Below are 57,671 nucleotides of genomic sequence, written 5' to 3'. Positions count from 1 at the left end.
AGAATGCTTAAAATCAACTTGTTTAACAATTTTTACCGCAGCGCTACGCACCAGAAGAGGCGTGAGCATTTACAACAAGCCAACTCAATAGATTAAGTTGTTTGCAGAGTTCAATAAAAACGGCCCCTTTAAGGAGCCGTTTTGGAGTTTCATTGCAAGCTACGATTAGTCGCGCAGCAAGTTTTGAATCTGACCTAAAGAGCACAGGTGAATGTAAATCAGGCCTAAGAAGCCAGATTTATTCAGTTGTAGTACTTGCTCGTCGGTGAGGTTCTTAAATTTCTCTTCATCAACAATGCTGATGCCTGTTACTTCGTGCTTAGAGCCATCTTTACGTTGGATGTTGAGGTTTGATGGGCGCATCAGCTCAAGTTCTACCAACTTTTTGATGAAAGCTTCGGTCGCAGCTTCTTGTTGCATCAGGTTTTCAATTGAACCAATGATACCTTTGAAGTACTCAGACTGTTCGCCTTTCTCATTAAACAGGGCTTCGCCTTCTGTCTCTGAAACGCGGTCATCACCTTGGTTCAAACAAACCACTGGCTTGTCATCGCTGCTGATGAAGAACGGGCCACGAGCGAAGTTGTGAGGCAGGTAAGCTGCTGTCCACTTGCCGTCTTGCACAAATTTGTTTTCGTTAGGTTGAACCGAGAACATGGCAACAACTTTATAGTTCTTGGATTCTGGCTCTTGGATGAAAACGATTGGGAACGAGCACGCTGCACGAGAAAATTCATGAACCACGAGAGGAGAAATGTGGCGGTTGGCAAACGCATTGAAATCTGACAATGGCTTGATTTTAGTATTAGCGTGTTCTTTGAAGGTGATCGGTGCGATATTTACTGCCACGACGATAAGTCCTATCTAGTACGATGAAAAATATTGGAAGCCGCATGCTATCAACTTTTACAACAACTGCCAGTGCTAACAGCCAAAAATTGTGAACAAACCGGCTGTTCAGGCTTGTGGACATTGTTTTACATCAAGCGATACGCCTGTGATGGGGCTATTTGAAGGGTAATTAAGCTCTGTGCGGGGACGGTGAAAGAGGCGGCGGCAAGCCTTAACGGGGTTTGCTCAACATTGCTAGGCAAATAATCAGGCCGCGGAGAAGGCGGAGTGCCATGCAATGCCGCAGGGTCGTTTCAAACACGACGCGCTGCGGCAAGAAATGTATGACGTACGCGAGCGCTAGTTAGCGGCGGCGTAAACGACGGGCGAAGCCTGCAACAACTAACAAGCCTGCGCCTAACATGCCAACAAGAGGCCAAACACTGGCAGTTTTTGGCATCTCAGCGGCCATTTCCACAGCTTCTTCTGAATCAACCGAAGCTAGCTCAAACCGATCGCTTGGAATATAGATGTTCATCTTGTAGCCAGAGTAGAGCTCACGCCATGTTGTGGCTTTGCCACCGGCCATAATCGAAATTGGTGCTTCTGGTACAAAGCTATGCATCTTGCGGGCGCCATCATTCTGCTCGATGCGCAAACGAACTCGCTTACCGGTGATGCTGACAAATTCGGCTTTCATTTTCACAAACATAGCACCATCTTTTTCGATGACGCCTTGGCATGATTGTGGCGCTTCAGGGAAAGCTGCCAACACATCTGGATGCCATTCCACATCCGAACAGTCAGCCGCTTGGGCGGCCAATGGCGCTGCAGCAATGGCTAGTGCGGCTAAGGTCATTCGTAATTTACGGAGTTCCATGTTTTATTTCCTTTTTAATGTGTGCTTTTAGAGGGCATTTGGGTCGTCAATAAGGCTGGCTTTGACGATGTATCGCTGTGGCGCACTACCCACAAAATAAAAGGGGTAGCATGTGATTAAGGTGAGCTCTGGCTGTTCGGCGGTGCGTAATAATCGAGTGTCGTCTGGCTCTACAATCAGAACCTTATTCACTTGGTAAATTTCACTCACACCGTCTGAATTGCGAACGCGAATGGTGTCATTGGTTTCAATGTCGGCAAGGCCGCGAAAATAACTGTCGCGATGCGCAGCAATAGCTAGGTTGTTGGCTCCGGCGCCAGCAACTAAACCTGCGCCCCGGTTGAGGTTGAGTTCACTAGTATCGAAATACACAGGAACCTTGATATCAACGGCATCGATTTCCAGCAGCGCCATCACTTCTTCGTTCGCTTGCTGCAATGTTTTTTGGTATTTGTTCTTGGCGGAATCTGACCAAAGCGAGGTGTCGGGTTGAAATTGAGTGAGTGACTGCTCAAACGCTTCTATATCAGCTTGGCCTGCGACAGTGGCATGTAAGCGCGATGCAATAAACAACGACAGTAAGATCACACCGATAAAGGCGCAGCTGCGTTCTAACCAAAGTAAAATTTGAGACTGTTGCATTGCCACATGTGTTTTAAAATTGCTCTGCTATAAGTTGTAGTTGATATTCAAGCTGTTGCAAAAAAACACTGATGGAAAATTACCCGCGTAGGGGCATTGGCGTTACGATGTTAGCAGTTGAGCCAACTGCGGCGCCGGCATTGGCTTGTGGTAGAGAAAGCCTTGCGCTTGATCGCAGCCAAGCTGTTTGCAGAAAACAGCCTGTAGTTCGGTTTCTATACCTTCGGCCACAATTTGCAAATTCAGCTTATGACCGAGTTGCACAATGGCTTCTAAAATAGCCTGTTCCTTTGCACTCTCCGGGGCCTTGGCAATAAGCGCACGGTCAATTTTTAACGTATCAACGGAGAAGTGTTTGAGGAAGTTTAATGATGAGTAACCACTTCCAAAATCATCGACCGCAATCTTCATCCCAGCATCACGCATATGTGTCAGCTGCGCCAATAAATTACTATCGGCGCCGGTAAGCACATCCTCGGTTAGTTCAATGCCGAAATCACTGGCTTGCAGGCCATATTCGTCAAGCACTTCATTCAAGAAATTAAAGAAGCTCGATTGATGGAGTTGTTTGCCTGAAATATTCAGATCAATGCGAATGTGAGGCAACCCTTGCGCGCGCCATTTAGACAGTTGGCGACAGGCACTGCGAATGACCCATTGGCCCAAACGAATCATTAAATCAGATCGCTCTGCGATAGGAATGAACTCTGAAGGCATGGCCTGCAAGCTGGTGTCATTGGGCTGCCAGCGTAGCAAGGCTTCGCATGCTTGAATGTGGTAATCATTAAAATCAATTTGCGGCTGAAAGACTAAATGGAAGTCATCGCCCTCAAGCGACTGGCGCAAGGCCCCAGCAATGGCACGTTGGCGGTTGAGCTGCTCGTTCATTGATGTGGCAAAAAAGCGGTAACGATTACGGCCTGAGTCCTTGGCTTGATACATGGCTGCATCGGCGTATTTGAGTAGCTCGACGGTTGAGTCTCCGTCTTCTGGGTACATGCTCATTCCGATACTGGCCGTCACATAAATATCTTGTTCCTGCAGGCGGAATGTTTGTTCGAATTCAGCCATCACTTTATCGGCCACGGCTTGTACTTCATGGCGGCCAGTGACGTTCGGTAAAATAATGATGAATTCATCGCCACCAAACCGCGACAAAGTGTCGTAATGGCGAAGCAAATCTTTGAGCCTGTCAGCAACTTGTTGCAACAAGTGATCGCCGGCGTTGTGGCCCATGGAGTCGTTCACTTCTTTAAACAAGTCTAAGTCAACAAATAGCACTGCCAGCTGCTGACCAAAGCGCTCGGCTTCTGCCAGCCGGCGATTAAGTTCGTCTTCTAAGAATCTACGGTTAGGTAAATTGGTCAGCAGATCGCGCGTGGCTAGGCGTTTCAGCTCCGCTGCGGTTTCGTGTTGCTCCGTTAAATCAACATCAACACAAAACATTTCCGGTGAATCGGAATCTTGTTGCAGCATCACGTGGCTTGAAAAAACAGGCACCAAATGGCCATCTTTATGAAGTAACTGCAGCTCCGCTGCTGGGATTTCCTGACCTTCGTTAACCCACGCTTGATGAGCCGCTTTGACGGCCTCTCGCATTGGCTCAGGGATAATGAGTTGTTCTAACTTACTACCCAAGGCTTCTTGCTTCGAGTAGCCATAAACGCGGCGGCTGGCGTCGTTCCAGTAAATGACTTCGCGCTCTTTGTTGTACCCTTGCACCGCAACTGTCGGCAGCGCTTCGATCAATTTGCGAAATCGCTGTTCATTCTCTCGGTATTCAAGCTCGGCATGTTTGCGTTGATGAATGTCTTTCAATGTGCCGCAAATGCGAGCAACACGGTCTGGCTGATTGGGGTTCATCTCTACGGCTTTGCCTGAGCCTTCAAACCAAACCCAGTGCCCCTGTTGATGCTGCATTCGATATTCGAGGTTGTAACCAGCGCCGGTCTCAAAACATTGCTGAAGATCTTGCTGCAATGTTTGTAAATCTTCGGGATGAACCCTTGCCATAAAGGATTCAATGTTCAATTCGAGTTGATCGAGGGGGAGGCCCAATGACTGCAACCAGTGATTATTGACCCGTACCGATCCGGACTCATAATCCCAATCATAAAAACCGAGTTCAGATCCGTCGATAACATGCTGGAGCTGATCGGCGGCCCGCTTTGCCGACGCTTCTGAGCGTTCAAGAAAGTATTGGTTGGCGCGATGCTGTGTTTCTGCTCGTCGCAATAGAAATACAATCGCGGCAGTGATGATCAGGGTAATGGCTGCCAAGGCCAATTGAATCGCATGAGAGCGGTTCAATTGTTTATTTAACTGGTAATTGAGTTGATCGTGGTTCGCTATCAGCAACTGTTCCAGTTGATATAGGGGTTGCTTAATGTTGGCGAAAGAAGGAGAGGCCACATTGGCGGATCTTGACGCTGCTAGCGTTGCCAACAAACCATCACCTATATCAATAGCTGTTTGTATTTGCTCTTCTTGGCCTGATTGCCATGATGCCGGCAAGGGTTGATGTTGCGTATTTTCGTGAACCAATAAATGCAGTGCGTCTTGGCTTTTTTTAATAAAATCGGCGGTGAGTTGATTGGCATAAAGGCTATGCGGTTGCAATTGTACCGTTAGTGTTGCGCCAGCAGTCGCGGCGCGAGCTTGGCTAATCAGCGCTGAGTGTTGATTGAGCAGTTTAAAGGTGTCGGTATTGACCGTGGCACTGAAAAATACGCCGAAACAAGCGGCTAAACCAATTGCAATGACACACCATTCGCGAGCCGAGGGCCAGCCCCAAGAGGCGCTTGAATCGTCAGCATGATTCATCGCGGAGTTTGGCTCCTGCATCATTAGGGCTTTCCTTTTTCCAGTTTACGTCGTAATGAGAATGTGACGCAGTTGAGCAGTCATCCTAGTCGATTCTCTTCGCGTATCATAGGATTTAGCATAGCCAGAATTAAAACCTTTGATATTAATCGCTTAACCTTATAGAAAAACACTGCCGAATAAACGGATCGTGGTATCTCTGACCTCACCGATAAAGCTTGCACGGCCATGCCATGGTTAAGGCTGTGAGCCAGCTAGAGCAGGCGTTTTGTATATTGCATGATCTTGCTCCCAACTCTTCATCTTAATTGGGTGGTTTTCTTTATTTCGACTCAAACTGATAATCATTATTAGGTTATCTACTTACGCGTAGCTGCAACAATAATAACGATTCAAGGTGATGTGTCGTTTATGGGGCCACCAATAACTAAAACATTCACCGATACTTTACGAAAGAAAAGGAACCATCATGGCGAACATTGAAAATAATTCTACTCAGATTGTTTCGAGCGAATGTAGCGAGCCTATGGCCGATGCGCAGCAGGGGGGACTCGTGGGGATCCAAGCTCACGATGCGAAACAAAAAGCGTTGGCTCATGGCTTAGTGAATGATGCGCTGGCGTCTTTGAGCGCCGAGTTGCCGAGCCCACCATTTTCTAATTAAAGGGTAATGAGTTACCCATAAAAAAACACCAAGTGCATTTGCCTTGGTGTTTTTTTATGGGTATTTCATATGGGTGTTACGGGGGTTGCAGTGGGTGGCTTAGTTATCCATTCGGCTTTAATGACGCTGGACTATTGAGCTGTTGAGCAAGTTGCTCTAGTCCACGATCGAAAACTTCGACCACCGCTTCGAGTGCATTGGTTGCCAGTGAAAAGTAATCCAGCGGATTGATTGCAGGGTGGGCCACCATAATGTCACTTTCTAAACTGATTAACAGGGGCCGCAATTTTTCATTAATGTTGCTGTCGTTTGCTTGTCTGCAATAGCTATCAAGTTGGCTATGAATGTACTTTAACCGAATACGAGCCACGCTGCTGCAATGATGGGCAGCGGCAACGCCAGTTCCTAGCGCTCGCGCTTGGCCGATGTACTCGGCATTAAACAAGGTCGCTTTCCACAATTCATCGGCTGACTTATTGGATGTTAGATAAAGTTCTTGCAAGTGATGTTGCTCGGCGCAGTCTTCGATCAAATAAAGCAGATTTAGCACCAAGCGATTGTGTTGCTCCAATGCATAGCTTGCTTGTTGATTGATGTAGTTGCTGGCGAGTCGCTCCCAATGATCTTGAATACTCAACCATCGCTCATTTTGATGGCTCCATTTGCCCAATCGATTCAGAGTGTTGATTTGGGCGTTAATGATCCGTTGCTGCTCAGCGATACGAGCTTTGGCTTTGCTATCGCCGTTTAGAAAGCCATTGGTTAAACCTCGATGCTGTTGAACGGCAGTGAGTAGCAAGCGCAATTGTTGTAACCAGCTAATCCCCGTGAGGTAACGTTGTTGGGACTGGCGTCTCGCTCGTAGGTTCGTCCAACCAACTAAGCTGATCAGCAACAAGCCTGCAGTGACAATGATGATGAGTATTTCTAAGTAATTATTCATGGCAATTTACTTTTAAGCTTGCGCTAAGGTTTGTAGGTGATGTGCCACTTCGGCCGTTTGCTTGGCCATAACAGCATTGTTTTTTGCTGTTTCGGCCACCTGCTCGATGTGTGATGAAATTTCACGCGTTGCAATGACTTGCTGCTCGGTTGCGCTGGCAATGCCACTAATCTCTAATGACACTCGTTCCGACGTTTGGACAACCTGTTCGAGCACATCTGATGCGGCGGACACGCTATTGAGGCAAGCGCTATTTTCAGCTGTCACTTGAGTCATGTGTTCAGCTACTTGTTGCATATTATGAGTTACCGTTTCAACGTGTTCAGTAATTGCATTGACCGAATCATGGCTGCGCTGCGCTAGGCCCCGCACTTCGTCGGCCACCACAGCAAAGCCGCGCCCATGCTCGCCGGCTCGGGCGGCTTCAATCGCCGCGTTTAATGCGAGTAAATTGGTTTGCTCTGCTATTTCTCGAATGATTTGCGACATGCTGACTACGGTCGACAAATTACTGTCGAGTGACTTAATCCGCTCACCGGTTTCATTTGCCAGAGATGACACGCTTTGGACCTGTTGTTGGGCCGATTGCAACGCTTGATGACCCTGGTGGCAAATCGATTGAGCCCCTTCAGAGGCCGTACGCGTCTGTTCTATCCGGCGCGCGACTTCATCGATACTTTGGGATATTTCCGTGGTTGCTGCAGCTGAGCTGGTGGTGGCCGATGACTGATTTTCAGAGTGGCTTGCCACTTGGTTGGCATTGTTCGCCAGCTCAGCGCTGGAATACCCCATTTCATGAACAACCGCTTGCAAGCTATTAAGTAATCGATTTTTGCTGCGCAACATTTCCACCATGGGCTCTTGCAACTGGCGCAAAGGTCCGGCTAACCATCGCTCGACATGATTATCGTCGATGGTTTCCAGGGTTTGTAGATAGCGATGCAGTGCTGCGTGATCGACGCTGATGGCGCGGAACAGCCAAGTTTGCACTGCAAGGCCGAGTATTGCTGTGATTGCCGCTATTTCCGTTAGCCCTGCAATCATCAATACAACCGGGGGGATGACGATTATCAGGCTTATTTTGTAACAGCCGCGACAACCTAATTGTTGTAAAAGTTGTTTTACCATTCCAAGTTGGCTCCATGCTCTTTTTGGATTGTAACTGCCGCCCGTATTGATTTCGGTGGCGTTACCGTTCTAGTCATAAAAGTGACAAGCAAGTTGCGAACCAAGCGCACCAATAGGATGCATTGTTTGTTTAGGTTATTGAAATTTAATATTAAATTTTGTTGGCGGGTTTTTTCTTTCAACAAAGGCTAATGGAAAATGAGTGCCCCAATGTGGGGCGTTGTCGCGTTGGTTAGTGGTAATGCGTTTCATTTGTGCAAATGATTATTTGTTGAGCGGTTAAAAGCGTGCAGATATTGTTGTTCGCGGTTAACATCTGTTATCTAACGCCGTTGATCTGACGCATGAGCCATTTCACATTATTTGTTTAGGATCGCGACACCTGTCATCTCGACATATTCATCTTTCGAAAGGTTTTCTGCTGTGACAATTAAGAAAGCGCTGCGTTATTTGCTGGCTTTTGGTTTACCGATCCTGATTTTGTTTTTGCCGCTCTCCGCATTTGGCATTGACGGCATGACGATTCAAGAGCAGCGGGTCGTTGCAATTTTTGTGATGGCAGCCTTGTGTTGGGTGCTTGAACCTATTCCTATTTACACAACGTCTGTTTTGGTGATTGTACTTGAGCTGCTGATGTTGTCGGACAAAGGCCTGTTGTGGTTTCGGCAAGATGCTGGAGCGGCAGGTTTTGGCCAACTCCTCAATCACAAAGATATTATGGCAACCTTTGCTTCGCCCATCATCATGTTGTTTTTGGGGGGATTCTTTTTGGCCATGGCGGCCACTAAATATCGTCTAGATGTCAATTTGGCGCGGGTACTACTGAAACCCTTTGGCGATAAACCGGCCAACGTGATGCTTGGTTTGATGGTGATTACGGCTATTTTTTCGATGTTTATGTCCAACACCGCCACCACGGCGATGATGTTAGCCATTTTAGTGCCGGTCTTAAGGCTGTTTCCGGTTGATGATCGCGGTAAAGCCGGCTTTGCATTAAGCATTCCTGTTGCTGCCAACATCGGTGGCACCGGAACCCCAATCGGTACACCGCCGAACGCCATTGCCTTGAAGTATTTTGAAGCGCAAAACCATACCATTGGCTTTGCTGAGTGGATGGTGTTTGGGGTGCCATTTGTCGTTGTTATGTTGTTTATTGCTTGGTTGCTACTGCGATTCTTTTTCCCTTCCTCTAAAAGCGAAATGAATTTAGAGATCAAAGGGCGTTTCATGAAATCACCGAAAGCTATTTTGGTGTATGTGACCTTTATTGTGACGCTCCTGCTATGGCTAACCAGTGGGTTCCATGGCATGAATTCGTCGACGGTTGCGCTTATTCCTGTCGCTGTTTTTTCTGTCACCCAAATCATTGGTAAAGAAGATCTAAAGCAGATCTCCTGGGATGTGCTTTGGCTAGTGGCAGGCGGCTTTGCACTGGGGCTGGCCATTAGTGAAACCGGATTAGCTGTTCATGCGGTTGATTCAATGAATCTACAGGCGGTCAATCCTGCAATCATTCTGGTGGGTGCTGCGTTACTGAGTATCACAATGGCAAACTTTATGTCCCATACGGCGACAGCTAACTTATTGATGCCGATTGCGGCAGCCATTGCGGTTAGCCTCGAAGGGTTAGCAATGTACGGGGGCGCCATGACTATTTTGCTTTGCGTGACCTTTGCCGCATCGCTTGGCATGTCGTTGCCAATTAGTACACCGCCGAATGCCTTGGCCCATGCTGCTGGTCACACGAAGACAAGCGACATGGCAAAAATTGGCATACTGGTGGGCTTCATCGGTATTATTCTGTCGTTTGTGCGGATCTATCTGATGGGCCAATCAGGCTTCCTATAGGAGTATTTAAAAGATGGAAAAACTCACCGTTATTTGCGTTGACGATCAGCCGGAAGTGCTCAACGCTGTTGCGCGCGATATTGGCCCGCTTGCTTCCCATTGTGAAATTGAAGAGTGCCAGTCGGCGCAAGAATGTCTGGAGTTACTGGACGAACTCGACGCAGAAGGCACCCCAATAGCGCTGATTATTTCGGATCATGTGATGCCTGATAAAAATGGCGTGCAAATGCTCACCGAAATTGCCGATGACCACCGCTTTAAAACTACCCGACTGTTTCTGCTAACGGGCTTGGCAACGCATCAAGACACCATCATGGCAATTAACAAAGCCGGTATTGACCGTTACTTTGAAAAAGCATGGGATCCTGATGAATTGCTCGATGAATGTCGTCGCGCGTTGACACGCTATGTGTTCGCGACAGGTCTCGATTACCTTGAATATCAACCTGTGCTGGATGCTGAAACGACCTATAAGCTGATTTCAAGTAGTTGAGGCAGGAATGCATTAATCGAAAAAGCAGGCTTTGGTCTGCTTTTTTTGTTTTTGTCGGTTGAAAAACACTCACTCAAGAAGCGAACGCTTGATTTCGAATTAATCGGTTAACCAAATTTTGTGCGCAGAGTCGCTTTGCCTTCAATTGGTATGGACTTGTTGGTTTATTGGTAAGACAATGTGCCAGTTTGTAAAATCCATATACGGAGCGATATCGTGCTGAAGCGAACTCTCAGTTTAACTGCGTTGCTTTTGGCTGCATTGGTTGGATTCCAATCTAGCGGTCAGGCCAAAACCATTACCTATGATGGTAAAGGTAATGAGGAATGGAAGAAAACCGCTCGAGCGGGCGATGTCTTAGTGATCCCGGATGGAACCTACGACAACCTGAAGCTCACTATCTTTGGCAAAGGTAAACCTAAAAAGCCGGTACGTCTAAAAGCGGAAACGCCAGGTGGCGTGATCTTGACCGGTGAGAGCTGGATTTACTACTACGGCCAATACGTCTCTGTGGATGGCTTTGATTTGCAAAACATCAAAGCGTCAACCCTCAAGGGTAAGCTACGCGCACCGATTTCCAATATGAGGCCTGGCGGCAGCACCGAGAAATCAAAAGACATGTGTAAGATGTGTATCTTGCAGCATATTCGCATCGACAACGAACACAAAGACTCGTGGGATAAGGATTATCGCTGGGTTGATATTGCCGGTTATTACAACATTGTCCGTCATAACTACTTTGGTGCCAAAAAGTCACAAGGCCGAGTATTACAGCTCAATATCAAACATGCCGATATTGAGCGTCAGCCGGTAAATCACCGCATTCAATACAATTATTTTGCGTCGCGTAACCAAGGCGATGCATTGGATAATGGTGGCGAAGCGTTGCTCATTGGTGAGTCGAGCCGTCAACATGTTTCTGCGCAAGCACGCGTAGAAATGAATTTATTCTACGATGCCTCGGTGGCGGGCGAGCCAGAGGTGATTTCGAACAAATCTTCTGACAACCTGTATCAGTTCAATACGATTCGCAATACCTCGGCTAGTTTGACGCTGCGCCATGGCGATCGTAATACCGTTCAGTACAACTGGTTCTTGCAGGATCAAGCGCCAGGCTCTGGCGGCGTCCGAGTGATTGGTAAAGACAATGTTGTCGTCAATAACTACGTTGATGGTGCCGCTGGTGCTCAAGGCGAGCCGGAAGGTAAAACCTATCGTACCGCGCTGGGTATGGCCGCTGGTTACTCTCAAAAAGACGATGAAGCTAATATCAACGGCTACCAATTAAGCGTTAACAATGTGTTTGATCGCAATACCGTGGTTCGCTCGGTGCAGCCGGTAATGTTGTCGGCGTGGTACAAGCGTGATCAAGACATGACGCGCCCACCGCAAGACACCACATTCACCAATAATCTAGTGATGCAAATGGGCTTTAAACCACTGGATGAATATTGGACTGCCGGTCAATCCATTAGCGTCGATTTTACGCCTGAATCGGATTACACCAACAAGAAAGGCCGCCCAAATGTGGCTGAATACTACCCTTCATTTAAAGCCGTTAGTGGCAACATTAGTGACTGGTCTGTGTCGAAGCTGGTCAAAGACGGTGTCACCATGGCCCGTGATGTTAAATTGAAAGGCTGCGATGCTTTTGGCACTGGTGATGAGTTATTTGACGCTTACAATGGCGCCGGAGCAGATTTGTCATTGATGGCAGAACCGCTACTTTGGACACCTGAATTGAAGTCCGGCAAGCTCGGCCCAGTCTGGCTTAACGCAAATTGGAATGACGCACCACGAGGCTACTCGCCTTGTTCATAACGTTAGCGGGTTAGCTAAACGGCCAAAAAGCCACTCTGTTGAGTGGCTTTTTTTATTGCTCGAGATTGTGGTTTGAAAGCTTGTGCAAGATCATGAAGCATTCACTTTTTACCACCATTACTTGTAGTGCAGTTGCCTATCAGTAAAATTGCAGCACTCCTTTTAAAGGCGATAACTTGTTGTATTTAAAATGAAATAATTTCATTTTAAATACAGGGCTCGCTTATTAAAGGGCTTATATAACAATGATTTGAACCACAAAATGTGGTCAACGCTTTACTCTTAACCGACACCGACAGAGGTTATCCATGCGCTTGACGCTTACTGCCAGTCTTGTTGCTTCGGCACTGGCTATCACTGCTTGTTCCGAGCAGCCAACTCAATCGACTCAGCAAACTGAGCAACCGACACCACAAATGACAGAATCAACACCTGCCGCCGAGATGAATCCATTAATGAAGGCAAGTTCGCTGCAATACCAAGCACCGGATTTCACTGTGATTAAAACCGAGCACTTTGAACCGGCAATGCGTGAAGGCATTAAGCAGCAGGCTGAAGAAATCGCAGCCATTGCCAATAACTCGGCAGCTCCAACGTTTGAAAACACCATCATTGCGATGGAAAAAAGTGGTGCGCTGTTAGCGCGTGCAGCGGGTGTATTTTACAACCTATCGGGTACAGATAGCACAGAAGCTATTCGTGAACTCGAAGGTAAAATGGCACCATTACTGAGTGCTCACGATGATGACATTTACCTGAATGACGCGCTATTCCAGCGTGTTAAGGCAATCTATCAGGCGCGTGAATCGCTTGAATTAGACGCTGAATCATTGCGTCTGGTTGAAGTGTATTACGATCATTTTGTTGCCGCTGGCGCCCAGTTAACGGAAGCACAAAAAACAACTATTCGTGCGTTGAATGAAGAACATGCTGAATTGACCAATGAGTTTGGTCAGAACTTGTTGAAAATGGCAAGTGAAGGCGCCGTTGTCTTTGCTAGCGAAGCCGAACTCGCAGGCTTAGGTAGCGATCAACTCGCCATTGCTGCAGCCGCCGCTAAAGCACGTGGCTTAGACGGCCAATACGTGATTGAGTTGACTAACACCACACGTCATCCATGGCTTGCTTCAATGGATAACCGCGATAGCCGCCAAAAATTGTGGCAAGCCTCTGCTGGCCGCGGTGTGTCTGGCGAGCTAGACAACCGCCCAATTCTGACTCGCTTGGCACAAATTCGTGCGGAACGTGCTCAGTTGCTCGGTTTTGAAAACTGGGCCAGTTACCAACTTAATAGCTCGATGGCCAAAAAGCCTGAAGCAGTCATGGACATGTTTGCCAGCATGGTGCCAGCGGTGGTTGCCAACGCCAATAAAGAAGCAGCGGCAATTCAAGCGATGATTACCAAGACGGGCGGTGACTTTGAACTGCAACCTTGGGATTGGGAATATTACGCCGAGTTGGTTCGACAAGATCAGTACGACCTAGACGAAGCTGAAGTTCAGCAGTACTTCGAATTTGAGCGCGTGTTGAACGATGGCGTGTTCTACACCATGAATCGCCTGTTCGGTATCACCATGAAGCCGCGCCCCGATCTACCTGTGTATCACCCAGACGTAAAAGCCTACGAAGTGTTCAATGAAGATGGCACTAGCGTTGCTATTTTCTATGGTGACTACTTTGCCCGCGAAGGTAAGCGTGGTGGTGCGTGGATGAATGCATTCGTGCCGCAAAGCAAGTTACTTGGCCAGAAGCCTGTCATCGTTAACGTGATGAATATTCAAAAAGCACCGGAAGGGCAGCCAACGTTAGTTAGCTACGACAACGCCACTACTATGTTCCATGAGTTTGGCCATGGCGTACACGGCATGTTCTCCGATGTGAATTACCGGACGTTGGCCGGTACCAATGTTTCGCGTGACTTCGTTGAATTCCCATCAACTTTCCAAGAAGACTGGGCGAAAGATCCACAGGTGATTAGCAACTACGCCAAGCATTATGAAACTGGTGAGCCAATCCCTGCTGAGCTATTGGCTAAGGTGCTTAAGTCGCGCAGCTTTAACCAAGGTTTTGATACTTTGGAATACATGGCGTCGGCATTGCTGGATATGGAATGGCATGCACTGAGTGCAGATGCACCATTGCAAGATGCTGAAGCATTTGAACAGCAAGCGCTCGCTAAGCACGGCATTGATATCGCCGCGATTCCGCCGCGCTATAAATCGCCTTACTTTGCCCACGTTTTTGCCGGTGGTTATTCGGCAGGCTATTACGCTTACATGTGGAGCGAGATCTTGGCTGCTGATGCGTTTGCCTTCATTCAAGAGAAAGGTGGCCTGACGCGCGAGAATGGCGAGTTGTACCGCAAGTTCATCTTGTCGGTCGGCAACAGTCGCTTACCGGCTGATAGCTATGAGCAGCTTCGCGGTCAGCAACCGACTACGGAAGCCTTGTTAATTCGTCGCGGATTAACCGCGCCGGCTAGCTAAGCATTCGCTATCATCAGACTAAGCCACTCCTAGGAGTGGCTTTTTTATGTCATTTATCAGCAATTAATTCTTCGTTTTTGTTCAGTTCGTGAATTACACTTTGCCGAATTCAGGTTAATTACATTCAGGTAGTGCGCATGACCGACAACAATGTGCTGCTCTCACTTCGCAACATTATCAAACGTTTCGGCCCTCAAGACGTCTTATCCGAGTTTTCCCTCGATATCTATGATGGCGAGTTCTTTACCATTCTTGGGCCTTCCGGCTGTGGCAAAACCACTGTCCTGCGTTTAATTGCCGGCTTTGAAGATGCAGATGACGGCAAGATTATGCTCGATGGCCAAGATATCGCAGGGATCAGCGCTGAGCGCCGACCCGTCAATACCGTCTTCCAAAGTTATGCGCTGTTTCCGCACATGAATGTGGCCGACAATGTTGGTTATGGCTTGCGCATGGCTGGTGTTGCTAAGGCGGACATAAAGCAGCGGGTCAGCGAGGCGCTTGCAGTGGTTGAACTGAAGGGCTTTGAGCTACGTAAACCCCATCAACTCTCTGGTGGTCAAAAACAGCGAGTGGCCATTGCCCGCGCTATTGTGATGAAGCCAAAAGTGCTGTTGTTAGATGAGTCCTTGAGTGCGCTTGATCATAAGCTGCGCCAACAAATGCAGATGGAATTGAAACAAATTCAGCGCCAATTAGGCATCACCTTTGTTTACGTCACCCACGACCAAGAAGAAGCCTTATCCATGTCTGATCGGGTGCTGGTGATGAATCACGGCCAAGCACAACAGATTGGTAGCCCCCGCGAAATTTACGAAGCCCCTCGCAACATGTTTGTGGCCAGTTTTATTGGTGAAATTAATGTGTTCGATGCCACTGTTGTAAGTGAAACTGCGGAGCTAACTTATCAGGTCGATATTAACGGCGTCGCCAAAACAGCACATGCTGAATTTCGCTTGGAGCCGGGCGAAGCGGTGCATGTATTGCTGCGACCTGAGGATTTGCGCATTGAATACATTGAAGATCAGCCAAGCGATGAACAAGGATTCCTCGGCAAAGTGTTGGAGCGCAGTTATACCGGCAAAACATTAGACTCGTTGATTGAGTTGGACTGTGGCAAACAATTGCGTTCTAGCGAGTTCTTTAATGAGGATGATCCTTCATTCGATTATCGTATCAATCAGCGCGTGTGGGTAAGCTGGATTGATGGTTGGGAGCATGTCGTGAAAGCCGGTGAGCTGTCATGACATGGCCTAACGTTGGCATTGCGTTAAGCTTTCGCCAAACGGTGATCAGCTTAACCTTAGGCTGGCTCGCTTTAATGGTGGTTGCGCCTCATGCTCTGGTCCTGATGACCAGCGTAATGACCCCCAATAGCGAACATTTAGCTGTGTGGCCGCTGACGTTCGATGGTTATTTGAAAGTCATGCAGCCAATATATTTTGATGTGTTTTTTCAAAGCCTGTGGCTATCGGGAGTTGCTACCCTGTTCTGCTTGCTCATTGGCTACCCGTTCGCGTATGTACTGGCCAAGCAACCACCTTGGCTGCGCACTGTGTTGTTAGTGTTAATGATGCTGCCATTTTGGACCAATAGCCTGATCCGCACCTACGCCATGAAGTTAATTCTCGGGAAAAAAGGCATCATTAATACGGCGCTAGTAGGCAGCGGCATCATTGAGAAACCCATCACTATGCTCTACACCGAGTTCGCAGTGATTGTTGGCTTAGTTTATATCTTGCTGCCGTTTATGGTGCTGCCACTGATGGCCAGTTTTGAAAAGTTGTCCAACGAACTGGTGGAAGCTTCACGCGATTTAGGCGCCAATGGCGTACAGCGTTTTTTCACCATTCTGTTACCGCTGACTGCGCCGGGTATTGTTGCCGGCTGCTTGATTGTGTTTTTGCCTGCCATGGGCATGTTCTATGTTGCTGATTTATTGGGCGGCGCTAAAAATTTACTGCTAGGCAATGTCATCAAAAACCAATTCCTAGTGGTGCGTGACTGGCCATTTGGCTCCGCATTTAGCATCACCTTGATTGTGATGATGGCGGGCCTGCTGTGGGTCTATGCGCTGGCTAATCGATTCGTGCAACGGCAAGGAGGGTTAGATGACGAGAATCTTTAAAGCCCTGTTGTTGTTGCTGGTGTTTGTGTACTTATACGCTCCCATTGCGGTATTGGTGGTCAACTCGTTTAATCAGTCAAAATATGGCTATAAGTGGAGCGGGTTTAGTTGGAAGTGGTATCAAAAGCTTTGGCAAAACGATGCCTTAATCACCGCGTTTAATCACTCCATTACCATCGCATTTCTAGCGGCTACAGCTGCCGCCATGATAGGTACGCTGATGGCGTTAGCCATTTATCGTTATCGCTTTCGACTCAAAAAAGCTGCCAGTTCAGCCCTATTTGTAGTGATGATGTCGCCAGATATCGTGCTGGCCATTAGCTTTCTGGTGTTGTTTGTAGCGCTTGGAATGCAACTTGGCTTCTGGACATTATTGCTTGCCCACATTACATTCTGCCTGCCATTTGTGGTGGTCACGGTTTATGCCCAATTAAAAGGCTTTGATGACCACCTGCTGGAAGCTGCGCAAGATTTAGGTGTGAATGAATGGGGCATGTTTCGAACCATTCTTCTGCCGCTGTTGTTGCCGTCGATTCTGGCCTCGTGGTTATTGAGTTTTACCCTAAGTTTGGACGACGTCATCATCAGCTCTTTTGTGACGGGTCCTGATTATGAAGTGCTACCAATTCGAGTTTTTTCGATGGTAAAAGTTGGCGTGTCGCCGGAAGTGAATGTGTTGGCAACCTTGTTGTTGCTGATTTCAATTTTGTCTTTAATTGTGTTTAGTCTGCTCGTAAGGAGAAAATCGCTGTGATTAAACAATTCCGTTCTTTGTTATTAGCTATTGTGTTTGTCCCTTGGCTTGCTCAAGCCGCCGGCAAAGTGGTGGTCTACAACTGGAGTGAGTACATTCCGGAAGACACGATTGAGAAGTTTACTGAACAAACCGGTATTGAAGTGGTGTATGCCACTTACGAAAGCAATGAGACTATGTACTCAAAGCTGCAACTGCAAAAAAATTCGGGCTACGACGTGGTGGTACCGTCGACTTACTATGTGGCTAAAATGGCCAAAGAGAAAATGCTTCAGCCGCTGAACAAGGCGCTGTTGCCGAACTTACAGCATCTCGAGCCACTGTTACTGAACAAAGAATATGATCTCAATAATCAATTCAGCATCCCTTATTTTTGGGGATCAACTGGTTTAGGCGTCAATGCTAGTGAGATTGATCCAACGAGCATTCATAGCTGGAAGCAACTGTGGGATCCTCAATACCAAGGCCAGCTATTACTGATGGACGATGTTCGTGAGGTTTTTCACGTAGCACTTGTGCTCAATGGTCATTCACCTAACACCACCAACCCCGATGAAATTAAGCAAGCCTACGAGTTATTGAAAACCTTAATGCCAAATGTGCTGGTCTTTAATTCAGATGCGCCACGCGAGCCGTACATGGCTGGCGACGTTAATTTTGGCATGATTTGGAATGGTGAAGTGATCATGGCACAAGAAGAAGATGATGCCATTCAATACGTCTACCCTGACGAAGGCGCGGTGTTTTGGGTTGATAGCTTTGTCATTCCGGCGGGAGCCGCCAATGTTAAAGAAGCACACGCCTTTATTAACTTCATGATGCGTCCGGATATTGCCAAAGATTGTGTTGATTACGTTGGCTATGCCACAGCCAATAAAACGGCAGTTGCCATGTTAGACGATGAAGTCCGCAACAACCCCATCATCTTCCCGCCGCAATCCGTAATCGAGAAAGGTGAGTTTCAAAGCGATGTTGGCGAAGCCATTGAAATCTACAATCAATATTGGCAGCAACTAAAAGTTGGCCAATAGCTAATCAACCTAGCGCCCCAAGCTTGGGGGCTATATTTGAAAAGCCGACCGCTTGAGTCGGCTTTTTTGTGACCTTTTGCAACGTTTTAGCAGCACTTGCTAATGAAAAATCGAGAAATCGGTGGGCTGAGCCATACTCATTGAGTCTGTTTTGTTTGTCTGACTCGTGAAAGGTAGTAATGACTGTTAGCAATTCCGCCTCAAATCGCTTCTTGGTCCCCATTTTTGCTGGTGGTGGTACTCGACTCCCAGCCCATATTGGCATTCTCGCGGCACTGAAAGATCTCGATATTACCTTCGATCGCATTGTTGGAGTGTCCGGAGGAAGCATTATTAGTGCACTCTATGCTAGCGGCAAATCGCTAGCTGAGATTAAGCACATTGCCATGACCACTGACTTTAATCAGTTTAAGGGGTTTTCTCTTATTAGCTTAATGCGCAATGGTGGCCTGTGCTCTGGCGATAAATTTGAATCTTGGCTCGACAAGCAGTTGGCAGGTGTTTGCTTTAAAGATTTGCCGATGGATTTGCATGTGGTCGCAACCGATGTCCGCAACGGGGTACCCGTGGTGTTTGATAAAACCTTAACGCCCAACGAAAAAGTTTCTCGGGCAGTACGGTTTTCCATGTCGATTCCACTGATCTTTGCGTTTAAATCTTATGATAACCATTTGATGGTAGACGGCAGTATATTGTCAGAAGATGCGTTGCATCGAGATTGGGCTGAGGACGGCACGCCCGTTGTCTGTTTTCGATTGAGAGGGGATGGTGATGAAAAGCCGTTGGAAACGGGCGGCATGTTTCCGGTGGTGAATTATGTACTGTTGTTGATCCGCACTTTCATGACCACCATCAGCCGAGAATATGTGAATGACAAATTTTGGCATCGCACTGTGGTGGTAAACACAGGTAATACCTCGCCGGTGGATTTTCATCTATCGGATGACGACAAAGAAAGGCTGTATCAAGTGGGCTACGAAACTGCCCTTAATGTTGTTCCTGCAAAAGTGTTCCATCAAGCAGAACAACCTGAAGCCGTTAACGCCGATTAGCCAGGCAATGACGAACCAACCGCTAGTCGCTGACAGTTAGGGCGACCACTTCAACTTGACCGGGCTCTACAAAACAAAATTGTACGTCTAACCCTGCTAGCTTTACGCCATAGCGTCGTTCACTGAGCTGGCCGGCTTGATAGGCTGGCCGAGGATCTTGTTGCAAAACTTGCTCAATTAACTGCTCTAAATTTAGTTGTGGCAAATCGCGTTGTGTTTGTTTGAGCAAATGTAATTGTTGCTTAGCCGCTTGTTGCCAACAGACTGAAAGCCTTGTTGTCGGTTTATCTTCTGCGTAACCCGCATCAGCTTGAGGCAAGGATTCGGCATAGGGTAGGTATGGCTTTATATCTAATATGGGCGTGCCGTCGAGTAAATCGAGCCCGCAGACGGTGAGTCGATTGACCGCTTTACCATCAACTTGGCAATGGCTGACTTGTTCGAGTTGCAGTAATGACATGCCAATACTGTTGGGGCGGAACGTGCTTCGTGACGCAAATACGCCTACCTTTTTATTGCCCCCTAAGCGTGGCGGGCGAACCAGTGGCTGCCAGTCACGATCGCGATGGGCGTGAAATTCAAAAAGCACCCAGATATGACTAAATTGCTCAAGGCCCCGAACCGTTTCTGGTTGGCCAAATTCGCCGATCAAATCGCAATAACCACTGGCAGCAGGAACCAAGCCCGGTTGACGCGGAATCGCGAACTTCTCTTGATAAGGGGAGCGAATATAACCGATAGGGGTCATTGTGCTAGGGTTTGGCTAACAAATGCGCGGCCATAACAAGTGATCAGTTCAACGCACTGCGGCTCGCGCGTGTCGCTTTCTGTTTCGCAGACGTCAATGATAAGCGCGTTAGCCCCTAGATTGGCCGACTTAATGCGGGCATCGGTACGCGCATCCGCATTAGATGCTGGCACATCATGGGGAGTTGCCTGGCAACTTAGGCCAGAGACAGCACCCGCTCGCTTAGCGTTTTCCGGAAGAGTCTGTTCGCTATAAACAACTACTTCACTTGGTTTGAAGTAGTTTTTAAAGTTTTGCGGGTCAAGGTTGGTGCTCACGTCATAGTCACCGGCGCAAGCAGTAACTAAAACGCTTAAAACAATAACAAGAATTTTGTTCACAATAACAATTTCCAAGCATGCAATCTCAGCGTATTCTGCGCGGGTTGATATCGGAGCGCAAGTGAATTACTTGTCAGTAAGTTAAGGTAGATATTATGAAAATCACAAGGCGACAACTGATCCTGTGGTCAATTGCTGCAGCGTTGACTATTGCCGCTATTGCGCAATGGCTGGGATCATCTGGCACGCCCGCAGGACCTCGAAAAGGTATTTTTTTGCCGAAGTTGATGGCTTACAGTCCTAAGCTGACGCAAATCAGAATTGACAGCCAATCAGCACAACCATGGTTGACCATGACGTTGGCAGAAAAGGGGTGGCAAATTGAACAAGCTGATTCATACCCCGCTGATTCAGCAAAATTAGCGCACTTTATTCAAACTCTGTCGCGGGCCAATATTGTTGCTAATGCTGATTTTCCTACATCACGTCATATTGCTACTGCGCCATGGAACACCACGACTGATTATCAAGAGCAAACAGCGCACTACCAATTAACTATTCTGGGAGAAGGAAATTACTTTCGTCATATTTGGTTAAATGACTCGGTCAACTCGAATAAAGACGATAATAATTCGCAGTGGTTGCGTGTCGATAAAGAACTATTTAGTTATCAAATTGATCAGCCTGTTGATTTATTTCAACCTGAAGGTGGTTGGCTGGCGCCAGTGAGTTTGAATCGCGAATTTGATCAAGCTCACATAATTAAATTGGAAACGGCAAACGGAGAGAGCATTACGCTTAATCCACAAAAGCCAGATCCTCAGCAACAAATTCATTTAAATAACGACGCAGGAATCACCTTAGCAAGCTTAATTAAACGACTTCAACACATCACGCCCATTTCAGCAAAAGCGAAAGGACATGGCACACCAGGCGATTTTAAGATGGCGTTAACTTTGATTGCTGATGCAAAGCCCATTGCTGAATTGACCTTTTATCAGGGGGTAAACAATATGTGGCTCGATGTGAATTTGATCGGCAAACAAGAGAGCTCACAATATTTGTTGGTCAATAATTGGTATTTAGCGTTAGTTGACTAATTTTTAGCCATAAAAAAGCCCCTGATTAGGGGCTTTTTTATGATAAGTGCTAGGTTGTTGCGGCGAACTAAATCAGAAACTCTTCTAGCGAGCGGCCTGCATCTAACTGTGCTTTAAGTGCTTTTGGTGTGCGGCCTTGGCCGGTCCAAGTTGCTTCAGAGCCATCGTCAGCTACAAATTTATATTTAGCAGGGCGAGGTGTGCGTTTAGGTTTAGTGACGGTTGCCAGCACACCTAAGTCAGCTTCACTGATGTCATTCTCTGCCATTAAGGCTTTAATTTCTTCAATTTTAGCGAGGCGTTCTTTTTGTTCTTCAGCTAATTCAGCTTCTTCTGTTTTTACTTCTTCAATTAGCGCTTCTAATTTTTCTTTATACTCGACAAGAACATCAGAAGGTTGGCCTCGAAGTGCAGCGCGAAGGCGGCGATAATTACTTAGGATGTCGGTTACGTCAGTCATATTACTTCCTATGAAAAGCACATTTAATTGTAAATTCTTATAGTTACCTTGGGTATTCTATAACGATTATTAAAAAATGCAAAAACCATTGGATTCCAATGAGTCATTCAACAAAAAAGCCCGTTCATTTGAACGGGCTTTTTATCTGTTAATTATTTTAATTAAAATTGATAATTGTATTGAGCTGCAAAAATGTGTGCGTTAGCTCGGTCCATTTGGGCATCCAGCGTGGTTACTGTTGTGCCTTGCAATTCAAACTCCTCAGAAATTTTAACGGAGTTGCCGTGCAGGAATGAGTAACCTAAATCGAAACTCGACTTGTCATCAAAATTATATGTCAGGCCCGTGCTATACCAGCGGCGGTCGGTGTCAGGAATAGAAATAGAGCGGTATTCTTGTTTCACTGGGCTGGAGTCGTAAGCATAACCCGCACGCAGAGTCAGCTCTGGGCTCATCACATAGGTAACCCCTAACGCTGCACGCCATGAATTACCGAAGTTTTCTTCTTTCAGTTGGATGCTATCGCCAATACTGGTGGTTTCGTCGAATATGACGACCAGCTCATCAAATGAGCTCCAGCCGGTGTAGTGATAACTTGCTTGGATGGACCATTGATCATCAACGCGGTGGTTGACGGCTACTTCTGCTAGTTCCGGCAAATCCAATGGTAATTTAGCAGCTTCTTTATCGAGGCCGAGTAGGTCGGAAGAGACCGTGCCTTCGATATCAATACTAACTGCAGAACGATAGGTTAGTGCGATGTCCGTTTGCGGCGTAGGGGCCCATAACAAGCCCACGTTCCAACCGTAATCCCAGCCGTCACCTTCAACGTACATAATGGTGGCATTGCCTGGCACTACGGGTAACACCGGTAAAACACCGCCAGTCATTTCAGCAATGGTATTGTATTCGGCATAGGCCGCGGCGTGATCATCCATGTAGGCAGGTGTCTTCGTACCGATACTGCCGTCGGCGTAAACTGCGTTAAAGCCAATGCCAACCGACAAGGTGTCTGACACCTTGTACGAAATATTTGGATTGATGTTAATGGTGGTGACTTCGGTTTTATCGGCATATTCCAAAGCATTAAAGTCACTGTCGTAATCGGTACTCAAACCGAAATTAGAAAATGCGCCTAACCCAATATGGAATTTGTCATTAATTGGCGCAATCACGTAAAAGCTTGGGATAAATGCATCGGGCGCAACATCATCGGCTTTTGCAGAATACTCGGTTTCAACACGAGCCAAAGACGATCCTGAAATCAACTCTGCAGTAGGAGCCAATACCGTGTTGTAAGTGTCGCCTAAGTGATTGGTAGACGTCCCTTTCATGTTGATATCAGGGTTGATATAGCTGATTTGGCCACTAAACGACAGGCTATTAAAGCGGCTCATTGCTGCTGGGTTGCGCGCTAAGATTGAGGCGTTTTCAACGGTCGCGGCTTCGCCAGCGAATGCGCGGCCTAATCCATTGGCACTGTGTTCGTTAAGTTGGAATCCTGCGGCTGAAACGGTCAGGGTAGTCAGTGATGAAATGACAGCGATACTGCGTGCTATTCGAGTTAGTTGCGGCATATGAAAGTTATATTTTAGTTATTTATTGATAAAAGTGTGGGCAGTTTATTTATTTGCATGCAATATGCAATGTTTACTGGTCGAACAACCTCACGGTTTTTACAAAAGGTAGGCGTTCAGGTGAATTCATCTTTTAAATATTATTTTGTAAAGTTTTGTCAGCTGAATAGCCACCGCCTGATGGCATGTCTGCAATTACGTCAAGACGTGTTCATGCTGGAGCAAAATAGCTTATATCGAGATTTAGATGGCCTCGATCAAACTGCTTGGCATTACATTATCGAGGAAAATAACCAACCTATTGCTTATGCGCGCTTAATTCCGCCTCATGTGCCGGCCAACAATAACGTCAGCACGATTCAAGACCATGATGTTCATATCGGTCGGGTGGTGATTGCTGAACGTTACCGAGGCAAAGGGATCGCCCGTAAACTAATGAACGACTTGATTGCCGAAAGTCGTAATTTATTCCCTAATAACGCCATTGCGATATCTGCTCAGGCGCATTTAACTGGCTTCTATGAAAGTCTTGGATTTGAATGTGTAGGCGAGATATATGACGACGGTGGTGTTGATCATATTGATATGATCAACACCACCGACTCATTGCTTTAGATACTTAAATAGATTGCCATTCAATGCTGTCGGCTAGGGTTTTACTGGTGCTTTCGACGACTTCGGAATCGTTACCAATGATCACCACGCCTTGTTGGCCGTGACGATAAAATTGGCCGTGATAGTGGCCATCGGCAAATTCCGCTGGCGTATCATCAAACGAATCGACATGAGGCACCACAAAAACAGTCACGCGCTGGCCATTTTGCTCCATCACCATGTGTAAGCTGCGTTTGCCTTTAAAGTCACAATGGTTGGCGTAAAAAATACGCCCCGAAGCTTGACTAATGTGGGCGCCATACCCGGCTAATTTAGCGTTAACCTGTTGCAAGTTGGCATTTTCATCCAAGTGCAGCATGGTGTCAGGCTCATGGTACACATGTGCTAGTGCGTAATCTGCGAGGTTGGCATGCGGCTTCGGCCAAAGCGCAAACGTTGCTGTCACCACTAACGTTACGCTGGCAGCCATGGCGAAAACCCATTTACGCTTTTCGCTGCGCTGTTGATGTTCGCTAAAGCGTTGACGCAATAGCAGTTGATTCGCTAAATCTTCCGGCACATCGACGTTTAGTGCAGAGGCAATTTTATCATCTAGCGCTTGCATCTCTTGGGCAAACTGTTGGCGCTTATTATCGCCTTGGGTTGCCGCTTTCACATCATCATCGTTGTCGTAAGGTTCAGCAATCAACCGACGACGGAATTCTAAGTCATCCATTGCCTTGCCTCCTCAATTCTGAACTGTTCTCTAAAGCTTCTTTTAACTGGTTGCGAGCGCGAAATAATCGCGTCATCACGGTATTTTTGTTTAAACCGAGCGCGGCTGCTATTTCATCACCGCTATATCCACCAATGACTTGCATCAGCAGTGGTTCTCGATATTCTGGCGCTAGCATTTGGATCTGGCGACGAATTAACTGCTGCTCCATGGCTGCTTCAGCATCCATCGATGTATCATCAGCCAGCGGTACATCATCCATGTCCACCAGATCAAATTGCTTACGCTCGAATCGGCGTGCGTTTTCACGGCGCAATATGGTAATTAGCCAAGATTTCGCAGCATTGACGTCTTTTAACGAATCGAGGCTTTTCCAGGCGCGCAAAAATGTTTCTTGCACGAGATCCTGGGAAATCGACGAATCGTGACAAAGCCAATAGGCGTATCTATATATATCTTTATGAAACGCTTGTACCAGCGCCTCATAGCGTTGTTGTTTGCTACTCATATCCGATATGACCGGTGAGTGCTGATTTTTATTTCGCACTTTTTTTGAGTTCCATTCCACATCAGGGGCGCTTTCATTGTGTGATCAGAACTTGATCCAGTTCAAGATCCCCGAATTCGACAACTGTATAGTTTCCATCATTGATTAAAGGTAGTCATGTTTATGAGCAAATCTGTAGCAGAACAAATTGAAGATACACCAGCATGTTGCTGTGTTGACGTTGGCTCTATTTTAGATAATAGCGACACAACAGAAACACTAAGCGCGACTTGCGCTAATGCTGAAGCCGCCGAGCAACTGCTTGCTCAATGGCAAGCTACTGCTGATGGCATTGCGTCAGAGCCTGTTGTGGTTAAGCACGAAGTACAAGCCACAGAGCAGGGCGTTGAATTGACTGCCAGTCTAACTTTTTCGTGCCAAGCTGAATTACTGATTTTCCAGCTCGGCCAACGATAACGATTCTCACAGCTCTCCAGCACTTTTGGGCATACCTTGTGTATGCCTTTTTTTTGCCTGTAATTTACTAAGCTGGATTGCTCGTTTAGCTCTCAGTTGAATAAAAGTAACAAACCCTAGCTCGCTCTGGAGCAAGCTAGGGTTTCTTCATGAGTTTACGAGATTAACGGTTGTTTTTAGCGATAAAGCGTCAGCGGATCGACTTGTTTGCTTTGCTGTTGCTGATGACGGCGTACGGCTTGCAGGGCCGCTTCTAACTCGGTAAAGGCATTTTGGCGTGCTTCATCGGATCCAAGTTGCTTCGCATACGTTAATGCCAGCACTTGCTGATAGGCGGCCACCGCAGCTTGTTGACTGTCGCTAGGGGACAATTGTTGCAGAGACTGACAATGTGCCAATTGCTGTAACCACAACGGCAATGCTTGATTGACCGCCGCAGAAGATTGCTGTGCTACGGCTTGTTCTAGCCGGCGCCAACAGCTTAGCTCTGAAGGATCGGGCTGAGTTGAGGGTTTGTCGTCGACAACCTTAGGTGCCCGTTGTCGTAGTGACCGAGCATGCAGCCACCAACCGGCCAGTGTCAGTAGCCAAAGCAGCAATAAGCCATAGCTAAGCCATTGATAGAACGGATTTGTGGGTGCCTCTGTTGGCTCAACGGTAACCGGAATTGGCGTCAGTTGTGCGGGCGCTGGCTCATCACTGCCCGCCACCACCGTTATTGTTCGGGCAGGCAAAGTCGCCTGTGTCATTTGGTGATAGCGCGTATCCCAGTAGTCAATCGTGACCGCTGGCAATTCAATAACACCCGGCGCTGTAGCAATAATTGCCGCCGTATCAACATATTCGGTGATCACGCTATTGCCTTGATAGCTGGTGGTTATCTCTGGTTTGTCGGGGTAGATATTCAAGGACTTGGGGTACTGCACGGCCAATGGTGGCAGCACACTTTGATCAATCCCTGTTGCCGTGACTACAATTTTTCGGGTGACCGGTTCGCCAACGGTGATCCCACCAGCTGGTAAATCAAATGACTCATCAAGGGTAATGTATTGCGCTGGAATGAAAGGCTCCGAGGCCGCCTCGGGTTTTGCCAGCACATCAATGGTCAAATCGTCGGCGACGACTTGCACCGGCTTGGTCTGAGCATTGTCAAAAAAGCCTCGGGGCTGACCGGTAACCACGGTTCCACTAAACATCGGAGGGCGCAGCGTGATGGTGCCGGTTTGAGTTGGGGTGATCGCGTATTTGCGCGTGATCACGCGATAACGACGACCATTGAGGATTTCAATTTTATCTTGATCTTCGCCCATTTGCTTAAAGCTGATCCCCTCTGCTTCTGGGTCAGATAAGCTGCCGCGCTCTAATTGCACGGCTAAGTACAACTTGGTGTCTAGCACGCCAGTTTGATTGAGATAAACCTGTTTGGTGACAAGCTGATTCCGAAAGAATATATCGCGAGGACGATCTGTTTGATCGGAATGTTTGGCAACCTGCAGCTGAATTGGACTTGACGATACACCTTTCGCTGAGAATGCTGGAATGGTGTAAGTACCCGGCATACGGCACATGAGCAACGTGGTCCAAGTCGTTGAACGTTTCGTTTTACCGTTAATGATCCGGGTTGAGCGGCTGATGTTGGTTTGGCCAACGACAAAATCGCGAAGCAATATGGTGGTGTCGATGGCATTGCGATTGAGATCGTCATCGGCGATAATTTCTAGCACGAATGACTCATTAGTCAGTACTGGGTTTTTATCGATAACGGCGGTAATTTCGCTTAGTGCCCATACTGGCGCACTTAACATCAAGCTTATACAGACTAAGATTCGCAACATTTACCAGACCTCATCTTCTGTCACAAGGGTGCCAGCGGCCTGGCGTTTTTGATATTCCAATTGCATTTTATTACGCAGCAGTACCGATGGATCATCAGGTAATCGCTCAAGGTGCACATCTTTTATCGGTTCTGCCGGAGCCCCTTCGGAATCGTTTTCAGCTGCACTTGCTGTCTGCGGTGCAACTGGCTGAGGCGTTTGTTGTTGCTCCGGCTCAGTTGGTTGAGGGGAAGGAGCGGCCTGCTGTTGTTGACCTTGGTCGGACTCTTCGGGTTGCTCAGGCTTGTTTGCTAGGTCGGACTGCAATTCGCTGTCTTGTTGATCGCTATTGTCGCTGTCGTTTTGCGCATTATTTTCATCTGTCGAGCTATCATCCGCGTCATTTTGTTGCGGAGCCTCGTCTTGTTGATCGCTGCTACTGTCTTGTTCGTTCTTTGACTCGTTCTCGGCTTGATCCGATTGCTGATCTTTATCTGAGTTTTCATTTGAGTCGTCATCATTTTTATCCGAGTTCGAATCATCACTTTGCTCCGATTGCTGCTGATCCGATTGTGAATCTGAATCATTAGAATCTTGCTGAGATTGCTGTTCGTCGTTTTGTTGCTCGGACTGATCTTGTTGCGACTGTTGTGAATTATTTTGTTGATTGTCTTGCTGCTGCTCTTGTTGCTGTTTGAGTTGTTCTAACAGCTCTTTGTTGTATTGAGCTTCTGCGAAGTCGGGTTGTTGTGCCAATGCTTGCTCGTAAGCTTCGATGGCTTCGTCCAACTTGCCTTGCTGGGCGAGCGCATTACCCAAGTTATAACGGCCATTGGCATCTGTTAGTTGCTCAAACTGCTTCACAGCATTGTCGTAATCGCCATCGCGATAATAAGCACTTCCTTTGCGCATCGGCTGTTCAAACAGCTCTGCAGCTACCTTATGCTCGCCGTTGTCAAAGGCTTGTTGCCCTTGCTGAGGTTTGGTTTGCCATAAATCCTGCCAGCTCATGGCATGGCTTGATGGCGAGGGCAGTACTACGACCAAAAGTAGCGCTACTAGAGCACCTTGGCGGAATAGCAGTAACATGATCGGCACGATCAGAATCATTAAAAACGGGCCTGCATCGGCTCGGATTTCGGCTGTTAATTCTTGTCGCTCGGCATCGCTACTCGCTTGATTGCGAGTGACATCGGCTAAATAGTTAATGTCTCGATTTGAATCCGTTAGCTGCACTGCGACACCACCGGTTTGGCGGGCTAGGGACTTGACGATGCCTGGATCAGCGGTGGGAATAGAAATTTCGCCTCGATTATTTTTCAATAACTCGCCATTGGGCAACTGAATCGGTGCGCCAGCAGGGGTGCCAACTTGAAGCAGACTTAAGCTGTAATCTGTTGACTGCAATAAGTCAGTGATATCAGCGGCGCGCCGCTCTGAAATGCCGTCCGTCATCATCACTATGCTGCCGCTTGGGTGTCCCGCTTGTCGCATTAATCGAATCGCTTCAGCAATGGCTTTATCGGGGCGAGATCCATATGCCGGCATGATGTCGGGTGATAGCGAATTGATTAATGTACTTAGGGTGCGGCCATCGCCAGTCATTGGACTAATGACAAAAGCATCGCCGGCAAATGCGATTAAGCCGGTTTCACCCCCGCGGGTGGCGTTGACAAAGTCGATGGCTTTGTAGCGCAATCGGGCAAGTCGGTTGGGTTTTATATCGGTGGCCCAAACAGACAATGACATATCTAAAATCAATACGCGCGCCTGCTCGCTGGTCACTAACGGCGCGTTTTGCTTACTAAAACTGGGGCCAGAACCGGCAATAATTGCTAGTAATAACGCGAATAACGTTAACGGCAACGGGCCTTTGCTGGCTTTGGGAAGTTCTAATACTTGCGTTTGCAAATGTGGCGCTACCAGCTGCTGTAAATTCGACTGGCGCTGTTGTTTGGGGATAGTGATTAACGCCAGTATTCCCCAAGGAATGAGTACCCACAGCCATTCAGGCCGGATCCAGACAAAATCCATTAACGGGCCTCCTGTGATCTGCGCTGCGGCCGATAACTGACGAGCATGAGACCTGTCGCAATAAACAAAGCTGCCGCCAGCGGATAGAAAAACACATCGATCACCGGACGGAAAAAGGTTTCGTCACTAGCAACTGGCTCTAGTGCATCGATGGTCAGGTAAATTTGCGCGAGGCTATCAGCATCGGTGGCGCGGAAGTATTGGCCCCCGGTTGCTTGGGCAATTTGTTTGAGAGTCGCTTCGTCGAGATCGGCTGACGGGTTAACGCGGCGACTCCCCAATAACGAGCGTCGAACCATCACTTCAGCACCCACACCAACGGTGTAAATGGTCACGCCGTATTTCTGTGCCAACTCAACGGCCTTTTCCGGTGTCATGCTGCCTGAGGTATTGTCGCCATCGGTTAATAGCACCAAAACGCGGTGAGTTGATTGCTGGTTTAGCATTTGCTTAACCGATACGCCAATAGCATCGCCAATGGCTGTTTGACGCCCGACTAACCCCAAAACGGCTTCATCTAAAAAGGTCGCAACGGTGGTTCTATCGAACGTCAATGGAGCTTGCAAATAAGCGGTATCAGCAAACAACACCAAGCCGATGCGATCACCTTGGCGCCGTTCAATGAATTCTTTGAGGACTAATTTGACGACACTGAGCCGGTCAACCATGTGATTGCCAACTTGCATGTCTTCTTGTGCCATCGAGCCGGATAAGTCAACGGCAACCATGAGGTCGCGTCCTTCAAGCGGTCGCCCGATGGGCTCACCTTGCCATTGTGGCCGAGCTAGCGCGAGTAGCAACAATGCCCAAATAAGCCAAAGCCCAACTAAAGCGACGCGATTACCTTGTTGGTTGGTTTGCTCTGCCACCAGTGGCATGGCACTTGGCATCACTAGTTTTAGGTGCTGGCGTGCTTGTGGTGAACGTAAACGACGATATAACAACGGCAGCGGAAACAATAACAGCAACCAAGGCCAGGCAAGCGCCATCATGATGACACCTCTGCTGTGGCAGGCTGTTTAGCAACCGGCTGGTACGCTTCGAATGGTGTTCGCGGGATCTGTTGCCAGCTGTGTTGAAGCCACTGCTGGGCACCATTAAGCAATAATTGCTGATGCTCAGAAGTTAGTTTTGCCGGCTGATAGAGATTAGTCTCCAGCGCCTGACACATGGCCTCAACAGCTGATTTGTGTTTATTTGGCGTGCTGGCTTGTAACCAATTGAGCCATGCGGTACCCGATAAAGCGCCAAGCGCTTCTGTTTGCTCCGGTCGGGCATAGTGAAGGGCTACGGCCTTGAGTAGTGCGTTGCATTGCTCGGCAGTGACCTCAGCAGGTTGCCAGCTAGTGACTCGGGCAACAGCAAGGCGGCTGATTGCTTGTTTTTGGTGGCGTCGGATTAACTGCCATGCCATCGCAACTATTGCCAACATGACGAGCGCTATCAGCACCCACCAGCCGGGAGCTAAGGGCCACCAAGAAACCGCTTGCGCAATCATGATGTCTTTAATCGGCAGTTGCGTCTCAGCAGCGGGCTGAGCGGCGGTGGCCGCCGTGGTGAGTAACCACGTCATGATGCCCCCTCAGGTGGACTCACCTGGCCGTGTTGCTGCAACTGTTGCTCAAGGGATACGGCGGCATTGATCTGATATTGATGACGGCTCAACTGGCTTAGCGAGTCTGTGCGCATGCGCTGGCGCTGCTCAATAAACTGGCGGTAGTTTTGCTGCACTGTTTTGTTCGATAAGTTCAGGTTGCCTGTATTACTGCCATCACTAATGCACAGATCGTGCTGGCAAACATCCGCGAGCTGTTGCTCCAGCGGATCATATAATTGGAACGTCATGACTTGATTATGTCGCTTCAACAAGCTCAGCCCTTGACGAGTTGCGTCGTCCATGTGCTGGAAGTCACTAATCACCGCGATCAATGCGCCGGTGTGGGCATGGCGTCTTAGGTGTTCGGCGGCACTGGCAAGCGACGAACCAAGCGTTTGTTCAGGGGGCGCCTGAAGTAGCTGCTGGTGACTTTCTACGATGGTTTCGAGCACGGCTGTCAAACCTTGCCGACGAGGCCGTGCGGGCACTTCCCGTAGGCCCGAAGAAGTGGCTGTTACGATGCCGATGCGGTCGCCGCCACTAAAGGCCGACCACGCCAGCCCCGCGGCTAAATAGCAAGCTTGAGCTGACTTTAAGTACAAGCTGGCGCCAAATTTCATGCTGGCATTTAAGTCCAACAAGATAAAGATTGGGCGCTCTCGTTCTTCGTCATAGAGTTTGGTGTGGGGCTTTCCGGTGCGCGCAGTAATGCGCCAGTCTATGGCTCGGATGTCATCGCCTTGTTGATAGACTCTAACTTCGCTGAATTCCATACCTCGGCCTTTCATACGCGACAGGTATTGGCCGTGACGACGGCCAACATTGCGCGGATCTGGCCGCAGCGCGAGCAAGCCTGCTAGCTTTTGGCAAGCCAACAAGTCCTCCATCGACACATGAACACCATCACCAAGATCGGGCTTGGGTAACTGCTGTTTGGACGTGCGCCACCAGTTCATTAGGGAGCCGGCACCAACTGAAGTAGCTGTTGCACAATGGCGTCTGCGCTAACGCCGCTGGCTTCGGCTTGATAGCTTAATAGCAAGCGGTGACGCATAACATTTGGGAACACCGCTTGAATATTATCTGGTGCTACAAAATCGTGACCTTGCAACCATGCATGGGCTCGGGCGCAGCGCTCCAATGCAATTGAAGCGCGTGGCGACACGCCATAACTTAGCCATTGGGCAAGTTCTTGGCTGTAGCGTTTTGGTTGACGCGTGGCAACAATAAGCTCAACCAAATAGCGTTCAACCGAGTCAGCCATGTGAAGTGCCAAGGTTTCTTGTCGAGCAGCAAATAATGTCTCTGTCGACATTGGGGTTACTGGCTCGGCAGGTTTACTTTGTGCCTCTGCTCGATTCAATTGCAGGATTTGTTGTTCAACATCTGCATCGGGGTAATCTAAGCTCAAGTGCATTAAAAAGCGGTCGAGCTGAGCTTCTGGCAACGGGTAAGTGCCTTCTTGTTCAATGGGGTTCTGCGTTGCCATTACCATAAACAAGTCGGGTAGTGGGTAGGTGTTACCACCGACAGTGATCTGTTGCTCAGCCATGGCTTCGAGCAAGGCCGACTGAACCTTGGCTGGAGCACGGTTAATCTCATCCGCCAGAACGAGCGGGTGAAACAAAGGCCCCGGCTGGAATTGGAAGCTACCATCTTCTGGTCGGTAGATGTCTGAGCCGGTTAAATCGGCAGGTAATAAATCTGGCGTAAATTGGATGCGCTGAAAGTCACCTTCGATGCCGTCAGATAATGCTTTGACGGCGCGAGTTTTCGCAAGGCCTGGCGGCCCTTCCACTAAAATGTGACCTTCTGCCAATAAGGCGACCAGCATATTTTCAACCAAATCTGGTTGACCAATAATTTGCGTGCTCATGTAGCGCGCTAAAGCGTCAAAAGCCTGTTTCATAATATTGAGATTGGCATTCCGAAGTTATCTTAGGGCGGTATTTTTACCTTGTCTGAACGGATTCGTCCAGCGTTCGCCATTAGTTCTACCTTAGCTGAGGCGAGTGTGCAACAGCTCGCGGTTTTCCGAACAAGATCACCATATTTTCTGCAAAATCAAAACAAGTGTTTAAAATCGGGATTATCCTGATACACTCAAACTCAACAGGTCAGACCTGTCTGGCTGAAAATAATAAATGCTGTGACAATCAACGGCGTCGCGCAAGTCGCTACGCTAAAAACAAAACGCAGTAACACCTTTAACGTGAACTGAATAAAACGGGAGCTTTTCATGTCCAACGCCGTACTCAAAACAGGCGCCGGTGATCGTATTGCCATTGTCGATGGGTTACGCACGCCATTTGCGAAACAGGCTACTGCCTTTCACCATATTCCGGCGGTAGATCTCGGCCAAATTGTGGTGCAAGAATTGGTGACTCGACTGGGTTTATCGGCAAAGGAAATTGAGCTCTTGGTTTTTGGTCAGGTCGTACAAATGCCAGAAGCGCCAAATATTGCCCGCGAAATTGTTCTGGCCACCGGAATGGATGTGAATACGGACGCTTATAGCGTGTCACGCGCTTGTGCGACGAGTTTTCAAGCCATCGCCAACGTCGCTGAGAGCATTATGGTTGGCCACACTAGCGTTGGAATTGCCGGCGGGGCGGATTCGTCATCGGTGTTGCCCATTGGCGTCTCAAAGAAGCTTGCCGGCGCGTTGGTTGATTTGAATAAAGCCCGAACCTTGGGCCAGCGTTGGAAAATCTTAAAACAACTCAGGCTAAAACACCTATTGCCAGTGCCGCCTGCAGTGGCCGAGTATTCTACTGGCTTGAGCATGGGCGATACGGCAGAGCAAATGGCTAAAACTCACAATATTAGTCGCGCTGAGCAAGATCAATTAGCACACCGTTCGCATACCTTAGCAGGCCAAGCCTGGGCCGACGGCAAAATGAATCAGCAAGTCATGGCTGTTCATACCCCACCTTTCAAAAGTTTTATTGAGCAAGACAATGTTGTTCGAGCTAATTCAGATCTCGCTTCCTACGCCAAGCTGCGACCTGCTTTCGATAAACGCCACGGTACTGTGACCGCGGCCAATAGTACGCCGCTAACCGACGGTGCCGCAGCGGTGGTGTTAATGGCGGAGTCAAAAGCCAAAGCGCTAGGCTATGAACCGCTTGGCTATCTTCGCTCTTACGGTTTTAGTGCGATTGATGTCTGGCAAGACATGTTGATGGGGCCAAGTTATGCTACGCCAATAGCCTTGCAGCGAGCCGGACTATCGCTCAATGACTTGACCTTGATTGACATGCACGAAGCGTTTGCCGCTCAAACCCTAGCCAATGTAAAAATGTTTGGCTCGGCCACGTTCGCTGAAGAAAAGCTTGGATTAGCCAATGCGATAGGTGATATCGACACGGATAAATTTAACGTTAATGGTGGCTCTATTGCTTATGGCCACCCGTTTGCCGCTACGGGGGCTCGAATGATTACGCAAACACTCCACGAACTCAAACGCCGCGGTGGTGGTTTGGGGCTAACCACTGCCTGCGCTGCTGGCGGTTTGGGTGCTGCCATGATTGTGGAGGTGGAGTAATGGACTCTGTGAAACAAGCATTTGAACTGAGCTTTGAGCAAGATGTTGCAATGGTTCGCATGGATGTGCCGGGCGAGTCGGTCAATACCTTAAAAGCCGAATTTGCTTCTCAAATTCGCTTCGTCATGCAGCAGATTCGCCAGCAAATGGCCAATCAAAGCGTACAAGGCGTGGTGCTATTTAGCGGAAAGAATGACAGCTTTATTGCCGGTGCTGACATTACCATGCTTGATGCCTGCAGCACGGCTGATGAAGCTGAAGCATTGGCATTACAAGGCCATGAGGTGTTTGCTGAGATTGAACAGTTCCCAGTTCCTGTTGTAGCGGCTATTCACGGCACTTGTTTAGGCGGCGGCTTAGAGTTAGCAATGGCCTGCCATCTGCGGGTGATTAGCGACCATGACAAAACCCGCCTTGGTTTACCCGAAGTGCAGCTGGGCTTGCTTCCGGGCGGTGGAGGCACCCAGAGATTGCCACGTTTAGTGGGGATCGCAAAAGCATTAGATATGATGTTGACAGGCAAACAGCTTAGAGCCAAACAAGCATTGAAAGCTAAGTTGGTGGATGACATGGTGCCCAGCAGTATCTTATTAGCCACGGCGATTAAACTTGCCAAACAAGGCAAACCAAGCGCTCGTGTGCTTAAACGTGATTTGATGGGGCAAGTCTTAGAAACCAATGCGCTCGGGCGTAAAGTTCTATTTTCTCAGGCTCGTAAGCAATTACTGGCCAAAACCAAAGGGAATTACCCTGCACCGGAGGCAATCGTTGACGTGGTTGCCCATGGTGTTCAACTTGGCATGCAGCGTGGTTTGCAGCTTGAAGCCGCACGATTTGGTCAACTTGTCATGACGCCTGAATCGGCCAGCTTACGTCAGCTGTTTTTTGCAACCACTGAAATGAAAAAGGAATTTGGCGGCGTTGATGCTGAGCCCAAAGTTATTCGCAAAGCAGCAGTGCTCGGAGGTGGTTTGATGGGCGGCGGCATTGCCAACGTCACCGCGATTCGCGCAGGTATTCCGACCCGTATTAAAGATATTGGCCATCAAGGGATCAGCAACGCGTTGCATTACAGCTATGAGCGCTTGCAAAAACAAGTCGAACGCCGATTCATGCGACCATCACAAGCGAATGCGCAAATGGCTCAATTGTCGGGCACGATAGACTACCGCGGCCTCAACGATGCGGATATTGTGGTGGAAGCGGTGTTTGAAGATCTCGATCTGAAACATCAAATGGTGGCTGATGTAGAAGCGCATTGTGCAGAGACGGCTATTTTCGCCTCTAACACGTCGTCGTTACCGATTGCCGATATCGCCGAGAAAGCGGCTCGTCCCGAAAATGTTATTGGCCTGCATTACTTCTCTCCGGTCGATAAAATGCCGTTGGTGGAAGTGATTGCCCACGATAAAACATCTGCGCAAACGATTGCGACCACCGTAGCATTTGCCCGCCACCAGGGGAAAACGCCCATCGTTGTAAAGGACGGAGCTGGTTTTTACGTCAATCGAATTTTGGCGCTATACGTCAATGAAGCTGCCCAGCTATTGCTGGCTGGCGAACCAATTGACCAAATTGATCGCTGTTTAACTCAGTTTGGCTTCCCCGTTGGTCCTATGCAGTTACTTGATGAAGTAGGCATTGATGTGGGTTCTAAAATTGCCCCTATTTTGGAACAACATTTAGGGCCGCGGTTTGCGGCGCCATCGGCATTCGACAAACTCATTGCTGATGATCGCAAAGGTAAGAAAAACAGCCGCGGATTCTATCGATACAAAGGCGTTAAGCGGGGCAAGAAGCCCGTTGATAATGATGTCTATTCGCTGTTGTCAGTGACGCCAAAGGCGTTGCTCAGTAAGCAAGAATTAACCGAACGTTGTGTTTATCAGATGTTAAATGAAGCCGCTCGCTGTTTAGAAGAAGGCATTATCCAAAACCCTCGAGATGGCGATATTGGCGCGATTTTCGGCATCGGTTTTCCACCGTTCTTAGGTGGCCCGTTCCGTTATATGGATAGTCTTGGCATCACCAACTTGGTCAACAAACTCAAATCACTCAAATCGGTCCACGGTGAGCGTTTTGAGCCGAGTCCTTTGCTACTGAAAATGGCCGATGCTGAGCAGACATTTTATGACGAGTCGAGCGGTTAAACACCTCTCTGGTTTTTCGCTGATGGGCTCATTATAATGCGGCGCTCAATTACGTGGAGATTTGCTGTGCTGTTGGTTGTTGTGGTTCTGCATCTAGTCGTTGCACTATTAACTTATGTGTTAGCCACCGCTAGTGGTTTGCTGCCGAATCGGTGGGCGCTATTAGCGCTGCTATTGGGGCCTGCAGCTATTGTGATGATGCAAAACCATCGACGTATGGTGTGGCAGTCAAATGTTGGTCGTCATAGCACGCTCGTGCTGTTTTAACATTCAACGCACTTAAAACGAACGCAATAAAAAAGGCAGGTTCAATACCTGCCTTTTTAGTGTCTGTAGCCTTCAGTGCAGTTTATGCCCACCAGCGGCTCGCATGAATCACTTCCAGCTGATCAAACCCTTCAGGTAATTGGGCTTTAACGACCTTGGGTTTGCCTACAAGCCAGTTAACGAATTGATTGATCATTGTTAACTCCAATACCTTAGAAGCGGATAGGGATGTGTTGTTCTGTAACTGGTTCGAATCGAATTGGAATGTGCTTGTCCGCAACAGGTTCAAAGCGAATCGGGATGTGTTGTTCTGCAACAGGTTCAAAGCGGATTGGGATATGAGCTTCTTCTGGAGTTGCTGGGATCGCAGTTGTTGCTACTGACATTGTTAGAAACAGACTAGTTAACATTGCGTACTTCCTTTTTTTTGAATAAGAATTTGCTTAAGCGCAATGTTCTTAAAGCGAAAGGAATGCCACGTGTTGTAACTGTCTGTTTTATAAGTTTTTAGTGTTGTTTTTGTAGGTTTTTTGACGGCAAGTTTTAGGCGTGTCAATTAATTGGCTGGCATATTCTTGCCGGGTGGGGCTAAGTGATTACTCTGCTTGGTAATCTTTGTGCTGTTCGACTTGTTGAGTTGCTGATTTATCTGCTTGATTGGATTGAATATGAAGAAACGCAGAAAAGTCAGTTTCATTAAGCGGGCGGCTCATCAAGTAACCTTGTAGGGTTTCACAATTGAGCTCAGTTAGAATATCTCGCTCTTGCTCGGTTTCAACACCTTCGGCAACCACGGTTAAGTTCATGTTGTGAGCGAGAGCAACAATTGAAGCAACCATATTACGGCCGCTACTCGAAGTCGTGAGGTTACGCACAAATGTTTGGTCAATTTTCAAGGTATCAATCGGGAAGCGTTGTAAATAAGCCAGCGATGAATAACCCGTTCCAAAGTCGTCTAAGGAAATATGAATACCAATTTCCTGCATGATTTGCATTACTTCAATCGCACCTTCAGGGTCGGCGATCAAGGCTCCTTCGGTAAGCTCTAGCTCAAGGAAGTGGGCTGGCAGTCCGGTTAACTCTAATGCACTTTTAATTCGGTCAGGCAGGCTTGGCGAACTGAATTGCTTGGCAGAAACATTAACTGCAATTCGCCCTTGCATTAAGCCTTGGCGTCGCCAGCTTTCTGCAGCAAAACAAGCTTTTCGCAACACAATGTCGCCGATCTCAATAATCAAGCCATTGTCTTCTGCTAATGGAATAAATTCGCCAGGTGATATAGGGCCGTGCTCTGGGTGGTGCAAGCGGATCAGCGCTTCCATACCGTCGAGCTCTCCAGTTGCCGAAGAGAATTTCGGTTGGTAATGCAGCTGGAAGCTGTCATCACGTATCGCTTGACGTAATAAGGACTCTAAGTGTAACTGGTGCAGTGCACTTTGGTTCATTTGCGAAGAGAAGAATACATAGCGGTTGCTGCCCTCACTTTTTGCGTGATACATGGCGGTATCAGCATTTCGCAGCAGTTCTTCAGACGTTTCGCCATCAAGGGGGTACAGCACAATACCGACCGAGCAGGTGACGACTAACTCTCGTTGAGCGATGGCAAATGGTGCTTCTAACGATTTTTGCAGGGCTTTAGCAGCACGGGTGATGGTATTAACATCGGTTGTGCTTTCCATCAACACGGCATATTCATCACCGCCAAGGCGGAATAGGGTATCTTGGCGACGCGTGCAATCGTTGAGCCGAATAGACACTTGTTGCAATAATTCATCACCTGCCACGTGGCCCAGTGAGTCATTAATTTTCTTAAAGTTATCCAGATCTAAGACCATCAGGGCATGACGAGTTTGCTTGGCAACTAGTTTTTCATGCTCGGCTTGGAACCAAGAACGGTTTGGTAATTTGGTGAGGGTGTCTTCCACACTTAAGCGGTGTAGCTCTTGCTCGGTCTGTTTACGGCGAGTGATGTCAGAAAAAACGCCAACATAATGCGATACATCGCCTTCTTCGCTATGAATTGGATCGATGGTGAGTTCAACAAAGAAGGGTTCGCCACCGGCTCTTAATTCTTCCAGCTCACCGACCCAACGACCTTGCTGTGCTAATCGAATTTTTACTTGCGCCGAGAAGCTATTGGGGTAGCTGCGAAAGTGAAGCGAACGATTCATCACTTGCGCTTTGCTGAAGCTCGTGATTTGGCTAAAGGCTTCATTGATTTCTACAATCCGGAAGCGACGATTGAGAATAAATACGCCGTCAGAAATATTGGCAACAGAGCGAGCAAACAACGTCAATCGTTCTTCGGCTTGCTTTAACTTGCTAATGTCCTTGATGGTGCCGGTCATTCGCAACGGGTTATTGTCGGTATCGCGTTCTACAATTTTGCCGCGATCAAGGATCCAGATCCAATCGGCGCTTTTATTTCGGACCCGATATGTCGCTTCATAAAAGGTCGTGCGTCCTTCAAAGTGATTCGACAAGGCATTTTGAACTCGTTTTAAATCGCGAGGGTGAATGTTACTTTGCTGGCCTTTTTGCGGACTGCGTCTACCATCGTGAGGGAATTCTAATAGCCCCCAAATATTCGAGCGGTAAATTTTTCCTGAGCTGATATGCCAATCCCAAAGTTCGTCACCGCTACCCCATAACGATAGTTTGAGCCGCTCTTCACTTTTAATGACCTTCTGCTGCTGCTCTTGACGGGCCTGTCGCTGCTTCGCAAACAGCATCAACAGAATAATGATGACAATAGCGTAGGCTAAATATGCTGGCGGTGTGCGCCACAAGGGCGGTGCAACTTGTATCGTTAAGCGCGTGGGCTCACTCTGCCACAAGCCATCTTTGCTTAATGCTTTAACCTCAAAATTGAACTCGCCCGGTGATAAGTTAGTGTAGGTTGCTCGTGGCTTGTCATCGTCGGTTGTAAGCCATTTGTCATCGAGCCCAACGAGTCGATAGGCATAGTTAAACATCTTGCCGTGAGCCGGCGTTGGATATGAAAACTCGATGGAAAATGGCGAGTCTTGATAAAGCAGGTTTACGGTTGGCAAAGAACGGATATTGGCAGGTAAGCGTTTGTGGGGCCCATTGACATCGACTATTTCATTAAATACTCGTAATTGGGTCAATTGAACCTGTCCACGGTATTTGGTATCTATGGCGCCACTGACATTAAAACTGGTTAAACCGTCAACTCCGCCAACATAAGCCGTTCCAGCGGGTGAGATACTTGTAGCTTGGTGATTGAATTCTTTGTTGTAGACGCCATTTGCTAACGTAAATGTGGAGAGTACCGTGCTTTGCTGCTGAATTTGGCTAATGCCAAAGTTGGTAACAAGCCAAACTGCAGAGTTCCCTTTGAGCACAATGTCACAAATACCGTTATCTGCCAGACCAGACGCGAGATCGAAGTTTTGGCTTTGCGTCAAATCTGCGTTCAATCGATAGGCGCCAGCTTGCAATGTGCCGACCCATACGGAGCCGTTTATAGACTTAATGGCGGTAATCCATTTTTGATTTAGTGCCGCTAAGTCAACTTGATTAAAGGTTCGCCCCTCGGGAGTGAACTTTAGTAACCCTTTCTCGGTGCCTAGCAAAATTGTACTGTTACTGATTTCTAGGGAATTAAGACTAGTATTAAATGGTTCCGGAACGGCAAAGGCACTCGTTTGTTGTTGTTCTGGGCTATATCGCAACAAACCGTAGTGCTTACTCGCAATCCAGATTTGTCCCTCTGAATCTAATTTAAAGCTAAACTCGCGTGAAAGAGCTTGCCCATTACCTTCTACTTGGTGATGGGTAAATTCTTTGGTCAATGGTGAAAAGCTGTGCAAACCATCATGAGATCCGATCCATATGAGATTTCTCGGCTGGTCATAAACGAGTCTGAAATGGTTATTTAGCGATACATTGATATCAATCGCTGTTTGTTCATAGATACGCTCGGTCACAGGATCCCACCGAGCAAGTATGCCGTAGCTGGTTAACAGCCAAATACTTTGTTCGCTTGCGGCCACTGCTTTGACGTTGGCTATCGCATTGTTCGCAGTCAACGCTGTTAAATGATGTTGTTTGAACATATCGGCCGAGGCATGGCGTACGGCTAACAAGTCGGGGCCGCCAAACCAGATATTGCCATAATGATCTTCAACAATGTCGTAGATGAATTCACCCGCAGCGCCTGAGTTGACTGGAGTGACCCGCTGCGCAGGAATAAAGTCTTGGCCATTACGGCTCACTAATATTTGTTGCTCCGATCCTAGCCAAAGTGTGCCATTAGTGGCTTTATGCACGGCTCGGATAGGCTTCCCTGTAAGCTGTTCTGAATTATGAAGGCTTAGTGCGTTGGTGTTGAGGTTTAGAGTAAATATGCCTTCGGAAGAGCTGAGCCAGAGGGCATTTTGGTCAACCTGAGTCATCTGATATAGCTGGACTCGGTCTTGGATTAAGTTGGCGTTGGCTGAGTGCGCTTCGACCTGACCTGTCACCAAGTTTATGTTGAACAAACCATTTTCATAACTAGCAACTACAAGATGAGTTTCTGAAATGAAGTGGGCAGATTTTAGCTCAATGGCTTGGGTGTCCGCAGGCAATCGAGCAATAAAAGCTTGAGTCGCAGCATCCCACAAATATAAGTTGTTATTGGTCGAAACAACCAGTTGTCCAGCCGGAGATTCAAAAATCCCCCAAATAACTTGATGACCGCCTTCTTTAGTTAAAAAGCGCTCGAACTTGTCGTTTTGCTTGGAATAGCGATTTAAACCACTTTGCGTGCCGACCCACAGGTCATCATTTTCAGTGACATGAACTGCACGAATTAAGTTGTTGCTCAGACTGTTAGCGTCTGCTTCATGGTGATTATAGCGAGTGGTTGAGAGGCCATCGTAGCGCAGCAATCCTTGAAAAGTGCCGAGCCATAAATAGCCACTTTGGTCTTCTGCCATCGACAGAACGTCGGTTTGGGTTCGCTGATCAAGGGAGATTTTTTGGAATTGAATGGTTTCCGAGGCACGTGCGGACCCTACTATTAACAGCAAGCAAGTGAGCAATGCTGTAAGCAGAATGTAAAAATTTTGGGCGCAGCGTCTTGTTGTTTGAACTTGCTGGCTATCTAATCGCACGGATTTCACACATCATATTGCGCTGTCTTGTCACTAATAACAGCAACACCTTCATCCCGGATGGTTAAACCATTTTTATACGGAATGGCGTAGGGGATGTCAAAGCAAAGTCTCGAATCAACGAGGCAGTGAACAGATTTGGTTTATTTATGAGCGATAGCGCGGTTAACAATGGAAATCACTTAGTATTTTAGTGGATTTTACCGCGCTTGACGGTGAGTCGCTCCGCTTGTTGTTGAAAGTCCGCAATGGATTCAAACCGGGTCGATTCTTCATCGGTTTCGAGGTGGCTGTGAGATTGCCCTAGCGCATGAAGCACTAAGCGATCACTGCCCGTTGGTTTGAGTGATTCGACGATAAAACGAAGCACATCGGTGCGTTGGATGTTTTTTAGTTCGCCTAGAATACGTTCTCGTTGGTCAAACAGCGTATCGCCATTACTAATGCTGACCCAGAAACGTTTACTTTTTTCCTGAAGTGAACTGTCCTTATCCATGATTTGCGCCATCAGAGAGGCCTTGGTCTGCTGCCATGATTGCTCTGATAGCTCGAGCAATACCAGCGGAAATTGCTGAATAAAGTCATCAACTGCTGACAATATGGCATGTGGTGCGGCGACATTTGATTGCACATAAAACAGCAGGCCGGGGAATGATGACATTGGCATATATCCGGTTCCGACGCTGTAGCCCAATTGTTGCCTGGTGCGCAATTCATTAAAAAATGTGGCGGACATCAATTGGTTGGTTAACGCGAATAATGCCATGCGAAACGGTGTGGCATAAGCACTTTGGTAGTAGACAACTACCGCCGAATCTTGGTGGCTGTTGTCAATTTGGTACTCGACTTGGCCCATGCCTTGAAGTGACACGATTTGCTTTTCGGGTAAGTCATATGGCGTACCTTGCTGAAAGGCCCGACTGGCCATCTGATCGGCCAGAGAGCGTGCTTCCCACTCGGTGTAATCGCCGTAAGCCAGAACTTCTAGCGCAATTTGTTTACGCCACTGAGCCGCAAAATCCAGAATATCTTGATAACGGGTATTGGCAATGTATTCACCCAGCACATCGGGAGTTAGGCTGGCGGGTTGAATTAAATTCGACAACGCCGCAAACAGTCGGTTGAGAGGGCCGGCATTGGTTTGATTCTTAATGTTCCGTAGCAATTGTTGCTGAATTTCGTTAAAGCGCTGCTCGGACAGCTCAGGCTGTTGGAAGCGTTCAAAAATAAGCTCCAATAAAAACGACTGGCGGCCAGTAAAACCACCTAAATGAAGCGAAACCCCTGTGGTGTGGGCAAAGAGCTCGTAGCCGATGCCAGCAATTTCAGCTTGGTAAGTAATTTCGCTTAACTCATCGTAGAGCATGTCAACGTATAGCTTGGTCCAGGCTCGGTGCTGTGGTTTGGCATCGACCATCGGACTATCCGATGCGATGTACAAATGGCCCTTGGGTTGATGGAAGCGTTTTGATTGGCCATGCCACATTTTCAGTCCGTCTCGCTTTACCAGCAGACGAGGCAATGATTGTGAGCGCTCTTGGCGACGTGGCTTTAGTTTGTTTTGAATAAACGGATTCGCGGGCGGCAATTGCCATTCTACATCGAGCAAGGCGGGTTGATGCCATAAATCGCGCTGAGCTTGGCTAAAGGGTTGGACTTTGAACGGCGTATGGTACCAGCTGGCAACCGTGTCGCTGTCATTGTCGTGGTGTACCCGAGTCAGGCGCATATTATTCGGGTTAATCGCATCCAATGCTTGCTGGATTGCTTCGGGTTCAAATCGCTCCATTGCATAGTCGCCGAATACATAGTCTTCAGGGGCGTAGCGATGCATGTTTTGGACTAGATGGCTCACGGTATCTAATGCGCCGGGCTGCTCGGCAAATTCAAAGGCTTGGCGCATCAGGTTTTGTTTTTCTTGGTAGCGCCAAGGCTCCACGCCCTGCAGTTTAATCAGAGCCACCAAATCAAACAGCGCTCGCACAATAGAATCTTGATTGTCCCAACCCTTCTCCGTCAAATTGAGGGAAATGTTGAAGTCGTGGTAATTACTGCCGCGAATACCGCCACCGGCACTTAGGGTATTAATTAAGCCTTGGTGCTTGAGGTCGGCATAAAGGGAATTGGGCCCTTCATAGCCAATGAGGTGACTCAGTAAAGCTATGGGTTTAGTGTGATAATTACGTGCCGATTCTGGCATTGGGAAGGTCAACAGTAACCGGCGCATGCTGCGCAGCGGTTTGACGTCAATCTGTATGCCCAAATGCTCTGCTAGGTATAACGGCTCTAGTTTTGGCCGCTCACTGGCGTTGCCGCTTGCGATATCGGCAAATAACCCATGAACAGCTTGCTCCATCTCATCCAATTCGGCGGGGGCGAGAATAACCAACGTCATGCGCTTGGCGTCATATTGTTGGCGATAGAATGCCATGACCTCATCGCGTAATGAGTTGGCTTCATTGTGCAAGGTCGACAGGTTTCCAACAGAAAAGCGACTAAACGGATGGTTTGGGTTGACGGTCTCTTTGTGCACCTGATAAATCCGCCGAGTGTCATCATTTACCTTCATCTGATACTCAGACTCAATGGCGGCGCGCTCTTTATCGACACAGTCGGCGTTAAAGCAAGGGCAAATGAAAAATTGGCTAAAACGATGCAATGCTTCACCGAATGCTTCGGCACGGCAATCGAAGAAAAAGCAGGTTTGCTCGGTGCCGGTCCATGCATTGTGACTGCCGCCATGGCGCTGCATAAATTCGCCATATTCGCCAGCAACGGGGTAGCTCTCAGTACCCAGAAATAACATATGTTCAAGGAAGTGAGCCATGCCAGGGCGATCAACCGGATCGTCAAATTGACCCACATTTACGGCCATGGCCGCGGCGCCTTGTTCTGACTTTTGGTCCGCCACCAACAATACGCGCAAGCCATTGGGGAGCGTGACAGGGCGGTATTGACGGTGATCTTGGGGACTCTTCAGCACATTTAATCTCTATTGTTAGCGTTATTTTTGGTGGCTGGCGAATACTGGCGTTGTTTGCCGAAGCCTTTGTTTTTATCGTTTAGTTCTTGCGAAGAGGGTGCTGCAACTCACCGCTAATTTGAGGGCTACCGTTTTGGCCAACATTTGTCGGCGCTATAGTCTTTGTGTAACTAACCAATAAATCACAGCAAAAACAAGCGCAAAGTTAAAAATTCCATTAATACTAGACGTTGATTGACATACTGTCGCGGCGGAGCTTCAAAACATCCGTGGTTAACTTAGTGAGTAATGGTTGTCGAGATTGCTTGAGTTAACGTGGGCAAAGAGTACAATTCGCGACGATTATTCTATTACGGCAATTTAGGCGGATACATGCTGGTATACGTAATGCGTCATGGTGAGGCAGAGAGTCTTGCTGGGCGCGATCGGGAGCGTCAACTGACTCCGGTTGGGGCATCTGAGTGTGCTCAGGTGGGTCGCTGGCTGTCGTCGATTCAGCATACTGTTGAATATGCGCTGGTAAGCCCTTACGTGCGCGCAGAGCAATCGTTGGAAGCACTGAAAACCAGTTGGAAATATGGCAACGCGGTGGAAGAAACCCACGATTATTTAATTCCAAGTGCCTCGGCCGAATCGGCAGCAAGCTATTTGTGGGACTTGGCGAACGCCAAAGCGGTTAATGCGGTGTTAGTGGTTAGCCACATGCCATTGGTTTCATTTTTAGTTGAAGCCCTTGATAGTGGTCGCCATGCGCCTATTTTCTGCACATCGGGTGTTGCTTGTCTTGAGCTCGATACGGAGTCGCAGCTTGGCCATTTGAAATGGATTAAAGCACCTCACGAGTGCCGCTGAAGGCGCTAACGTTTCTTATATTCGTCTGTTCTCACATAAGTTCATCAACGTGAAGTAATACCAACAGTGCGCTACGTCCTCCCCAGTTGCGTGGCGCCTGGCAAAATGCCTGTACGTCTGGGTGTTGCACCAACCAATGGGGCAGTCGATTTTTCAAAATGCCGGTACCAAGGCCCGTCATCACACTGACACACTGAATGCGTTGACGTCTGGCCGATGCCAGCAACGCCGCCAACTCTAACTTGGCTTCGGCTTGTGTCATGCCATGAAGATCTAACATCAAATCGGGTTGCAACTGACCGCGCTTTAATTGCTTGGCGGCATCGGCTGGTGCTTGCTCACTCAACCAACTAATGCGCTCTGGTTCGGCAAAGTGCGCTTCATAGGTGTCTGAAAAGAAAAACTCAGCTTCACGCACCGCTTCTTGTTGCTGGGCAATGACTTTATCTGAGCGCTTTTTTGTGCGCTGAGGTGTGTGCGATATGGTATCCTGCCGCAATTGTTTGACGTCAGCCATCAGCTGGCGAAATTCAAGCTCATCATCGTCAGAGGGCGTCATTGAGGCGTCTCCGTAGTGGTTATGCGGTTAATCGAAATTGGCGTTATGTTACCTGTGAGCTTGGCGGACACCAAGGGATAACTAAATGGATAAAGTATTTGTCGACGAAGCAGTCAATGAACTGGTTACCATTCAGGACATGCTTCGTTGGGCTGTTAGCCGATTTAATGATGCCAATATCTTTCTCGGTCACGGCACCGATAACGCGTGGGACGAAGCGGTGGCTCTGATCACCCATTGCTTGCACTTACCCGGCGATATTGGCCAAGAAGTTTTAACGGCGCGACTGACGCGCTCAGAGCGGCAAAAAGTAGTCGACTTGATTTTAGCGCGTATTCACCAGCGTACACCGTTACCGTATTTGACCAACAAAGCATGGTTTGCCGGTTTGCCATTTTTTGTTGATGAGCGAGTGCTGATCCCTCGCTCTCCCATTGCCGAACTAATTGAACAAGAGTTTGCACCTTGGCTGTTGCATCGTCCGCAGCAAATTCTAGATCTCTGTACAGGCAGTGGCTGTATTGCAATTGCGCTTGCGTATGCTTACCCAGAAGCGCAAGTCGATGCGCTGGATATTTCGGCTGATGCGCTTGCTGTCGCAGAAATCAATATTGAAGAACATGCTCTTAATGAACGGGTATTTCCCATTCAGTCGGACTGTTTCGATGGAGTTCCCGGCGTTAAATACGATCTGATTGTTAGCAATCCACCGTATGTAGATGAAGAAGACATGGGCGATTTACCGGAAGAGTTCCAGCATGAGCCAGAGCTGGCGCTAGCTGCGGGCAATGATGGCTTAGATTTAGTCCGCCGTATGTTGCGCGAAGCACCTGATCACTTAACCGACAATGGCTTATTGATTTGTGAAGTGGGCAATTCGCAAGTACACATGGCTCATGCATTCCCTGATGTGCCATTTATTTGGCTTGAATTGCAAAATGGCGGCCATGGTATTTTTGCCATCGATCGCAATGCACTGTTGACCCACGCCTCAGTGTTTGGATAATCGCTCAACCCATGACCAATTGGCTGTGCAGCTCATTGGTCTGAATCATTAGCAAATGGACGTAATTTCACTATGTCAGGAAATACCATAGGTAAGCTTTTCACCGTTACCACCTTTGGCGAAAGTCACGGCACTGCACTTGGCTGTATTGTTGACGGTTGCCCGCCGGGCTTGGCGATCTCTGAAGCCGACTTGCAGATCGATTTAGATCGCCGCAAGCCAGGTACCTCGCGTTATACCACGCAACGCCGAGAAGATGATGAAGTGAAAATTTTATCCGGTATATTTGAAGGCCGCACCACGGGTACGTCTATTGGCATGGTGATTTACAACGGTGATCAACGCTCTAAAGATTACTCGAACATTAAAGATCTATATCGCCCGGGGCACGCGGATTACACCTACGATCAAAAATATGGATTCCGGGATTATCGCGGTGGTGGGCGCTCTTCTGCACGTGAAACGGCAATGCGGGTGGCTGCCGGCGCAGTCGCCAAGAAATACTTGAAACAAGTCCATGGTGTTGAAATTCATGGCTTCTTGTCGCAGTTGGGGCCCATTCGCGCCGAAACGGTAGACTTTGAGCAAATTCATCAAAATGCTTTCTTTTGTCCGGATGCGAGTAAACTTGAGGCGCTTGACGCCTACATGCGCGACCTGAAAAAACAAGGTGACTCGGTTGGCGCTGAAGTGACCGTGGTTGCCACGCAAGTCCCTGTTGGTTTGGGTGAGCCTGTTTTTGATCGACTCGATGCCGATTTAGCCCATTCGTTAATGAGTATTAATGCGGTCAAAGGCGTGGCATTTGGTGACGGGTTTGATGTGGTCAATCAAAAGGGCTCTGAACACCGCGACACTTTAACGCCGCAAGGTTTTACCAGTAATCATGCCGGTGGCGTTTTAGGCGGCATTTCATCAGGACAGGACATTGTTGCCCGTATCGCCCTGAAGCCAACGTCGAGCATTACAGTGCCGGGTGAAACCATCACAAATAGCGGAGAATCTGCAGAAGTGATCACCAAAGGCCGTCACGACCCATGTGTTGGTATTCGAGCCGTGCCGATTGCCGAAGCAATGATGGCTATTACCTTAATGGATCAGTTACTGCGCCACCGTGGCCAGAATGCCGGTGTAAGTGGCCCAACGCCACCGATTCCGGGACAGTCGCCAGCCGGTTAGTGCAAACGTCTAATTCACTCATACGCCGCGACATTCCTTCCCTAAGCGGCGCCTACTTCTCATTTTTTGCCATCGTTGGTTTGATGGTGCCCTATCTGAGCGTGTACCTCGACAAGCTCGGGTATGACTCTCAAGAAATTGGTCAGGTGCTGGCGCTTGTCGCCACCATGCGCATTGTCGCGCCGAGTCTTTGGTCTTATGTTGCCGATAAAACCGGTCGCCATATGCTCGTTGCGCGCGGCGGTATTTTATTAGCGCTGCTGTCACTTGCCTGCTTGTTCTGGATTGATAGTCGAGCTGGGCGGCTTGTCGCTCTCGCTGCATTTAACTTTTTCTGGACGGCGGTGTTGCCGCAAGTGGAAGTCATCACGCTGCGCAAACTTGCCGCGGTTTCGGGCATGTACAGTAAAGTTCGAAGTGCCGGTAGTGTTGGCTTTATTGTCATTTCAACATTGACTGGGGTCATCATTGCTGAATATGGCCCGCAAGCTTTTGTTGCTTTGGGTGTGTTGTTATCAGCATGTTTGTTGATGATATTGCTTCTACTGCAACAACCTGCCGAGGTTGAAGCTACAGCAGCGCCGCAAGGGGCTGACAATGTGCGTTTCTGGACGCCATTGCTGATTGGTTTAGCGGGCGGCGCTTTTTTCATTCAAACCAGTCACGGTGCGTATTACAGCTTTTTTATTCTGCACATGGTCGACTTGGGCTTTAGTGAGTTTGCCGCTGGCTGGTTGGTTGCCCTTGGCGTGATTGCCGAAATACTGCTGTTTTGGCGCATCGGCTATTTGTTTAGCAAATTCAGTTTGGCATGGCTGTACCAAATGGCTGTTGTGCTCACCGTTGCGCGATGGTTGCTCATGGCATGGTACGCCGAGGTTATCCCGTTGTTGTTGTTATCGTTAGTGCTACACGCAGCAAGCTTCGGACTTATCCATGCCTGTTCGATGCGTTGGCTTCATCATGGCGTAGCACCACAACATCAAAGTAAGGCGCAGGCGTTATATAGCGGCATGGGATTTGGTGCCGGTAGTGTGGCCGGGCCTGCTTTGGTCGCACCCATTTGGCAACAAGGACTAGGGGCTACGCAAGCCTATATACTGTGTGCGGCGGTTGCGGCCTGTGCTTTCATCTGGTTTCAGTTCACCTTGAGTAAAGTAAAGTAGCGTTAATATTTTGAGTTGTACCGTGTTCAAATGCTCATGACAAAACAAGGCCGAAAAAATAAAAAATGGGGCTACCGTTAGGGCAGCCCCATTGCTCTTATCAGCGCTATGAGCTTTATGAAGCGAAACCGTTAGCGAGTCAGCAGCATGCTGATGGTACTCATGCTGTTTAAAGCGATATGAGCAATGATTGCGTAGCTGGTGCTGTTATAACGCATTCGCAGCAAGCCGAATATCAACCCCATGATGGCAACGGCCCCATAGCCAACCCAGGTTTGATATTGAGAGTGGATCAAAATAAACACCAGGGTGCTTATGATAAGAGCACCATACTTGCCGCATTTGCGAGTAGCCTCTAAACGCCCGAATAACCAACCCCGATATATTAACTCTTCAACCACAGGTGCTATTAAGCAAACCGTTAATACCATTAATGCAATGTCACTAGCCGAAGTGATTCCTTGCTGCATTTGGAGCATAAACGGCTCTTTCGGCAGTGGTATGAGATAGTCGATAAGGTTGACCGTTGCAAAGAATACGAACGCGATAGCTAACGTGGTAATGACTTTATGACGCTCTAAAGTCGTGATGCGACAGAAAGTCAGCGCATTACGCAATCCCTTGCCCGGTGTTGCCGGTAGCAGCAAGGGTAGGCTGAAAATAGAGCCGCCGAGCATCATGGCTAAAATCACTGGAGCCTGTTCAAACCATGCCGCGACGTCAAATTCTGCTAGTTCGTTGTTGGCCGCCGCGACTAGGCTGTAGTAGATGCCCATACAAAACCCTATGATCATGCTGGGTAGCAAAATCATGACGAGTAACCAAAGGGCAATGCGGAATAGGTCGCCTTTTCCGCTCGGTAGTGGTTCTTCCTTGAATGTTAGTTCTGTCATAGCCGTTCCTTGGTATGAGTTGTGTCAGAATGTAGAAAATAGTGGATGGTCAAAAACCATCCATTTGCAATTTAGCACAGGCTAAAAATTATGCATTTTTACATCGCCAATGCTTGATGCTCATACTCGTTTGTCGAACACTGCAACGCTGTTGGTGCCATTACATCGAATGCATTCGGGAGATTTAATAGTGAACGTGGTTTGTGAAAAGCTAGAGTAAACAGCTACCTTTAATCAATCGAATACCTGAGCCTCTCAAGCAGGAAAGCTGCAATATGGACGTAGTATGAGTTTTGAAATGGCCTTAATCGGCTTTTCCGCGTTAATTGCGATCGGTATTTTACTGCATCACCCTTCGCGCACGCTGGGGTTACCGTCACTACTTATTTTTATGGCGGTAGGGCTGGCTCTTGGCAATGGCGAGTTCGGTTTCGTGTACGATAACCCTGCGTTATCGGCCATGGTTGGTGCCATCGCGCTCAATATCATCGTGTTTGTGGGCGGGTTATCTACCTCGACACAAAACATTAAAATTGCCTATCGTGAAGGTGGCGTTTTATCGTCATTCGGTGTGGTATTCACCACGATCGCATTCGCCACCATGATTCATTTGCTGTTGGGTTGGCCTGCGCTAAATTGCTTGTTGTTTGGTGCCATTGTTTCTTCCACCGATGCTGCTGCGGTTTTTTCAATTCTTGAGTCGAAAAAGCTCAAGTTAAAAGAAAAAACCGACACCATTTTAGAATTTGAATCGGCGACCAATGACCCCGTTGCATTGGTGTTGGTCGTGCTGCTAACTGAGCTAGCAGTATCACCTCAGCTCACACCATCGATGGTCGATATTGGTTTTGGCCTTGTCATTCAAATTTCAGTGGCGCTTGCGGTCGCATTTGGCGTAGCAAAGTTATGTTGCTGGCTGTTGAACCATATCAAACTGGAAGAATATGGCCTGATCCCAGTCTTTATTTTGGCATGTGCGGTACTCGCTACTTACGGTAGCGAGATGTTAGGTGGCAACATCTTGCTGGCGTCTTATGTGGCTGGCGTGGTGATTGGCAACGGTGTTACCCGTGGTTTAGAAGTGAGCCGGCATTTCTTTAATAGTTTGTCTTGGCTCGCTCAAGCGCTGCTGTTTGTGGTGTTGGGATTGCAAATATTCCCGCAAGAACTGCTGCATGTGTTTATTCAAGCGATATTGCCTGCCATTTTACTTATTCTCGTGGCTCGACCGTTGGCGGTGCAGCTGTGTTATGCGCCGTTTACCAAAGCAAGTTGGCGTAAACGGGCCTTTATTTCAGCCATTGGTTTGAAAGGCGCAACGCCCATTGTATTTGCGTTAATTCCCGTTGCTGCTGGTTTAGACGGCGCTGCGGGTATGCTGCATATGGTGTTCTTTGTGGTGTTGATCTCGGTGTTTGTGCAAGGTGGCGCCATAGAGCCATTGGCAAAGTGGCTCAAGCTTAGAAAAGAGGAATAACCAGCTCTCGGGCTTTGAAGTTCAGCTGTGCTTGGCAATTCGTTAACGGATTGCGTTTAGCCGCTCTTTTGGGCGGCTATCAACGTTAGTTGGCAGCTAGCGAGCCTACCGTTGCGCAATCGTTTTGCGCCAAGGCATCGGCTGCATCAAGTAACTGTTCAGGCTGGATATAACCGCGTTGCTTGAGCAGTAACTCACCGCTCTCATCAAAGAATAAGGTAGTTGGTGTGGCGGCAACGCCCTCAACTGACGCTAAAAAACGTCGATTTGCCTCAAGAGCAGGTAGCTGCTTATCAAAATGCTTTAACTCGCGCCGTAATTCACGGTAACTGGCTTTATAGCCAACAATGGCAATATTAAGCTGTTCTCCACAGGTATTTAAAATATCGCGCATCACTTTGCCCTGTTTCTTACACCAGCTGCAATCAGGCTGGAAAATCATGGCAATAGAGGCAACATTTGCTTTTGGCGCAATGGTGGCACTGGCAGCCTGACGCAAATCGTCAAGCTGCTCGGTGGTTGCCACTTCGGCCTGGGCGGGCGCCCAGACCAAAAGTGACAGCATGCCGACGGCAATAGCCTTACAAACTGAATTCGATGCCAGCATAGAATTCGCGTCCGTGTAATGGTCCGTAGATGTAGCCCACGTCATAGCCGCCATCAGCGTCCCAGAACAGTGGTGTCTCACCTTCTTCAATTTGGGTGTATTCGAACACATTCGAAACGCCCATGTAGAGGCTCGCCTCATTTCCTAACCAGCGGTTAAGTGGCACCTTGAAGCGCACATCACTGACCGAGTGGGCCGGCGCGTCCGTTGGTTTGAGGGAGCTTTCATCACCGAGGATGTTATAGCCTTCATAGCCATAGTCGGTCAGATCGCGGCTACCAAACCAAACGGTTGACCAAAACACATGAACGTATTCAGTCGTCCATTCAAAATCTAGTGAGGCGCGATCTTCAACCGGAGCAATGGCGTAGGACGACTGAAACTCATCGTTATGATCGAAATGCTCAAATGAAGCATTAACCAGTAAATCGTCTGTGATGTTGTAACCCACCACAAAATCGAAGGTAGTTACTGAGGCATCATCTTCCAACTGAGTCAGAATAGGCACGCCTTCATCGGTTTCTTCCAAGCTGGCGAGGTTTTCAACATTGGAGTAAGCAACAGATAAGGTTGCAGCGAGTTTTTGGTTATCGAAGCTTATCGCGTAGTTAGCTGACAACGACTCTTCTAGCTTATCAACGTCGATAAGGTAACCCAGCGCAGTGTCCAGAATGCCGTGGTCGGTTTCAAAGAACGATAGTGGCGCGCGGTAGCCTCGGCCAACGGAGAAGCGCGATGTCCACTGTTCGGAGTGGTCGTAACGCATGTCTAAGCGCGGTGCCAAAAAGGTTTCGTCAATTTCAGTGCCTGGCTTTTTAACATCAATAAAGTCGGCTTCAACTTTGTCTAAGCGAAGGGCCAAAGCAACTTCTAAGTCATCGGTTGGTGTCCAGGTATCCTGCACAAAAATGCCATAGGTATCGTAATCGAACGAATCCGACACATAGGCTTCAACGCTTTCCAACGCCTCTGTTTTGGAGCGCATTTCTTCTTGGCGAGTATCAACACCAAACGTTAGGAAGTGGTTATCGTTGTAAACCCAGTCAAATTTAGCGCGGCCATACCACATGGTGTCTTCGGCAATGTAGTCAATGCCTTCGTAGAAAGAGTCTTGGTCGTGCTTGGCATAGCTCACGGCAAATTCAGACGCCAATTCGCCGTTAATTTCCGTCAGCCATTTGACGTAAGCTTCTTCGCGAGATGTATCAATCCACTCGGCGGTTTCCCATGGTTTGGCAACCCATTCTTTGCGAACATCGTCGTCTTTAAACAACTGCTCTGATTCGACGCCATCGTAACCCGCTAGCACTTGCCCAATGGAATCAGCGATCTCACCTAAAACTGGGCCGCCAAAGATTTCGGATTCCACCTGCGATACGCGAATTTGAACGTTGTTACTGTCATTTAAGTCGTGGCTGATCAATGCGGTCAGTGACATGTTCTCGTGGAATGGTGCTTCAGACACGTAGTTATCGTCATGGTCTTCTTGATCTTGGGTATCGTATTGGGCGATTAGTGTCAGGCCAGAGGTGCCGCTATCTGAAATAGCCGTCGCATTTGCTTTATAAGCGGTGTATCCGTGCGAGCCTTTTGATACATCGAATGATGCCGTATCTTCAAAGGCTTGCTTGGTGACGATGTTGACGGTACCGCCAATGGCTTCAGGTGCAATCAGTGACGCGCCAGCGCCGCGTGCAACTTCAATGCGATCAACACCGGTTGTGGCAATGGCATCAACGGCATAGAAACCCGAGATCAGGGTATGGGTTGGCAGATCATCAACCAAAATAGTGGTGTGCTCGCCTTTCATGCCGTTGAGCATGACGCGTTTTACACCACACATGGAGCATTCGTTTGACACGTTAACGCCCGGTTCATTGTTAATGGCGTCCGACAACGACAGTGCATTTTTGTTTTCAATCATCGCTTGATCGAGCACTTCGGTTTTCTGAATGACGTCTTTGAGGCGGCCTGCTTGTTCTAGCTTGTGGCGAATTGAGCGAACCTCGATGACCTCAACGGTATCGTCTGTTTGCTCTTCTGCTTGTAACGCCAATGGGGCAAGCATCGAAAGTGAGAGTGAAGCCAAAACGGCTTTTGAAATAGGTGAACGTGTGAACGACATAAGGCAACAATCCTTGCTACAAAAAAGAGCTAACACAAATACAAATGAGAACTAGTTTCAATAAATCGTATTGTTAAATGGATTGTTAATCTAGTGTGATCTGGGTCTAACTTTTGTTTTAGATCAAGTTCAAGTCAATTGAGTTGATGCTGATGGATGAAGAAGGCCGAGACAGCCCTAAAACCTCTCATTTACGAGATGCTTTTCGGGGCTGCTTGGTTCGCGCTGTATGGGGAGGGTGAGCAAAGGCGTTACTTTGATTTTACCAACCGAGTCATTAATGATGAGGTATCCCAGCGACCGCCACCTAATGTTTGTACTTCGGCATAAAACTGATCAACCAGGGCTGTGATAGGGAGCAGGCTTTGGTTGCGCTTGGCTTCATCTAACGCGTAGCCTAAGTCTTTGCGCATCCAATCGACAGCGAAACCGAAGTCGTATTGACCGGCGAGCATGGTGTGGCCGCGGTTTTCCATTTGCCAACTTTGCGCTGCGCCTTTGCTAATCACTTCCAGCACTTTGTCGCCATCAAGTTCAGCTTGCTGAGCAAATTGCATCGCTTCCGATAATCCTTGTAGTAGACCGGCAATGCATATTTGATTGACCATCTTGGTTCGCTGGCCAGCGCCGGCTGCGCCCATGTGCTGAATTTGCTTTGAATATGTTGTCATAACAGGGACAGCAAGTTCGTAGGCTTGTTGATTACCACCGACCATAGTTGTTAAGGCGCCATTCTCCGCGCCAGCTTGGCCGCCGGACACTGGCGCATCGAGATAATGCACACCATATTGTTCGGTTAATGCTGCCATACGCTCAGCCAGTAATGCTGATGTGGTGGTGTGATCAATGATGACGGTACCGGGTTTCATATTGGCAACAATGCTTTGCGCTTCCATGATTTCAATCACGTCTTCATCGCGGCCGATACACACGCAAACAAAATTAGCATCAGCAACGGCGTCACGCGGGTTGTCGAAGGCTTGTCCCTGATACTGTTGCTGCCACTTTTCAGCTTTGCTCAACGTGCGATTAAACACGTTCACGTTAAATTGCTTGCTGAGATGGCCTGCCATGGGAAAGCCCATGACGCCGAGGCCGAGAAATGCGACGGTAGTCGTCATATAAAAGTCCTTGTTGATGCGCTTAGCTAAATGATTGCCGTTGTTGTGGTTATCAAGGTTGAGGCGAGCTGTGTGACAGGCATAGAATATGTGGCTTTATAACCGAGCAATATTTTCCAAAGGATACCTTGTTGGCCTCAACTGACACTGAACAAACAGCGCCGCTGATTGCGTTATTCAATCAGACTTTTGCTTGCTTGAATACGATTTTAGTCAAAGGCGATGGTGAACCTTTGTATTTACCGGCAGCCGGGGAAATGCCAGCCCAAGTTATTTTTGCCCATGGTTATTTCGCCAGTGCCATGCACGAGTTGGCGCATTGGTGTTTAGCGGGCGAAACGCGTCGTCAATTAGAAGACTATGGCTATTGGTATTGTCCCGATGGCCGAGATGCCGACCAACAAGCAGCCTTTGAAAACGTTGAGATCAAACCTCAGGCCATTGAATGGGCATTTATGTGCGCTGCTGGGCGACCATTTCGGGTAAGTAGTGACAACCTTAATGGTGCCCAATCTGACCGTCTTGGCTTTCAACATCGAGTCCATGCGCAAGCTCTTCGTTATTTAACCGACGGTTTTCCTCCTAGAGCGCAGCAATGGCTCGATGCGCTGCAGCAGCATTACCAAACGGCACCTTTGCAGCATGCCGACTTTGATTATCGAGGCATGTATGAGTGTTAGGTTAACCATCGGCCTTTTGTTAAATCCGTTTGCCGGTATCGGCGGTAGTGTGGCGCTTAAAGGCAGCGACGGCGCCGATACCGTGCAACAAGCCTTGGCCCGAGGCGCTAAACCGTTAGCGATTGAGCGAGCCAAAATGGCGTTGGAATTACTCCGTCCTTATCAGCAACAACTTGATTTTGTGTGCGCTGGTGCTGACATGGGCGCCAATTGCCTCGAAGCGTTAGGCTTCAATTACCAAGTCATTTTCCAGCCCAATGTGCCTAGCGAAGCGGTCGACAGTCATGGCTTCGTCAACGCGCTGAATCAATACGCGCAACAACATCACATCGATTTACTGTTGTTTGCCGGTGGCGATGGCACGGCGAGGGATGTGTGCGGCTTTATTGATGAACGCATTCCGGTGTTGGGAATTCCTGCTGGCTGCAAGATCCACAGCGGCGTGTATGCCGTTACGCCCATTGCGGC

At 48.2% G+C, this 57,671-nt stretch carries 49 protein-coding genes (1 of these 49 only partly in view); 23 read left to right on the top strand and 26 right to left on the bottom strand.

Annotated features, from left to right (window positions below):
* Nucleotides 1-165: 165 nt before the first annotated feature.
* The 4 genes from K0504_RS05375 to K0504_RS18320 all read right to left on the bottom strand — a co-directional run bounded on the left by K0504_RS05375 (nucleotide 166) and on the right by K0504_RS18320 (nucleotide 5,200).
* Nucleotides 166-849 carry a SapC family protein gene (locus K0504_RS05375; protein ID WP_220103145.1) on the bottom strand — a complete coding sequence of 228 codons (684 nt, stop codon included), beginning with the start codon at nucleotides 847-849 and terminating at the stop codon, nucleotides 166-168.
* A 346-nt stretch (nucleotides 850-1,195) separates the two neighbouring features.
* The gene (locus K0504_RS05370) at nucleotides 1,196-1,711 is read right to left on the bottom strand and encodes a hypothetical protein (protein ID WP_220103144.1); all 516 of its coding nucleotides are present in this window, start codon (nucleotides 1,709-1,711) and stop codon (nucleotides 1,196-1,198) included.
* A 27-nt stretch (nucleotides 1,712-1,738) separates the two neighbouring features.
* On the bottom strand, nucleotides 1,739-2,353 hold the full coding sequence (locus K0504_RS05365) for a class D sortase (protein WP_220103143.1): 615 nt from the start codon (nucleotides 2,351-2,353) through the stop codon (nucleotides 1,739-1,741).
* A 102-nt stretch (nucleotides 2,354-2,455) separates the two neighbouring features.
* Complete coding sequence (locus tag K0504_RS18320; protein ID WP_225917984.1) at nucleotides 2,456-5,200, bottom strand: bifunctional diguanylate cyclase/phosphodiesterase; 2,745 nt, start codon at nucleotides 5,198-5,200, stop codon at nucleotides 2,456-2,458.
* Between the two features lie 445 nt (nucleotides 5,201-5,645).
* Here K0504_RS18320 and K0504_RS05355 point away from each other — a divergent pair, with 445 nt between their 5' ends.
* Nucleotides 5,646-5,840: a hypothetical protein gene (locus K0504_RS05355; protein WP_220103142.1), complete on the top strand. Its 195-nt coding sequence runs from the start codon at nucleotides 5,646-5,648 to the stop codon at nucleotides 5,838-5,840.
* Between the two features lie 103 nt (nucleotides 5,841-5,943).
* On the opposite strand, the gene K0504_RS05350 is transcribed toward K0504_RS05355, so the two are convergent.
* Nucleotides 5,944-6,783 (bottom strand): nitrate- and nitrite sensing domain-containing protein, encoded by an 840-nt coding sequence (locus K0504_RS05350; RefSeq protein ID WP_220103141.1) that lies wholly within the window; start codon nucleotides 6,781-6,783, stop codon nucleotides 5,944-5,946.
* Nucleotides 6,784-6,795: 12 nt separating this feature from the next.
* On the bottom strand, nucleotides 6,796-7,575 hold the full coding sequence (locus tag K0504_RS05345; protein WP_449867072.1) for a methyl-accepting chemotaxis protein: 780 nt from the start codon (nucleotides 7,573-7,575) through the stop codon (nucleotides 6,796-6,798).
* 759 nt (nucleotides 7,576-8,334) lie between these two features.
* Between K0504_RS05345 and K0504_RS05340 the strand changes: the two genes are divergently transcribed.
* The 9 genes from K0504_RS05340 to K0504_RS05300 all read left to right on the top strand — a co-directional run bounded on the left by K0504_RS05340 (nucleotide 8,335) and on the right by K0504_RS05300 (nucleotide 19,524).
* Complete coding sequence (locus K0504_RS05340) at nucleotides 8,335-9,759, top strand: SLC13 family permease (protein ID WP_318837934.1); 1,425 nt, start codon at nucleotides 8,335-8,337, stop codon at nucleotides 9,757-9,759.
* Nucleotides 9,760-9,772: 13 nt separating this feature from the next.
* Nucleotides 9,773-10,252 (top strand): response regulator, encoded by a 480-nt coding sequence (locus K0504_RS05335; protein WP_220103139.1) that lies wholly within the window; start codon nucleotides 9,773-9,775, stop codon nucleotides 10,250-10,252.
* Nucleotides 10,253-10,468: 216 nt separating this feature from the next.
* Entirely contained in the window at nucleotides 10,469-12,073 is a 1,605-nt protein-coding gene (locus K0504_RS05330) for a polysaccharide lyase 6 family protein (protein ID WP_220103138.1), read from the top strand.
* A 308-nt stretch (nucleotides 12,074-12,381) separates the two neighbouring features.
* Nucleotides 12,382-14,559 carry a M3 family metallopeptidase gene (locus tag K0504_RS05325; RefSeq protein ID WP_220103137.1) on the top strand — a complete coding sequence of 726 codons (2,178 nt, stop codon included), beginning with the start codon at nucleotides 12,382-12,384 and terminating at the stop codon, nucleotides 14,557-14,559.
* 137 nt (nucleotides 14,560-14,696) lie between these two features.
* Nucleotides 14,697-15,806: a spermidine/putrescine ABC transporter ATP-binding protein PotA gene (gene potA / locus K0504_RS05320; protein WP_220103136.1), complete on the top strand. Its 1,110-nt coding sequence runs from the start codon at nucleotides 14,697-14,699 to the stop codon at nucleotides 15,804-15,806.
* The gene (potB, locus tag K0504_RS05315) at nucleotides 15,803-16,687 is read left to right on the top strand and encodes a spermidine/putrescine ABC transporter permease PotB (protein WP_220103135.1); all 885 of its coding nucleotides are present in this window, start codon (nucleotides 15,803-15,805) and stop codon (nucleotides 16,685-16,687) included. The genes potA and potB overlap by 4 nt, the downstream gene beginning before the upstream one ends.
* A complete protein-coding gene (gene potC, locus K0504_RS05310) occupies nucleotides 16,671-17,441 on the top strand; it encodes a spermidine/putrescine ABC transporter permease PotC (RefSeq protein WP_220103134.1) in 771 nt (256 codons plus the stop codon). The genes potB and potC overlap by 17 nt, the downstream gene beginning before the upstream one ends.
* Nucleotides 17,438-18,472 carry an extracellular solute-binding protein gene (locus tag K0504_RS05305; RefSeq protein WP_318837933.1) on the top strand — a complete coding sequence of 345 codons (1,035 nt, stop codon included), beginning with the start codon at nucleotides 17,438-17,440 and terminating at the stop codon, nucleotides 18,470-18,472. The genes potC and K0504_RS05305 overlap by 4 nt, the downstream gene beginning before the upstream one ends.
* A gap of 179 nt (nucleotides 18,473-18,651) precedes the next feature.
* On the top strand, nucleotides 18,652-19,524 hold the full coding sequence (locus K0504_RS05300; RefSeq protein ID WP_220103133.1) for a patatin-like phospholipase family protein: 873 nt from the start codon (nucleotides 18,652-18,654) through the stop codon (nucleotides 19,522-19,524).
* 22 nt (nucleotides 19,525-19,546) lie between these two features.
* Here the strand turns inward: K0504_RS05300 and tsaA are convergent, their stop codons facing one another.
* Nucleotides 19,547-20,272 carry a tRNA (N6-threonylcarbamoyladenosine(37)-N6)-methyltransferase TrmO gene (gene tsaA, locus K0504_RS05295; RefSeq protein ID WP_220103132.1) on the bottom strand — a complete coding sequence of 242 codons (726 nt, stop codon included), beginning with the start codon at nucleotides 20,270-20,272 and terminating at the stop codon, nucleotides 19,547-19,549.
* Nucleotides 20,269-20,652, bottom strand: coding sequence for an Rcs stress response system protein RcsF (gene rcsF / locus K0504_RS05290; protein ID WP_220103131.1), 384 nt, complete (start codon nucleotides 20,650-20,652; stop codon nucleotides 20,269-20,271). The genes tsaA and rcsF overlap by 4 nt, the downstream gene beginning before the upstream one ends.
* 95 nt (nucleotides 20,653-20,747) lie before the next feature.
* On the opposite strand from rcsF, the gene K0504_RS05285 reads away from it, so the two are divergent.
* On the top strand, nucleotides 20,748-21,692 hold the full coding sequence (locus tag K0504_RS05285; protein ID WP_220103130.1) for a hypothetical protein: 945 nt from the start codon (nucleotides 20,748-20,750) through the stop codon (nucleotides 21,690-21,692).
* A 67-nt stretch (nucleotides 21,693-21,759) separates the two neighbouring features.
* Here the strand turns inward: K0504_RS05285 and K0504_RS05280 are convergent, their stop codons facing one another.
* On the bottom strand, nucleotides 21,760-22,152 hold the full coding sequence (locus K0504_RS05280) for an H-NS family histone-like protein (RefSeq protein WP_220103129.1): 393 nt from the start codon (nucleotides 22,150-22,152) through the stop codon (nucleotides 21,760-21,762).
* Nucleotides 22,153-22,313: 161 nt separating this feature from the next.
* Complete coding sequence (locus K0504_RS05275) at nucleotides 22,314-23,729, bottom strand: OmpP1/FadL family transporter (protein WP_220103128.1); 1,416 nt, start codon at nucleotides 23,727-23,729, stop codon at nucleotides 22,314-22,316.
* 120 nt (nucleotides 23,730-23,849) lie between these two features.
* On the opposite strand from K0504_RS05275, the gene K0504_RS05270 reads away from it, so the two are divergent.
* Nucleotides 23,850-24,344: a GNAT family N-acetyltransferase gene (locus K0504_RS05270; RefSeq protein ID WP_220103127.1), complete on the top strand. Its 495-nt coding sequence runs from the start codon at nucleotides 23,850-23,852 to the stop codon at nucleotides 24,342-24,344.
* Nucleotides 24,345-24,348: 4 nt separating this feature from the next.
* Here the strand turns inward: K0504_RS05270 and K0504_RS05265 are convergent, their stop codons facing one another.
* Nucleotides 24,349-25,059, bottom strand: a complete 711-nt coding sequence (locus K0504_RS05265; protein WP_220103126.1) for a DUF3379 family protein — start codon at nucleotides 25,057-25,059, stop codon at nucleotides 24,349-24,351.
* Nucleotides 25,052-25,567: a sigma-70 family RNA polymerase sigma factor gene (locus tag K0504_RS05260; RefSeq protein WP_220103238.1), complete on the bottom strand. Its 516-nt coding sequence runs from the start codon at nucleotides 25,565-25,567 to the stop codon at nucleotides 25,052-25,054. Before K0504_RS05260 ends, K0504_RS05265 begins: the two co-directional genes overlap by 8 nt.
* Nucleotides 25,568-25,729: 162 nt before the next feature.
* On the opposite strand from K0504_RS05260, the gene K0504_RS05255 reads away from it, so the two are divergent.
* Complete coding sequence (locus K0504_RS05255; protein WP_220103125.1) at nucleotides 25,730-26,023, top strand: YfcZ/YiiS family protein; 294 nt, start codon at nucleotides 25,730-25,732, stop codon at nucleotides 26,021-26,023.
* A 176-nt stretch (nucleotides 26,024-26,199) separates the two neighbouring features.
* On the opposite strand, the gene K0504_RS05250 is transcribed toward K0504_RS05255, so the two are convergent.
* The 6 genes from K0504_RS05250 to K0504_RS05225 are packed head-to-tail and all read right to left on the bottom strand — an operon-like array spanning nucleotide 26,200 to nucleotide 33,380.
* A complete protein-coding gene (locus K0504_RS05250; RefSeq protein ID WP_220103124.1) occupies nucleotides 26,200-27,858 on the bottom strand; it encodes a BatD family protein in 1,659 nt (552 codons plus the stop codon).
* Complete coding sequence (locus K0504_RS05245; protein ID WP_220103123.1) at nucleotides 27,859-29,871, bottom strand: vWA domain-containing protein; 2,013 nt, start codon at nucleotides 29,869-29,871, stop codon at nucleotides 27,859-27,861.
* Nucleotides 29,871-30,863: a vWA domain-containing protein gene (locus K0504_RS05240; RefSeq protein WP_220103122.1), complete on the bottom strand. Its 993-nt coding sequence runs from the start codon at nucleotides 30,861-30,863 to the stop codon at nucleotides 29,871-29,873. The genes K0504_RS05245 and K0504_RS05240 overlap by 1 nt, the downstream gene beginning before the upstream one ends.
* Nucleotides 30,860-31,444: a DUF4381 domain-containing protein gene (locus tag K0504_RS05235; RefSeq protein WP_220103121.1), complete on the bottom strand. Its 585-nt coding sequence runs from the start codon at nucleotides 31,442-31,444 to the stop codon at nucleotides 30,860-30,862. The genes K0504_RS05240 and K0504_RS05235 overlap by 4 nt, the downstream gene beginning before the upstream one ends.
* Nucleotides 31,441-32,424 carry a DUF58 domain-containing protein gene (locus tag K0504_RS05230; RefSeq protein ID WP_220103120.1) on the bottom strand — a complete coding sequence of 328 codons (984 nt, stop codon included), beginning with the start codon at nucleotides 32,422-32,424 and terminating at the stop codon, nucleotides 31,441-31,443. Before K0504_RS05230 ends, K0504_RS05235 begins: the two co-directional genes overlap by 4 nt.
* Nucleotides 32,424-33,380, bottom strand: a complete 957-nt coding sequence (locus K0504_RS05225; protein WP_404822992.1) for an AAA family ATPase — start codon at nucleotides 33,378-33,380, stop codon at nucleotides 32,424-32,426. Before K0504_RS05225 ends, K0504_RS05230 begins: the two co-directional genes overlap by 1 nt.
* Before the next feature lie 327 nt (nucleotides 33,381-33,707).
* On the opposite strand from K0504_RS05225, the gene fadI reads away from it, so the two are divergent.
* The 3 genes from fadI to K0504_RS05210 all read left to right on the top strand — a co-directional run bounded on the left by fadI (nucleotide 33,708) and on the right by K0504_RS05210 (nucleotide 37,432).
* Entirely contained in the window at nucleotides 33,708-35,015 is a 1,308-nt protein-coding gene (fadI, locus tag K0504_RS05220) for an acetyl-CoA C-acyltransferase FadI (RefSeq protein ID WP_220103118.1), read from the top strand.
* 8 nt (nucleotides 35,016-35,023) lie between these two features.
* The gene (fadJ, locus tag K0504_RS05215; protein WP_220103237.1) at nucleotides 35,024-37,165 is read left to right on the top strand and encodes a fatty acid oxidation complex subunit alpha FadJ; all 2,142 of its coding nucleotides are present in this window, start codon (nucleotides 35,024-35,026) and stop codon (nucleotides 37,163-37,165) included.
* Between the two features lie 66 nt (nucleotides 37,166-37,231).
* On the top strand, nucleotides 37,232-37,432 hold the full coding sequence (locus tag K0504_RS05210) for a hypothetical protein (RefSeq protein WP_220103117.1): 201 nt from the start codon (nucleotides 37,232-37,234) through the stop codon (nucleotides 37,430-37,432).
* Nucleotides 37,433-37,644: 212 nt separating this feature from the next.
* Here the strand turns inward: K0504_RS05210 and K0504_RS05205 are convergent, their stop codons facing one another.
* The 3 genes from K0504_RS05205 to K0504_RS05195 form a co-directional block, all read right to left on the bottom strand.
* Nucleotides 37,645-37,842 carry a hypothetical protein gene (locus K0504_RS05205; RefSeq protein ID WP_220103116.1) on the bottom strand — a complete coding sequence of 66 codons (198 nt, stop codon included), beginning with the start codon at nucleotides 37,840-37,842 and terminating at the stop codon, nucleotides 37,645-37,647.
* A gap of 186 nt (nucleotides 37,843-38,028) precedes the next feature.
* Nucleotides 38,029-42,378: an EAL domain-containing protein gene (locus K0504_RS05200; RefSeq protein WP_220103115.1), complete on the bottom strand. Its 4,350-nt coding sequence runs from the start codon at nucleotides 42,376-42,378 to the stop codon at nucleotides 38,029-38,031.
* Nucleotides 42,379-42,745: 367 nt separating this feature from the next.
* The gene (locus tag K0504_RS05195; protein WP_220103114.1) at nucleotides 42,746-45,538 is read right to left on the bottom strand and encodes an insulinase family protein; all 2,793 of its coding nucleotides are present in this window, start codon (nucleotides 45,536-45,538) and stop codon (nucleotides 42,746-42,748) included.
* A 372-nt stretch (nucleotides 45,539-45,910) separates the two neighbouring features.
* Between K0504_RS05195 and sixA the strand changes: the two genes are divergently transcribed.
* Nucleotides 45,911-46,390: a phosphohistidine phosphatase SixA gene (gene sixA, locus K0504_RS05190; RefSeq protein WP_220103113.1), complete on the top strand. Its 480-nt coding sequence runs from the start codon at nucleotides 45,911-45,913 to the stop codon at nucleotides 46,388-46,390.
* A gap of 31 nt (nucleotides 46,391-46,421) precedes the next feature.
* Here sixA and smrB read toward each other — a convergent pair whose 3' ends face one another.
* Complete coding sequence (gene smrB, locus K0504_RS05185) at nucleotides 46,422-46,949, bottom strand: endonuclease SmrB (RefSeq protein ID WP_220103112.1); 528 nt, start codon at nucleotides 46,947-46,949, stop codon at nucleotides 46,422-46,424.
* Nucleotides 46,950-47,034: 85 nt separating this feature from the next.
* Here smrB and prmB point away from each other — a divergent pair, with 85 nt between their 5' ends.
* From prmB to K0504_RS05170, 3 genes are all read left to right on the top strand, one after another.
* Nucleotides 47,035-47,955 carry a 50S ribosomal protein L3 N(5)-glutamine methyltransferase gene (prmB, locus tag K0504_RS05180; RefSeq protein WP_220103111.1) on the top strand — a complete coding sequence of 307 codons (921 nt, stop codon included), beginning with the start codon at nucleotides 47,035-47,037 and terminating at the stop codon, nucleotides 47,953-47,955.
* A 72-nt stretch (nucleotides 47,956-48,027) separates the two neighbouring features.
* The gene (gene aroC, locus K0504_RS05175; protein ID WP_220103110.1) at nucleotides 48,028-49,134 is read left to right on the top strand and encodes a chorismate synthase; all 1,107 of its coding nucleotides are present in this window, start codon (nucleotides 48,028-48,030) and stop codon (nucleotides 49,132-49,134) included.
* On the top strand, nucleotides 49,134-50,300 hold the full coding sequence (locus tag K0504_RS05170) for an MFS transporter (protein WP_220103109.1): 1,167 nt from the start codon (nucleotides 49,134-49,136) through the stop codon (nucleotides 50,298-50,300). Before aroC ends, K0504_RS05170 begins: the two co-directional genes overlap by 1 nt.
* A gap of 131 nt (nucleotides 50,301-50,431) precedes the next feature.
* Here the strand turns inward: K0504_RS05170 and K0504_RS05165 are convergent, their stop codons facing one another.
* Nucleotides 50,432-51,193, bottom strand: a complete 762-nt coding sequence (locus K0504_RS05165; RefSeq protein ID WP_220103108.1) for a CPBP family intramembrane glutamic endopeptidase — start codon at nucleotides 51,191-51,193, stop codon at nucleotides 50,432-50,434.
* A gap of 286 nt (nucleotides 51,194-51,479) precedes the next feature.
* On the opposite strand from K0504_RS05165, the gene K0504_RS05160 reads away from it, so the two are divergent.
* Nucleotides 51,480-52,670 carry a potassium/proton antiporter gene (locus K0504_RS05160; protein ID WP_220103107.1) on the top strand — a complete coding sequence of 397 codons (1,191 nt, stop codon included), beginning with the start codon at nucleotides 51,480-51,482 and terminating at the stop codon, nucleotides 52,668-52,670.
* An 85-nt stretch (nucleotides 52,671-52,755) separates the two neighbouring features.
* Here the strand turns inward: K0504_RS05160 and K0504_RS05155 are convergent, their stop codons facing one another.
* The 3 genes from K0504_RS05155 to K0504_RS05145 form a co-directional block, all read right to left on the bottom strand.
* Entirely contained in the window at nucleotides 52,756-53,277 is a 522-nt protein-coding gene (locus K0504_RS05155; RefSeq protein WP_220103106.1) for a thioredoxin fold domain-containing protein, read from the bottom strand.
* Nucleotides 53,252-55,402, bottom strand: coding sequence for a TonB-dependent receptor plug domain-containing protein (locus K0504_RS05150; protein ID WP_220103105.1), 2,151 nt, complete (start codon nucleotides 55,400-55,402; stop codon nucleotides 53,252-53,254). Before K0504_RS05150 ends, K0504_RS05155 begins: the two co-directional genes overlap by 26 nt.
* A gap of 251 nt (nucleotides 55,403-55,653) precedes the next feature.
* On the bottom strand, nucleotides 55,654-56,541 hold the full coding sequence (locus K0504_RS05145) for an NAD(P)-dependent oxidoreductase (RefSeq protein ID WP_318837939.1): 888 nt from the start codon (nucleotides 56,539-56,541) through the stop codon (nucleotides 55,654-55,656).
* A 113-nt stretch (nucleotides 56,542-56,654) separates the two neighbouring features.
* Here K0504_RS05145 and K0504_RS05140 point away from each other — a divergent pair, with 113 nt between their 5' ends.
* Complete coding sequence (locus K0504_RS05140) at nucleotides 56,655-57,203, top strand: elongation factor P hydroxylase (protein WP_220103103.1); 549 nt, start codon at nucleotides 56,655-56,657, stop codon at nucleotides 57,201-57,203.
* On the top strand, nucleotides 57,193-57,671 hold the 5' end (the start) of the coding sequence (locus K0504_RS05135; protein WP_220103102.1) for an ATP-NAD kinase family protein. The gene runs 673 nt beyond the window's last position; the window shows 479 of its 1,152 coding nt (coding positions 1-479); the start codon lies at nucleotides 57,193-57,195; the stop codon falls past the right edge of the window. The genes K0504_RS05140 and K0504_RS05135 overlap by 11 nt, the downstream gene beginning before the upstream one ends.

The sequence above is a fragment of the Neiella holothuriorum genome (assembly GCF_019457915.1).
GTDB classification, from domain to species: domain Bacteria; phylum Pseudomonadota; class Gammaproteobacteria; order Enterobacterales; family Neiellaceae; genus Neiella; species Neiella holothuriorum.
This window is presented reverse-complemented; position numbering and strand designations above follow the sequence as displayed.

Coding starts and splice junctions, on each gene's coding strand:
- K0504_RS05370 (WP_220103144.1), bottom strand. CDS start 1,711: ATGGAACTCCGTAAATTACGAATGACCTTAGCCGCACTAGCCATTGCT.
- K0504_RS05365 (WP_220103143.1), bottom strand. CDS start 2,353: ATGCAACAGTCTCAAATTTTACTTTGGTTAGAACGCAGCTGCGCCTTT.
- K0504_RS18320 (WP_225917984.1), bottom strand. CDS start 5,200: ATGATGCAGGAGCCAAACTCCGCGATGAATCATGCTGACGATTCAAGC.
- K0504_RS05355 (WP_220103142.1), top strand. CDS start 5,646: ATGGCGAACATTGAAAATAATTCTACTCAGATTGTTTCGAGCGAATGT.
- K0504_RS05350 (WP_220103141.1), bottom strand. CDS start 6,783: ATGAATAATTACTTAGAAATACTCATCATCATTGTCACTGCAGGCTTG.
- K0504_RS05345 (WP_449867072.1), bottom strand. CDS start 7,575: ATGGGGTATTCCAGCGCTGAGCTGGCGAACAATGCCAACCAAGTGGCA.
- K0504_RS05335 (WP_220103139.1), top strand. CDS start 9,773: ATGGAAAAACTCACCGTTATTTGCGTTGACGATCAGCCGGAAGTGCTC.
- K0504_RS05325 (WP_220103137.1), top strand. CDS start 12,382: ATGCGCTTGACGCTTACTGCCAGTCTTGTTGCTTCGGCACTGGCTATC.
- potA (WP_220103136.1), top strand. CDS start 14,697: ATGACCGACAACAATGTGCTGCTCTCACTTCGCAACATTATCAAACGT.
- potB (WP_220103135.1), top strand. CDS start 15,803: ATGACATGGCCTAACGTTGGCATTGCGTTAAGCTTTCGCCAAACGGTG.
- potC (WP_220103134.1), top strand. CDS start 16,671: ATGACGAGAATCTTTAAAGCCCTGTTGTTGTTGCTGGTGTTTGTGTAC.
- K0504_RS05300 (WP_220103133.1), top strand. CDS start 18,652: ATGACTGTTAGCAATTCCGCCTCAAATCGCTTCTTGGTCCCCATTTTT.
- tsaA (WP_220103132.1), bottom strand. CDS start 20,272: ATGACCCCTATCGGTTATATTCGCTCCCCTTATCAAGAGAAGTTCGCG.
- K0504_RS05285 (WP_220103130.1), top strand. CDS start 20,748: ATGAAAATCACAAGGCGACAACTGATCCTGTGGTCAATTGCTGCAGCG.
- K0504_RS05280 (WP_220103129.1), bottom strand. CDS start 22,152: ATGACTGACGTAACCGACATCCTAAGTAATTATCGCCGCCTTCGCGCT.
- K0504_RS05275 (WP_220103128.1), bottom strand. CDS start 23,729: ATGCCGCAACTAACTCGAATAGCACGCAGTATCGCTGTCATTTCATCA.
- K0504_RS05265 (WP_220103126.1), bottom strand. CDS start 25,059: ATGGATGACTTAGAATTCCGTCGTCGGTTGATTGCTGAACCTTACGAC.
- K0504_RS05260 (WP_220103238.1), bottom strand. CDS start 25,567: ATGAGTAGCAAACAACAACGCTATGAGGCGCTGGTACAAGCGTTTCAT.
- K0504_RS05255 (WP_220103125.1), top strand. CDS start 25,730: ATGAGCAAATCTGTAGCAGAACAAATTGAAGATACACCAGCATGTTGC.
- K0504_RS05250 (WP_220103124.1), bottom strand. CDS start 27,858: ATGTTGCGAATCTTAGTCTGTATAAGCTTGATGTTAAGTGCGCCAGTA.
- K0504_RS05245 (WP_220103123.1), bottom strand. CDS start 29,871: ATGGATTTTGTCTGGATCCGGCCTGAATGGCTGTGGGTACTCATTCCT.
- K0504_RS05240 (WP_220103122.1), bottom strand. CDS start 30,863: ATGATGGCGCTTGCCTGGCCTTGGTTGCTGTTATTGTTTCCGCTGCCG.
- K0504_RS05235 (WP_220103121.1), bottom strand. CDS start 31,444: ATGACGTGGTTACTCACCACGGCGGCCACCGCCGCTCAGCCCGCTGCT.
- K0504_RS05230 (WP_220103120.1), bottom strand. CDS start 32,424: ATGAACTGGTGGCGCACGTCCAAACAGCAGTTACCCAAGCCCGATCTT.
- fadI (WP_220103118.1), top strand. CDS start 33,708: ATGTCCAACGCCGTACTCAAAACAGGCGCCGGTGATCGTATTGCCATT.
- K0504_RS05205 (WP_220103116.1), bottom strand. CDS start 37,842: ATGTTAACTAGTCTGTTTCTAACAATGTCAGTAGCAACAACTGCGATC.
- K0504_RS05200 (WP_220103115.1), bottom strand. CDS start 42,378: ATGGCAGAAGACCAAAGTGGCTATTTATGGCTCGGCACTTTTCAAGGA.
- sixA (WP_220103113.1), top strand. CDS start 45,911: ATGCTGGTATACGTAATGCGTCATGGTGAGGCAGAGAGTCTTGCTGGG.
- smrB (WP_220103112.1), bottom strand. CDS start 46,949: ATGACGCCCTCTGACGATGATGAGCTTGAATTTCGCCAGCTGATGGCT.
- prmB (WP_220103111.1), top strand. CDS start 47,035: ATGGATAAAGTATTTGTCGACGAAGCAGTCAATGAACTGGTTACCATT.
- aroC (WP_220103110.1), top strand. CDS start 48,028: ATGTCAGGAAATACCATAGGTAAGCTTTTCACCGTTACCACCTTTGGC.
- K0504_RS05165 (WP_220103108.1), bottom strand. CDS start 51,193: ATGACAGAACTAACATTCAAGGAAGAACCACTACCGAGCGGAAAAGGC.
- K0504_RS05160 (WP_220103107.1), top strand. CDS start 51,480: ATGAGTTTTGAAATGGCCTTAATCGGCTTTTCCGCGTTAATTGCGATC.
- K0504_RS05155 (WP_220103106.1), bottom strand. CDS start 53,277: ATGCTGGCATCGAATTCAGTTTGTAAGGCTATTGCCGTCGGCATGCTG.
- K0504_RS05150 (WP_220103105.1), bottom strand. CDS start 55,402: ATGTCGTTCACACGTTCACCTATTTCAAAAGCCGTTTTGGCTTCACTC.